A 55,156-nucleotide genomic window follows, 5' to 3' on the forward strand; every position below is an offset into this window, starting at 1 on the left:
TTTGGCGGGCAGACCCCAACGACATCATCGCCGCAAGAAATCGAGGGTTCCAAATGTTGGATTCAATCCACTAGCAGCCGCGCGGGCGCGTGGGAACGCGCGATGTGATTGCCGCAGCTAGTTCCCCGCGATAGCGTGCGGACATGACCTTGCCCACCGCCATCGTACTGGGTGCCGCCGTCTGGCCCGGCGGTCAGCCATCGCCAACGCTGCGGCGGCGGGCGCTGCATGCGGCCCGGCTGTGGCACCGGGGCAAGGTGGGCACGATCATTGCTTGTGGCGGGCTTGGTCAGCATCCGCCGTCAGAGGCCGAGGTGATCCGCGACCTGTGCATCGCCGAAGGGGTCGATCCGGCGGCGATCCGGCTGGAGGACCGCTCTGCCACCACCGAGGAGAACCTGCGCCTTGCCCTGCCCTTGCTGGAAACCCGGCAGGTGATCATCGTCACCGATCATTACCACGCGCCGCGGGCACGGCTGGTGGCGCGGCGGCTGGGGCTGGACGCGCGCAGCAGCAGCCCGCCCCTGCGCGGCAGCAAACCGCGCGCCCAGATCAAGGCGGGCCTGCGCGAAATACCCGCCTACCTGTGGTACCTGCTGTCCGGCAAAGGGTGTTAGCGCGCCACCGTCACCCGGATCGAGGTGCCGGTGCTGCCGCGACCATAGATCTCCACCAGCACCGACGCGCCTCCGCGCATCAGGATGTCTGCGGCGGCCGGGTCGATCCAGCCATTCATGATCCATTGCTCCATTCGGCCCCGGTCGCCGATGTCGTCAAAGAACGGATCCCATTCGTCACCTGGCTGAAAGATGCCGAACTTGTGAAAGTTGGCACGGTCCTGCCGCAGCACCTGCCATGGCGCGGACAGGCGCGCACCCTTGGAGTTGTAGAGGTCATCTTCACCGATATAGGCATGATAGCTGCCAATGATCTGATCGGCCTGCGCCGCCGCAGCCCCCAGCATCAGCCCCAAAACTGTGAAAATTCGCAGCATCTGCTGGCCCTTGTCCTTGGATCTGTCATGAGCGTACCCGGAGTCCTGCCCCGCGGCCACAAGAACCGGCGTGCCGACAGGCCCCTTTGCAGGCTTGCCTGATCAGGCGGCTGGCCAGAACAGACCGAACCGGCAGACCTGTCGCGCGGGTGTCACGAACCCGGTACGGACAGGGCTTGAGCATTGCCTTTTGCCCGATCATGGTCAATCTGAAGGATGCCTACAGATTACGCCGAATGAGGAAACGATGATTTCACGACGCTCTTTGATTGCCGCGTCCCTGGCTGCAGCGGCGGTTCCGTCGCTGGCCAGCGCGTTCGAACTGAACCCGGTGTTCAAGCCGCAGCAGGTGCGGATGGACCCGACAATCGAACCTGGCCAGATCCTGATCCTGCCCCGGGCGCATTTCCTGTATTTCGTAACCGCCCCTGGACAGGCGCTGCGCTATGGCGTTGGCGTGGGCAAGGCCGGGCTGGAATTCACGGGCGAGGCGGTGATCCAGGTCAAGAAGGAATGGCCGACCTGGCGCCCGACGCAAGAGATGATCGAACGCGATCCCAAGACCTATGGCAAGTTCAAGGACAACGATTATGTCCAGCCGGGCGGTCCGGGCAACCCGCTGGGGTCGCGCGCGCTGTACCTGTTCCAGAACGGGCGTGACACGTTCTTTCGAATCCACGGGACAACCCAGCCCAGTTCGATCGGGCGGTCCGTTTCGAACGGTTGTATCCGCATGATCAACGAACATGTGCAGGACCTGTACAGCCGCGTGCCGATCGGAACCCGCGTAACCGTTCTGTAAGCGATGGCGCGGCGCATCATCGCCGCGCATGTGACGCGCGCTTGGCATAGCGGGCAGAACATGGCCCCGGAAGTGCCTTAATCGCGCCCGATTCGGGGCGCTTAACTTGGCATTAAGGCAAGGGTGACATCGTTGCCCAAGCAACAGGAGACCAGACATGACCGCAATTGCCACAAACTTCGGAAGCTTCCTTGGGGTCTTTGCAGCAGTGTATGGCTGGGCCGCCCTGGACATGTCGCTGACCTCTGCCTGCGCGGTCTACGCGATCTTCAGCATCAGCTTTGGCGCGCTGGCCGCGATCATGCAGGCCACCCGCGGCCAGACCGACTATTCCGACGGGGATCTGGCCCTGACAGCCTGACCCATACCAAACCCCGGACCGGTCCGGGGCGTTTGTTCGCATCACTCGTGAAGCGCGGTTCGGTCTCCGGGCCGCGTTTCAATTTTCCGGCTCAACTGCCCTGCGCCGCTTCGACCCGCGCGATCAGCTCTTCGACCGATGGGCCAATGGCGTCGACGATCCGCGCCACGCCGCGCTGATTGGGGTGAATCCCGTCGTCCTGCATGAAGTCGGTCACATCCCCGGGCATTTCGCCGTTTTCGGTCAGACCCTGGAAAAAGGACGGAAAGAACACGGTGCCATAGGTCTGCGCCAGTTCGGGATAAAGCGCATCGAAGGCCGCCTTGTAGTCGGGGCCATAATTCGACGGCGCGACCATGCCCACCAGCAGAACTTGCAGGTCGCGCTCCTGCGCCACCTTCAGAATCCCGTCTATATTGGCGCGCGCCAGTTCGGGCGCCAGGCCACGCAGCATGTCATTGCCGCCGAGGGTGACGATCATCGCGTCGATTTCCGGCGAAAGCGACCACTCCACGCGTGACAGCCCCCCTGCCGTTGTGTCGCCCGACACACCGGCGTTCACGATCCTGACATCGTGCCCCCGCGCCCCCAGCCAGTCGCGCAATTGCGGGACAAAGCCTTCGTGGTCCATCAGGCCGTAGCCCGCCGTCAGGCTGTCGCCCAGTGCCAGGATATCGACCCGATCCGCCTGTGCCGCGCTGGAAAAGGCAAGAAATACAACCATCGCCTTGCTGATCCCCGCCAGACGCCCATATGTGTCACACCAAACCATGAGGTTCCCTTTCCGATGCCCGATCCTGTTCTGTCCCTCAAAGATGTCACTTTGAGCCTGCGCGGCAATGCCGGCATGGTGGGAATCCTGCACGGTATAACTCTGGATGTGAACAGGGGCGAGACTTTGGGCCTGATCGGGCCGTCGGGGTCCGGCAAATCCTCTCTGCTGATGATCATGGGCGGGCTGGAACGGGCGACATCGGGCAGTGTGCAGGCGCTGGGCCAGGACCTGACCGCGATGAACGAGGACGCGCTGGCACGATTCCGGCGCGATCACATGGGGGTTGTGTTCCAATCCTTTCACCTGATTCCGACGATGACCGCGCTGGAAAACGTCGCCACGCCGCTGGAACTGGCCGGGGTCAAGGATGCCTTCGACCGCGCCCAGGCAGAACTGGAGGCGGTAGGGCTTGGCCACCGCGCCGATCATTACCCGGCGCAAATGTCGGGCGGCGAACAACAGCGCGTTGCGCTGGCACGGGCGTCGGCCCCAAGGCCGCAGATCCTGCTGGCGGATGAACCGACGGGCAACCTGGACGGCGCCAATGGCACCGCGATCATGGACCTTTTGTTTGGCCTGCGCGACCGGCATGGGGCGACGCTGGTTCTGGTGACCCATTCCAACACGCTGGCCGCGCGCTGCGACAGGATCGTGCGCCTGACCGACGGGCAGGTCGCCAAAGACGCACAGGCCGCGGAATGAGCCTGCGCACCGCGTCCCGCTTTGCCCGCCGCGAACTGCGCGGCGGTTTGCGCGGTTTCCGCATTTTTCTGGCCTGCCTGGCGCTGGGGGTGGCGGCGATTGCCGGGGTCGGCTCGGTTCGATCCGCGATCGAAGCCGGACTGGAAGGTCAGGGCGCGATCCTTCTGGGCGGCGAGGCCGAGGCGCGGTTCACCTATCGCTTTGCCAACGAGGCCGAAAAGGCGTGGCTGGCTTCGGTCGCCGACAAGGTCTCGGAAATCACCGATTTCCGGTCCATGGCCGTGATCGAGCGCGATGGACAGACCGAGCGCGCACTGACGCAGATCAAGTCGGTCGACGATGCCTATCCGCTGACTGGCACGGTGACCCTGTCGCCCGAAATGCCGCTGGAACAGGCGCTGGCCGGTGACAGCGCGGTCATGGCCCCGGCGCTGGCCGACCGGCTGGGGCTGAAACCCGGCGACACGTTCCGGCTTGGCACCAAGGCCTATACCCTGTCCGCGATCCTGACAGTGGAACCCGACGGCGCGGGCGACGGCTTTGGCCTTGGGCCGCGCACCTTGCTGCGGACCGCGGCGCTGGACGGGTCGGGCCTGCTGCAACCGGGCACGCTGTTTGAAACCAAGTACCGGCTGACCCTGCCCCCCGGCACCGATCTGGACGCGCTGAAAGACACGGCAGAGGACCGGTTCCGCGACACGGGCCTGCGCTGGCGCGATTCCCGGAACGGAGCGCCGGGAATCTCCCGGTTCGTTGACCGGCTGGGCGCGTTCCTGGTGCTTGTTGGCCTGTCGGGGTTGGCTGTCGGCGGTGTCGGCGTGTCCGCAGCCGTGCGCGCCTATCTGGCGCAAAAGACATCCGTCATCGCGACGCTGCGCACGCTGGGGGCCAGCCGCGCGACGATCTTCCAGACCTATTTCCTGCAAGTGGGCGCGCTCAGCCTTCTGGGGATCGCCATCGGTCTTGCCCTGGGTGCACTGGTGCCAATCGCGTTTTCGGCGCTGATCTCTGCCTCGCTGCCGGTGCCCGCGGTCTTTGCGCTTTATCCCAAGCCGCTGTTCGAGGCGGCGGTTTACGGTATCCTGACCGCGCTGCTGTTCACGCTCTGGCCGCTGGCACGGACCGAGGACGTGCGCGCCGCGACCCTGTTCCGCGATGCGCTGGACAGCGCACGGCTGTTGCCTGCGTGGCGGTACGTCGGGATGACGCTTGTCCTGCTGGCGGCGCTGGTGGGTACGGCGGTTCTGTTTTCGGGCAATACGCGGCTGACGCTGGGTATTGCCGGCGGTATTCTTGGGGCGCTGGTGTTGCTGATGCTGGCCGCGGTGCTGATCCGCCTTGCCGCGCGCCACAGCGCCCGGCTGGCCCGGGGCCGCCCGGTGCTGCGCTGGGCGCTGGGGGCGATCGGCGGACCACGCGAAGCCGCTGTATCGGTGGTTCTGTCGCTGGGGCTGGGCCTGTCGGTGCTGGCCGCCGTCGGCCAGATCGACGGCAACCTGCGCAGCGCGATTTCCCGCGACCTGCCCGAAGTCGCGCCAAGCTATTTCTTCGTCGACATCCAGAAGGACCAGATCGACGGGTTCCTGTCACGGCTGAACGACGACCCCGAGGTCAGCAAGGTCGACCACGCGCCGATGTTGCGTGGTGTGGTCACCCAGATCAACGGCCGCCCCGCGACCGAGGTGGCGGGCGGCCACTGGGTGGTGCGCGGGGATCGGGGGATCACCTATTCGGCCAAGCCGGATGGGCGGACGACCGTTGTCGCCGGGGAATGGTGGCCCGAAAATTACGCCGGTCCGCCGCAGGTCAGCTTCGCCGCCGAAGAGGCCGAGGAAATCGGCCTGAAACTGGGCGATACCGTCACCGTCAACATCCTGGGCCGTGACATTACCGCGACCATCACCAGCTTCCGCGAGGTCGATTTCTCGACCGCCGGGATCGGTTTCGTCATGACGATGAACCCCGCCGCCTTGCAGGCCGCGCCGCATACGTTCATCGCCACGGTCTATGCCGCACCCGAGGCCGAGGCGCGCATCCTGCGCGAGCTGGCCAATGCCTATCCCAACATCACGGCGATCCGGGTGCGCGACGCCATCGACCGGGTCAGCGAACTGCTGGAAGGCATCGCCAGCGCCACCCGCTGGGGCGCGGCGGCAACCCTGTTGACCGGGTTCCTGGTGCTGATCGGGGCGGCGGCGGCGGGCGAACAGGCCCGCACCTACGAGGCCGCGGTGCTGAAGACGCTGGGTGCCAGCCGAGCGCGCATTCTGCGCAGCTTTGCCCTGCGGGCCGGGCTCTTGGGCGCTGGTGCGGGAACGGTGGCGATCGGTGCCGGTATCCTGGGCGGCTGGGCCGTCAGCCATTTCGTCATGGAAACGGATTTCGCGGTCATGTGGTCATCGGCATTCGGGATCGTGATCGGCGGCGTGGTGGCCACGCTGCTGGCCGGGCTTGGCTTTGCCTGGTCCCCGTTGGCGGCACGTCCCGCCCGGGTTTTGCGCGCGCGGGAATAGGCTCGGCACAATTCGCCACCTTGCACCCGTGGCGCTGGGCTGGCACATCGGGCGTACCCGTTTCTCCCCGGAGCCATTGATGACAGACCACCTGCCCATGCCAATCCCCGCGCCGCTGACCCGCGCCCAGCGCACCAGCATCGTCAACCTGATCCGCCGCACCGCCAAGGCAGAAATCCTGCCGCGGTTCCAAACCCTGTCAAAGCACGACATCGACCAGAAGACCGGCCCGCAGGACGTGGTGACAGAAGCCGACCGGGCCTCGGAACGGATGATCGCGCGCGGGTTGCTGGGGCTGTTTCCGAACGCCCTGATCGTGGGCGAGGAAGACGTGGCCGAAAACCCCGAAATCGTGAACAAGATCGCCGATGCCGAGATGGCCTTTACCATCGACCCGGTCGACGGGACGTGGAACTTTGCCCATGGCATGCCGCTGTTCGGGGTCATCCTGTCGATGACCCGCTTCGGCACGCCGGTGTTCGGGCTGCTCTACGATCCGATCATGGATGACGTGATCATTGCCGAAGAAGGCGGAACTGCGCAGCTGATCCGCCCGCGCCGCGCGGCGCAACATCTGAGCGTTTCGGACGGTGGAGAGATCAAGGATCTGACCGGTTTCGTCGGGCTGCACCATTTACCTGAGGCAAAAAAGGCGGCACAGGCGGCGACCCTGCCGCTTTTTGCGCGGGTCAACACGCTGCGCTGCGCGTGCCACGAATTCCGCATGATGGCGCAGGGGCATGTGGATTTCATCCTGTCCGCCGGTCTGACGCCCTGGGATCACGCCGCAGGCGCGCTGGCGGTGCAACAGGCGGGCGGCCATGTCGCCTTGCTGGACGGGTCGGCCTATCGCGCCGATGCGAAGCGGTCGCAGTACCTGCTGTGTGCCGCGAACAAGGACCTGTGGGACAAGCTGGCCGAGATCTACGCGTTCCTGCTGGAAGAATGACAACAGCCAGGTGACGCGGCCGTCACCTGGCTGCAATGAAAACGGGCGCCCGATCGGGCGCCCGTTTCCGTTTATTCCGCCGCCTCGGCGTAATCGCTCATCGGCGGGCAGGTGCAGACCAGGTGGCGGTCGCCATAGGCGTTGTCGACCCGGTTGACCGGCGGCCAATACTTGTCGACCCGGAACGCCCCGGGCGGGAAACACCCCTGTTCACGGCTGTAGGGCCGATCCCAGTCTTTCACGAGGTCTTCCATCGTGTGCGGCGCATTCTTCAGCGGGTTGTTTTCCGCATCCATCCGGCCCTCTTCGATGGCGCGGATTTCTTCGCGGATGGCCAGCATCGCGTCGCAGAACCGGTCCAGTTCGGCCTTGGTCTCCGACTCGGTCGGTTCGATCATCAGCGTGCCGGCCACTGGCCAGCTCATCGTGGGCGCGTGGAAACCGCAGTCGATCAGGCGTTTCGCGATGTCATCCACGGTGACGCCCGCACTGTCGGCATAGGGGCGAGTGTCGATGATGCATTCATGCGCCACGCGGCCGTTCTGACCTTTGTAAAGCACGTCATACGCACCCTCCAACCGCTTGGCGATGTAGTTGGCGTTCAGGATGGCAACGCGTGTCGCCTGTGTCAGCCCCTCGCCCCCCATCATCAGAATATAGGCCCAGGAAATCGGCAGGATCGATGCCGAACCGAACGGCGCCGCGCTGACCGCGCCGGATTTTTCCGGCAGGTGCGGCACAAGGTGCGCCTTGACCCCGATGGGCCCCATGCCGGGGCCGCCCCCGCCATGCGGGATGGCAAAGGTCTTGTGCAGGTTCAGGTGGCTGACATCGCCGCCCAGATCGCCGGGACGCGACAGGCCGACCATGGCGTTCATGTTGGCCCCGTCGATATAGACCTGCCCGCCGTGCTCATGGGTGATCTTGCAGACCTCGATCACGGTCTCTTCGAAAACCCCATGGGTCGAGGGATAGGTGATCATGCAGCCCGCCAGGTCTGCGGAATGCTTCTCGGCCTTGGCACGGAAATCCTCGACGTCGATCGAGCCGTTGTCATCGCATTTCACCGCCACGACTTTCCAGCCGACCATCTGGGCCGACGCCGGGTTGGTGCCGTGGGCGTTGACCGGGATCAGGCAGACGTTGCGGTGCCCTTCGCCGCGCGCCTTGTGGTAATCCGCGATGGTCAGCAGACCGGCATATTCCCCCTGCGCGCCCGAATTCGGCTGCATCGAGAAATCGTCGTAGCCGGTGATCTGGCACAGCTTGGCCGACAGGTCGGCGATCAGCTCGGCATAGCCATTGGCCTGATCGGCCGGGGCATAGGGGTGCAGGTTGGCGAATTCCGGCCAGCTGATCGGCATCATCTCTGCCGCCGAATTCAGCTTCATCGTGCAGGACCCCAACGGGATCATCGCGCGGTCCAGCGCAAGGTCGCGGTCGGCCAGACGACGCATGTAGCGCATCATCTCGGTTTCGGCCCGGTTCATGTGGAACACGTCGTGCTGCAGATAGTCCGAGGTGCGGATCAACGCCTCTGGCAGGCGATATTCCGGGGTGAAATCGTCATCCTTGCGCAGCAGGCCAAAGGCGCGCCAGACCGACTCGATGGTTTCGGGACGGGTGCGTTCGTCCAGCGTGATGCCGACCTTGGTCTTGCCGACGCGGCGCAGGTTGATGCCCTGCTGAACGGCGGCTTGCAGCACGCCCCGCTGCAACAGGCCGACATCGACGGTGATCGTGTCGAAGAAGTCCTTCGGCTCGACCTTGAAGCCCGCCGCTTCCAGCCCCTTGGCCAGACGCGCGGTCTTGCGGTGGATGCGCTGTGCAATGGCACGCAGGCCCTTGGGGCCGTGGAAAACGGCATAGAACGACGCCATGACCGCCAGCAGCGCCTGCGCGGTGCAGACGTTCGACGTGGCCTTTTCGCGGCGAATGTGCTGTTCGCGGGTTTGCAGCGACAGGCGGTAGGCGCGGTTGCCGTGGCTGTCGATGGAAATGCCCACGATCCGGCCCGGCATGGCACGCTTGTAGTCGTCCTTGGTCGCCATGTAGGCGGCGTGCGGGCCGCCGTTGCCGACCGGAACGCCGAAGCGCTGGGTGGATCCCACGGCGATATCGGCCCCCATCGCGCCCGGTTCCTTCAGCAGACACAGCGCCATGGGATCGGCGCTGACAATCGCGATGGCCTTGGCGGCGTGCAGCGCGGCGATCACCTCGGTGAAATCGCGCACATGGCCATGGGTGCCGGGATACTGGAAGATCGCGCCAAACACGGCGTCGGCTTGCAGATCGTCTGGGCTGCCGACAATCACCTCGATCCCCAGCGGCGCGGCACGGGTCTTCATCACGGCGATGTTCTGCGGGTGGCAATTCTCATCGACGAAGAACGCCTTGGCCTTCGACTTGGCCACACGCTGCGCCATGGTCATCGCCTCGGCGCAGGCGGTGGATTCATCCAGCAGCGAGGCATTGGCGATCTCGAGCCCGGTCAGGTCGGAAATCATCGTCTGGAAGTTCAGCAGCGCCTCGAGCCGACCCTGGCTGATTTCCGGCTGGTAGGGCGTATAGGCTGTGTACCACGCCGGGTTTTCCAGGATGTTGCGCTGGATTGCCGGCGGTGTGACCGTGCCGTGATAGCCCATCCCGATGAGCGAGGTCATGACCTTGTTCTTCTGCGCGGTCTTGCGCATGAAATACAGCAGTTCGCTTTCCGACATGGCCTTGCCCATCTTCAGCGGCTCGGCCTGGCGAATGGACTTCGGCACGGTCTGGTCAATCAGTTCGTCCAGCCCCGACACGCCCAGCACCTTGAACATCTGGTCCATTTCGGCAGGCGACGGGCCGATGTGGCGGCGGTTGGCAAAGTCGTATGGAAGGTAGTCGGTCGGAGTATATGCCATTCGTCAGGCTCCGCTATGGGTCAGGATATTGATCAGGTTGCCTTCGGGGTCGCGCAGGTAGAACCGGCGCACCCCCCAGATTTCTTCGACGGGCCCATAGACGATGTCGGCCCCGATCAGCAGCGCCCGGGCGTGCGCCTCGTCAAGGTCGTCAACCTCGACCGAGATGGCGGGGATGTCGGTGCCTGCGCCGCCTTCTGCCGCAAGATTCAGCTGCGTGGTCTGGGTCGATCCGGCCAGCGTCACGATAAACCCGCCGTCCATCACCGTTTCAATACCGAAGATCTGGCAATAGAACGCGGCAAGCGCCTGCGGATCGCGGGCGGGCAGGTTGGGAACGATACGCCGGATGCCCATATCAGCCGATGAAGTCCTTGTAGGCGGCTTCGTCCATCAGCTCGTCCATGGCCGACATGTCCTCGATCTTCATCTTGAAGAACCAGGCTTCGCCTTCGGGGTCTTCGTTGACCTTGCCGGGATCGTCGACGATGGCTTCGTTCACTTCGACGATCTCTCCGTCCAGCGGAGCAAGGATGTCAGACGCGGCTTTGACCGATTCGATCACCACGACCTCGTCATCCTTGCTGACGGTGGTGCCGGCATCGGGCAGTTCCACGAACACCACGTCGCCCAGTTGTTCAGCGGCGTGGGCGGTGATGCCGACCACCACCACGTCACCTTCGACGCGCAGCCATTCATGTTCTTCGGTGAATTTCATTTTTAGCTCTCCTGCTGGATTATCGTTTGAAGCCGGCGGGAACGAAGGGCAGTGCCGCCACGCGGACCGGCAACCGTTTGCCCCGAACTTCGCCGAAAAGAACCGTATCAGGCGCGGACTGCGCCGTCGCCACATATCCCATCGCAACCGGTGCGCCGACTGTCGGACCAAAGCCGCCAGAGGTCACGGTGCCGACCGCGTCGCCACCTTCGGCGGCGGCGAACAGCGGCGTGCCCTCGCGCATCGGAGCGCGGCCTTCGGGACGCAGGCCGACACGCTTGCGCGCAGCACCGTCTGCCAGTTCCGAAAGGATGCGGGACGCGCCGGGAAAGTCGCCTTCCCGGGCGCCACCGGTGCGGCGAACCTTCTGAATGGCCCAGGTCAGCGCGCCTTCGACCGGGCTGGTCGTGGTGTCGATGTCGTGGCCATAAAGGCAAAGACCGGCTTCCAACCGCAGAGAATCGCGCGCGCCAAGGCCGATCGGTTCCACGTCTTCATGGTCCAGCAACACCTGAGCCAGCGCGACCGCGGCCCCGTCGGGCACCGAGATTTCATAGCCATCCTCGCCGGTATAGCCCGACCGCGATACCCAGCAGTCCACCCCGTTCAGATCGACCGTCGCCACATCCATGAACCGCATGTCGCGCACGGCGGGGTTCAGCGTTGCCAGCACGTCCTCGGCCTTGGGGCCTTGCAGCGCCAGCAGCGCGCGGGTGTCCAGCATCTCGACCGTGATGCCCTGCGGTTCAAACGCCGCTTTCATCCGGGCCAGATCGGTATCCTTGCACGCGGCGTTGACCACGACGAACAGGTGATCACCGCGGTTGGCGAACATCAGGTCATCCTCGATCCCGCCGGACTCGTTGGTGAAGAAACCATAGCGCTGCCGCCCCTCGGCCAGCCCGACCGCATCTACGGGCACCAGTGTTTCCAGCGCCTGCGCCAGGTTCTCGCCGCGCAGGATGACCTGCCCCATGTGACTGACATCGAACAGGCCCGCCCTGTCGCGGGTGTGCAGGTGTTCCTTCAACACGCCAAGCGGGTATTGCACCGGCATTTCGTAACCGGCGAACGGCACCATGCGGGCACCAAGGCCGATGTGCAGGTCATAAAGTGCTGTACGTTTCAGTTCGGACATGCCGCCCCCGTTTTCCCAAAACCGGGGCCTGTCTTTTGCAGGACCGCGGCATCCCAGGCGCAAGCTTGCGCCACGAATGCCCCCTCTGTCCTGACGCCTGAGATCGTTATCCCTTCGGCGGATGCAGCAAATGCATCACTCTCCAGAGTTCTTTTCCCGCGACGGTCCTTTGGCCTGAGAGTTTCCGGGGCGGTTGCTCCTTCGGCACCGGAATGACCCGGTTCTCCCATCGCGGATGGCGCTTTGGATAGTGGATGTCGGGCGCTTAGGCAAGCGCCCTGTTGGACCGGCCGCTGCATTTCACCGGGGTTTCCAGGATGTCCAGAAGCGGGCCGTTTTCGCAGACCAGCGCGTCCAGCGTGATCGGATCCAGCGTTTCGTAGAACGCATTCGCCGCGTCGGTCAGCGCGGTACGCAGGCGACAGGCGTCTTTCAGCGGGCAGGTGTTGTCGACATCGGCAAAGCACTCGGCGATCGGCACCGGCGCTTCGAGCAAGCGGAAAACCTCACCGATCTGGATCTGGTCGGCCGGGCGGGACAGTTCCAGCCCACCGTTACGGCCGCGCTGCGTATGCAGGTAACCCAGTTGCGCAAGCTGGTTGATGATCTGCGCCAGATGGTTTTCCGATGCGTTGCAGGTCCGGGCAATCTGGGATTTGGTCACCAGATGACCTTTGTTCGCCGCACAGAACATCAGGACGCGAATGGCAATGTTCGTTCGTTTCGTGACCCGCACGGTAACACCCTCTTTTCTTTTGCTCCGCAGTTTAGATACGCCGCCGATAAATATATATCATTGATGTAAGTCAAACCTGAATGGTCCAGAACATGCAGCATGCTTATTTTTTCGGGTACGGGTCGCTTGTGAACCGCGGAACCCACGCCTTTGACCCCGCGCACAAGGCCCGGTGCCATGGCTGGCGGCGGGCCTGGCGCTTTACCGATCTGCGTGACGTGTCGTTCCTGACGGTGATTCGCGACCCCGCTTGCGCCATTGACGGGCTCATGGCCGGGGTCCCGCACGAAGACTGGGACGCACTGGACCAACGCGAACACGCCTATGACCGCCTGCCCGCCGCGCACAGTGTCGTGCACGATGCCGGGCCGGACCTGGACATCGCCATCTATGCCATCGCGCCCGACCGGCTGAATATGCCCGACGAGCATCACCCTGTCCTGCTCAGCTATGTCGACGTGGTGGTTCAGGGCTACCTGAAGGAATACGGTGCAGCGGGGGCCGAACATTTCTTTGACACCACAACCGGGTGGGAAGCGCCGATCCTGGATGACCGGGCCACACCACGCTATCCCCGCGCGCAACGTCTGTCGGATGCCGAACGCGCAGTGGTCGATGCCGGGCTGGCGCGCATGGGCAGCAAGGTGTTCGTCTGATGCTGTCCAAGTCCCTCATGCTGGTCCTGCGGCTGTGGCATACGCTGGCAGTGAGGGTGCTTCTGCTGGCTGTACTGGCGCTGCTGGCAGTGGTTCTTGCACCGGTCCTGGAACCGGTCATTCCCAAAACGCTGCGCGACCGGTTCAACCAGCAAGCGGTGCTGCCGATCCTGACGATCCTGGCGTCGTCGATGCTGGCGGTGACGACGTTTTCGCTTGGCGTCATGGTGCAGGCGTTTCGCGCCGCGTCGTCACAAGCGACGCCGCGGGCGTATCGCATCCTGATTGCCGATCCGACCACGCAGAACGTGCTGGCCACCTTCACCGGCGCCTTCCTGTTTGCGCTTTCGGCCATCGTGATGTTCCGGGCCGGCTACTATGGCAGTGCCGCCTCTGTCGTGGTCTTCGCGCTGACGGTCTTTGCCATCGCCGGGATCATCGTGGCAATCCTGCGCTGGATCGACCACCTCAGCCGCCTGGGCAGCATGGATCACACCCTGCACATGGCCGAAGAAGCCGCCCGCGCGCCCCTGACGGCGGTGATTGCCCAGCCCTGTCTGGGTGGCGTCGCGCAAAGCCGCATCCCTGAAACCGCCAAGCCGGTGAAGACCATTCGCGCCGGCTATGTCCAGTTCATCGATATCAAGCGGCTTCAGGCGCTGATGGAAGCGCACGATGCCCGGTTTCACCTGCGCCAGACCCCCGGCGACTATGTGATGCCCGGGGCGGTGCTGGGCCTGACCGACACCGACGCTGTCGACACCCAGGCGATCTGCGCCTGTTTCACGCTGGGCAAGACACGGTCGATGGAACAGGACGCCCGCTTTGGCTTGCTTGTGCTGAACGAAATCGGCACCCGCGCGCTATCGTCCGGCGTAAACGACCCTGGCACGGCCATCGACGTGATCCACCGCATGACCGCGCTGCTGTTGGAAGCCGGGGGCCCCAAGGACAACGCCCCGCTGTTCGACCGCGTGACCGTGCCGCCGCTGCAAGCGCGGTCGCTGATCGAAGACGGCTATTTCGCGATGATCCGCTGCGGCGCCAACCAGCGCGAAGTCGTGGACAACCTTCTGTCGGCCCTGACGGCGCTGGCGCACGGCGGCTGGGACGACCTGTCTCGTGCGGCAGACGACGCCCGCAACTATGCGCTGTCGCATGCCCGCGCGGCGCTGCGGGTTCAGCAAGACAAGGACTGGCTCGAGCGCCAATGACCCCGGACAGGCCCGGGGCCAACCGTCTCATCCTTTGGCGCGTACAACCTCGATCAGTTGCATCACATCCGACATGTCGGGCCCACTGGCCTGGCCCGTCACCGCCTTGCGCAGCGGCATGAACAGACCCTTGCCCTTGCGGCCGGTCGCGTCTTTCACCGCCGAAGTCCAGGCTTTCCAGGTGTCGGCGGTATAGGGCGCATCGGGCAGCAGGGTCATGGCCTGTGCGATAAACGCGCGGTCCTCGTCGTCGATCAGCGGCTCTGCCCCGTTCTTGAACAGGTCCCACCAGCCGGCCAGATCGCGGCGGGTGGTGATGTTTTCGCGGGTGACTTTCCAGAACAGTTCGGCCTTGTCGGCGGGCACGCCCAGCGCGGCGATTTCGTCCGCGATGGCCTCGAACGGCAGTTCGTGCAGTTTCTTGGCGGTCAGCGGGTACAAATCCTGCACGTCGAACTTGGTCGGGGCTGCACCGAATTGCGCGGTGTCGAACCCCTCGGCGATTTCGTCCAGCGACAGGCGCAGTTCCACCGGCTGGCTCGACCCAAGGCGTGCCATCAGGCTCAACAGGGCCTCGGGTTCGATCCCGGCCTCGCGCAGGTCGCGCAGGGCCAGCGTGCCCAGGCGTTTCGACAGCGATTCCCCCTGCGGCCCGGTCAGCAACGAATGGTGTGCAAAGGACGGCGGGGTGCCACCCAACGCGCGGATGATCTGGATCTGGGTCGCGGTGTTGGTCACATGGTCCGACCCGCGCACCACGTTCGTCACCCCCATTTCCACATCGTCGACAACCGATGCCAGCGTATACAGGAACTGCCCGTCTGCCTTGATCAGCACCGGGTCGGACACCGAGGCCGCGTCGATCGAAATGTCGCCCAGGATACCGTCGGTCCAGTCGATCCGCTCCTGATCCAGCAGGAAGCGCCAGACGCCATTGCCGCGCTCCGCACGCAACCTGGCCTTTTCCTCATCGGACAGCGCCAGCGCCGCACGGTCATAGACCGGCGGCTTGCCCATGTTCAGCTGTTTCTTGCGCTTGAGGTCCAGTTCCACCGGGGTCTCGAACGCCTCATAGAACCGGCCCATGTCGCGCAGGCGTTGTGCCGCGTCCTCGTACCGGTCCAGACGCTCCGACTGCCGCTCCATCCGGTCCCAGGTCAGGCCCAGCCATTCCAGGTCTTGCTGGATCGCATCGACATATTCCTGCTTCGACCGCTCGGGGTCGGTGTCGTCGATGCGCAGGATGAACTGCCCCCCGGCCTTGCGGGCCAGCAGATAGTTGAACAGCGCGGTGCGCAGGTTGCCGACATGGATATAGCCGGTGGGCGACGGGGCGAAACGGGTGACGGTCATCGGGGTTCTCCTGTTGCGCGGGGCATTTCACAACAGCGCGGATTTGTCCAGTTCCGCGGCGGTCGCGCGCAGGGTGTCTTCGTGCCCCAGCCCGAAAATCCAGCCTTCTTCGGGGGACTGCACATCCAGCATCGTGGCCAGCACGGCCGGCGGCAGCGCCGCGATGGCGGCCGCCAAAAGCGCGACCTGCGCCGCGTCGCGGATGACCCCGGCGTCCTGCACCTGCCTGACCACATCGTTGATCAGGGACGGCCAGACCTCGACCACCGCAACGGGTCGGGTCAGCGGCTCGAATGGCCAGACGGCGATCTGCTCCGGAAACCGGTGCCGCAGCCGATGCAGCACCGGCAGCCCGGTCAGCACCTGCCCGCCCACGGCCCCTGCCCCGCCCAGCTGCCAGCAGGAAAAAGCTCCCTTTGCCGCCTGTTCGCAGGCCCGGCGTTCCGCCATGCCGTGCCCAGCGCGGATGTCCTTGCGCGGCAGGTCAGGGATGTCTTCGCGCAGGGCGTTGAACCAGAACGGACCGATGCCGGGGAAGCGCCGGTTGAGTTCGGCCCCAAGGTGAAAGCGGCTGTTGCGGTCGGGCGTATCGTCCAGCCGTTCAGCAAGGAACCGCCAGACGGCAAACGGATCGGCGCGGCCAGTCAGGGCCCGGGCAAAGCCTGCCGGATAGCCAAAGGGGAAATCGAAGCCGAGAAACAGGCGCTGGCCGTTTTCCAGGGCGTCGGCGATCAGGTCGGACAGCGCCTGTTCCGCCCGCACCCGGTTGCGCAGATAGACCGGCGTTTTGCCCGCCTCTGCCATCCAGATCGCATCCTTGCGCGGGCGCGGACCGGTGTCGTTGCCGCCCGACCAGTCCACCATCGCCACACGGTCGAAGCCGGTCACAACATCGCCTCGGCCCGCGCCAGGTCCTCGGCCCGGTTGATGTTGAAAAACGGGTCAAACGCCCCGGCCGGGACCACCGCATCGCTTGCGCCATGGGCATCGGCGAAGGCGCGCACCTTGCGGGTGCCGCCCTCCAGGGCCTCTCGCAGGTCGTCGCGCAGCGTGACAGGCCACAGGCCAAAGGTCGGGTGGCGCAACACTCCACGGTCGGCAACTTCGACCGCGGCCAGCGCCACACCCGCCCCCGCCGCCTGCGCCAGACGCGCGACCAGGTCGCGCGGGAAAAACGGCGTATCGGCGGCCACTGTCACGACCTGCGCGGCACCCAGTCCTGCCGCCCAGTCCATCGCGGCCAACACGCCTGCCAGCGGCCCGGGAAATCCCGCAACGCTGTCAGGCAGCACCGGCAAGCCGAACGCCTGGAATCGCGCCGGATCGCCGTTGGCGTTCAGGGCCACTTGTCCGACCTGCGGTGCCAGACGATCCAGCACATGGCGCAGCAACGGTACGCCGCCCAGGTTCAGCAGCGCCTTGTCAGCCCCACCCATGCGGCTGCCTTGCCCCCCGGCAAGGATGACGGCAGGCAGGTCAGTGGCCACCGGTCGCCTCTCGGAACAGGCGGTCGCGCTCTGGATCCAGCCATTTCTGCATCAACCGGCATTGCCCGTCCTCATACCCCAGCCTTTGGTAGAACCCGATCACGGGAAGGTTGGTTTCACGCACCAGCAGTTGCAGCTTCTTCACGCCGCGCGCCGCCAGCCACGCTTCGGCGGCGTCCATCGCCGCGCGTCCCAGCCCCCGCCCGCGCATGTCCGGGTCGGTGGCGACATAGTAGACAAACCCCCTGTGCCCGTCGTGCCCCACACCCACCGTCGCCACCACCCGGCCCGTGTCATGGGCCACCAGCATGTCCGAAGTAGGATGGGCCCGATAGTCGGCGATGTCCTGCTCTGGCGGGTTCCACGGGCGCAGAGTTCCGCAGCGCTCCCAAAGGGCGATTGCGCCGGGGACGTCGGCATCGGTGATCGGCAGGAATTCGGGTGGCGTCACAGGTCTTTCCTTGGCTTGGCAGGCGATTGCATCTTGGCGCGGGGCAGATTACGCCTGCCCCAAACCAGACAGGACGATGGGATGGCACGGGCCGAGACAATGTCAAGCTACTGGCGCGGGGTGCGCGATGCGACCCCGTTCCTGATTGTTGTGATCCCCTTCGCCATGCTGTTCGGGGTATTGGCGACCGAGGCCGGCCTGAACGTCCTGGAAGCGCTGTCGTTTTCCGTTGTCGTCATCGCCGGGGCGGCACAGTTCACCGCGCTGCAACTGATGATGGATGACGCGCCGGTCTGGGTGGCCTTGGGATCGGCGCTGGCGGTGAACCTGCGGATGGCGATGTATTCGGCGTCGATCACCACGCATCTGGGCAAGATTCCCATGTGGCAACGGGTCGTCGCAGCCTATTTCCTGGTTGACCAGACCTATGCCCAGTCGGTGGTGGAATACGACCGTCGCCCGGACATGACGCTTGTGGAAAAGACGGCCTATTTCTTTGGAACCGTCACGCCGATCTGCATCCCATGGTACTTTGCCACGCTGGCGGGCGCCTGGGTCGGCAGCGCGATCCCGCCGTCGCTTGGGCTGGATTTCGCCCTGCCCATCGCCTTTCTTGCAATGATCGGTCCGCTGCTGCGCACCGGCGCGCATATGGCGGCGGCACTGACGGCGGTGCTGCTGTCGCTGGGCTTTGCCTGGCTGCCGTTCAACCTGGGCCTGATCGTGGGCGGCATCGGCGGGATGATCGCAGGCGCACGGGTGGAACTGATTCTGGCCCGGCGGGGGATCAAGGTATGATCGACCGGACAGACCTTTGGATTGTGATCGCGGGGCTTGGCCTGGGCAGCTTTGGCCTGCGCTTCATTTTCCTCGGCGTTGTGGGGGACAGGCCGTTGCCGGAATGGCTGATGCGGCACCTGCGCTATACCGCGGTCGCCGTGCTGCCGGCGCTGGTCGCCCCGATCGTGCTGTGGCCCCGCGCAACGGGGGGCGAGCCTGACCCGCTGCGCCTGACCGCTGCTGCCGTGGCCTTTGCCACCGGCTACTTCAGCAAGAACGTGATGCTGGGAATGCTGGCAGGCGCGGCGGTCATGATCGGCGCCGCGCTGCTGGGCTAGGCCCGATCACTGCCCGGCGGCAGACAGCTGTTCATTGAACTTGGCAAGCGCGATTGCCTTGTCGTCGGGGTCGTCTTCCCACAGCTCGCGCGTGCTGACGCCCGGCAGCGCACCGAATTGTTCGGACAGCTTGTTGGGATACCACGTCACCTTGATCGATTCGAAACCGGGCAACTGCGCCAGCAGACCCGAGGTGACCTTGGCGCATTGCGCCTGCGCCACCGCACCGTTGGCCTGCGCCAGTCGCAGCGCCTTTTCCGCGACGGCGGCTGGCACTTCGACATGCTGGATCACGGCGTGATAGGTTTCGCGCGCGTGGGCCCGGGTATAGACGTCTTCGACCACGGGAGTGATGCCGTACAAGACATCGCCGCGCTCGGGGATACGGCTGTGACGTACCGAACCGGCAGGGTCAAAGATCACCCGCTGCGAGGCGTTGATCATCAGGCTGGTGTGCGCCCCTGCCCCGGTGCGGTTGTTCACCATGGTGTAAAGCGTCAGCGCCGGGGGACCGTCATGCCGATAGGCTGCGCGCGCGATGACTTCGTCGCTGGCGCTGCTGTCCTTGTTCGGCACAGTGCAGCCAGCCACGCTGGCTGCGGCGCAACCAAGCAGGAAAATCCGTCGTTTCATGAATCCAGTGCCCCCGGGCGTGCGTTCGATCAGCCGTTGACCAGCGCGATGAACAGCAGCGTCGCGATGATGAAGATGATGCTGCGGATGGTAAACTTGATAAATCCGTCGAACGTCTTTTCCTGAACGGAAATATCCATTTCGCCGTGCTTGTATTCTGCCATTTTGGGCGTTCCTTCGTGTTGCGGTTTCCTCTCCGGGAACAGGATTAGCCGATTTGAAATCGCCTGTCAGCCCGCATTACCGCTGCAACCTGTCGCGGCTCAGCTCTGCTCCAGCCCGCTGCCCAGACGAAATCCGATGCGCCGTGGCGTGGCCTTTTCGACCTGTTTCGGCATCGCCCGCAGAAATACGCTCAGCTGTGTGACATGCTGGATCAACTGTGTCCGCATACCGGTTTCGTCGGTCCCGTAAAAGGTGACGATGTCGGGATCGAAAAATCCCAGCCCCTCGATTCGCAGAACGCCCGCTTCGCCCCCGGCGAATCCCATCGCGACCTCGTGTTCGTTGTCCAACTGCTCCTCGAAATTCTGGATGTACAGAATCAGCCGCTCATAGGCCCATTCCGCTGCGCTCTTGTCCTCGACCGGGGTGCGGGTGACGGCATCGGGCAGGCGTTCATCCTGCACCTCGCCGCCGGTATGCACATCGCGCTTGCGCGGCAGGGCGTCGGCTTCGTGGGCTTCTGCTGTGGTGGCGATCCTGTCGTCCATCCCGGTCCTTTCGGGTCAAAGCGGCAGGGCGGTGGTTTCCTTGATCTCTTCCATAACAAAACTGGCGGAAATATCCGAGACCGGGACACGGGCGACCAGCGCCTTGTAGAACCGGTCATATTCCGGAACATCCGCCACCCGGACCCGCAACAGGTAATCCAGATCCCCCGTCATGCGATAGGCACCGACGACCTCGGGCATGGCCTTGACCGTGGATTGGAACCGCTGGATCCAGCCTTCGTCATGCGACGAGGTGCGCACCATCACGATGACCTCCAGCGGGCAGCCGACAAGATCGGGATCGGCCAGAACCACCCGGCCCCGGATCACGCCGGCCGCCTCCATCTGGCGGATGCGGCGCCAGCAGGCGTTGCGCGACAGGTGCACCTGTTCCGACACCTGATCGACGGTCAGGCTGCCGTCACGTTGCAGCAGGTTCAGGATACGGCGGTCTGTTTCGTCAAGAATTTCGGTCATTCTTGGGAATTTATCCCAAGAAATTGCAAAATCAATGTGATTTTTGGGATCCGTTCAGCGGCGAACACGGGCACAAACGTTGCACAGGAAAACAAGGAGTCGCCCGCATGACCACCACTCACGCATCCCCGCTGAAGAAGATCTTCCTCGACCACCCCGCTTCGGTCGACGAGACCTATTTCGAGCATATGCGGTTCGCCTTCGGGTTTTCCTTCTGGCTGGCGGTCGCGGCGGGCGCGGCACTGGTGCATGCAGTAATCCCGGTGCTGTGTGAAACCACCGCCAGCCGGATCACCCGGCGGCTTTATGCGCGGATCGAAAACCGCGGCTCTCAGAGCGCCTGAAAGACGAACGCGCCGTCGTCGCGCAGATCGCGGCGCACAAGCCCGTCGTGGTGCAGATGGTTGAGGTGAGCAATCGCCTCGACCAGTGCCAGGCCATATTCCCCATCCCCGATGCTGCGCTTGAACAGCGGCGCAAAGCACTCGCCCGCCGCTTTCGGCGTGTCCAGATAGGCCAACAGCCGCTTCAGCGCGCCGTGGTGGTTGTCGATCAACTGCCGCATCCGCAGGGGCAAGCCGACAAACGGCAGCTTGTGCCCCCCCAGCACAAGATGATCGGGCCGCGCCAGGCGGCTCAGCCGCTCGCAGGCCTCGATCCAGTCGGCCACCGGGTCGGCATCCGGTTCGGTCGCATAGACCCCGATATTGGAACTGATCGAGGGCAAGATCTGGTCACCTGCCAGCACAAGGCTGTCATCGCGGCTCCACAGGGTTGCGTGTTCGGGCGCGTGGCCGTTCCCGATGTGCACATCCCAATCCCGGCCCGCGGCCCGGAACAGATCACCCTGCCCGATCCGGGTGAACCCCAACGGCATCGGCCAGACGATATCGGCAAAGTTGAAGGGCCGCTCCGCCGCGCGCTGCTCCAGCAGGTCCGGCCGCATCCCGGCGCGGCGCCAGTGGGTCAGGGTCTCAGCGGTTGGCAGGTCCTGTTCGTCCAGCGTCAGCATCCGGGCGAACAGCCAGGCGGTGCGCGTCGTCACTAGTTCGGCACCGTGTTCGGACTGGAACCAGCCCGCAAGGCCGATGTGGTCCGGGTGATGATGCGTCACCAGCACCCGCCGCACCGGTTTGCCCGCCAGGGGCCCGGCCAGGACCGTATCCCAGATCGCGCGGGTCTTGCGTGTGTTGAACCCGGTGTCGACGATGGTCCAGCCGTCGCCGTCGTCCAGGGCATAGACGTTGACGTGGTCCAGCTTCATCGGCAGGGGCAGGCGCATCCACAACACGCCGTCGGCAATCTCGACCGCCGCGCCATGCTCTGGCGGCTCGGCCCAGGGATACCGGATACCCTCTGCCGCGCCGTCCATCACTGGGCCAGGTCCTCCAGCGTCAGGGCATAGAGGTCCTCCATCCCGCAGCGCGCCTGTTCCAGCAGGCCCACATGTTCCGGCAACATCCGCGTGATATAGAACCGCGCCAGCCGTTCATAGCTGCCGCCTTTGTCGGCCATCGCCGCCTGCAGGTGGTAATGCCCGCCCAGCACCCGGGCAAAGCCCTTGAGATAGGCCACGGCCCCGGCAAACCGGTTGCTGAAATCGGCTTGGCCAATCATCCATTCGGTGGTTTCGCGCAGTGTTTCGGTCGCCTGCCACAGCAGTTCGGCCAGGTCCGGGAAGACCTCTTTCGCGGCTTCGGCCGTTTGTTCGATCTCTTCGATCTGGCGACAGGCGGCCTCGCCCCCGTCCATCAGCTTGCGGGCGACAAGGTCCATCGCCTGGATGCCGTTGGTGCCCTCGTAGATCGCGGTCACGCGCACGTCGCGCAGATACTGCGCCGCGCCGGTTTCCTCGACATAGCCCATGCCGCCGTGCACCTGCACGCAAAGGTCGGACACCATCACGCCGGTATCGGTGCCGAACGCCTTGGACAGCGGCGTCAGGAAGGCCGCCCGCGAGGCCCAGTCCTTGTCTCCGGTGGCGTTGGCAAGGTCGATCGCCTTGGCGCAGTTCAGCGCAATGCAACGCGCGGTCATCAGATCGGCGCGCATGGTGCCCAGCATCCGCCGCACATCGGCATGATCGGCAATCGTACCGGCCCCCGGAACCGGCGTCTTGCCCTGCTTGCGGTCCAGCGCATAGGCCAGCGCGTGCTGATACGCGCCCTCAGCCGCACCGATGCCCTGCCCGCCGACACCGAGGCGCGCGTTGTTCATCATCGTGAACATGCACTTCATGCCGTCGTGTTCGTTGCCGACAAGCCAGCCCTTGGCGTTTTCGAACGCCATCACGCAGGTCGGGCTGCCATGCAGACCCATCTTGTGTTCCAGGCTGACCACGCTGACCCCGTTGCGTTCCCCCGGATTGCCATCGGCATCGGGGATGTATTTCGGCACCAGGAACAGGCTGATCCCCTTGGTGCCCGGCACGCCGTCCGGCAGCCGCGCAAGAACAAGGTGGCAGACGTTGCCGGTGAAATCGTTGTCGCCCCAACTGATAAAGATCTTCTGCCCGGTGATGGAATAGCTGCCATCGCCTTTGCGTTCCGCCTTGGACCGCAGCGCGCCCACGTCGCTGCCCGCCTGCGGTTCGGTCAGGTTCATGGTGCCGGTCCATTCGCCGGAAATCAGCTTTGGCAGATACAGCGCCTTCATCTCGTCCGTGGCGTGGTGTTCCAGCGCCTCGATCTGGCCTTGCGACATCAGCGGCGCCAGTTCCAGCGACAGGCAGGCCGCGCTCATCATGTCGTTCACCGCCGTCGCCACGGTCAGGGGCAGACCCATGCCGCCGTATTCGGGATCCGCGGAAATACCGATCCAGCCGCCCTCGGCGATCGACCTGAACGCCTCGGCGAACCCGGGAGAGGTGCGCACAACGCCGTTTTCCAGAAAGGCCGGCGTCAGGTCGCCGTTGCGCTGCACCGGGGACATGACCTCTTCGCACATCTTGCCGGCCTCGGTCAGGATCGCGTCGACCACGTCGGGATCGGCCTCGGCAAAGCGGTCGGTCTGACAGATGGCGTCGTAGCCCACGACATTGTTCAGAAGGAAACGAAAATCAGCGACAGGGGCGCGAAATGGCATGGGTACTCTCCAATCCCTTGGCTTGGCATCCGGGCGGTGGAAGGCTATGCAAATGCACCGCCGCCGGGTTCAGCGTTTAGCCCCCCCGAAGGCGGGTTCAAACAAAAACGCGGCGTCACGCCGCCGATGCCTGCCCAGATGCCCGACAAAACCACCCTCGCCCTGACCGACAGCCCCGACGGGATCGCCCAAGCCGCCGAAGTGCTGCGCGCGGGCGGACTGGTCGCCTTTCCGACTGAAACGGTCTATGGCCTTGGCGCGGACGCGGGCGACGACCGCGCGGTTGCCGGGATCTACGCGGCCAAGGGCCGGCCCAGCTTCAACCCGCTGATCGTGCACTTGGCCGACCTGGCCCGTGTGCAGGAACTGGTTGTCTGGAACGACCGGGCCGCGGCGCTGGCACAGGCGTTCTGGCCCGGACCGCTGACCATGGTGCTGCCGCTGCGCCCCGGTGCGCCGGTGTCGAAACTGGTGACCGCCGGGCTGGATACGCTGGCGGTCCGGATGCCGGCCAACGACACCGCCCGTGCCCTGCTGCACGCCTTTGACGGGCCGGTGGCGGCGCCCTCGGCCAACCGCTCGGGCCAGATCAGCCCGACCACCGCGGCGCACGTGGCGCAGGGCCTGACCGGCCGGATCGACGCGGTGCTGGATGGCGGGCCCTGTTCCGTGGGTCTTGAATCGACCATCGTCGGCCTGGTGGGCCAGCCGGTACTGCTGCGCCCCGGGCGGGTCACGGCGGACGATCTGGCCCGGGTCCTGGGCCAGCCGCTGGCCGAACGCAAACAGGCCGAGGCAATCAGCGCGCCGGGGCAACTGGCATCGCATTACGCCCCCAACGCGGGCGTTCGGCTGAACGCGACCGCGTGGCACGACGGAGAGGCGCGGCTGGGGTTCGGCCCTGTGGAGTGCGACCTGAACCTTTCGCCCTCTGCCGATCTGGTCGAGGCTGCGGCACATCTGTTCGACTACCTGCACCGGCTGGATGCGTTGGGGCGTGCCACCATCGCAGTTTCCCCGATCCCGCACCTCGGGCTGGGCGTGGCGATCAACGACAGGCTGTCGCGCGCCGCCGCGCCGCGCACGGTGTCAGGCCCGCCCACCCTCTGACGACAGCGCCATCAGCGGCACCCCGAGAGAGGCGAGCGCCGCCTCCCACTTGTCGGGATCCGGGGTATGGAACACCAGATCCGCGCTTGCATCGCAGGTCAGCCAGCCATTCGCGGCGATCTCACTCTCCAGTTGACCCGGCCCCCAACCGGCATAGCCCAGCATGATCAGGTGAAACCGCGGCCCGCGATCCACCGCGATGTCTTCCAGCACGTCCAGCGTGCCGGTCATGCTGAATCCGTCATCCACCTTCAGCGTCGTCACCGCAGAGGTATAGTCGGGCGTATGCAGCACGAACCCCCGACCCTGCTCCACCGGTCCGCCATAGCGCACCGGTTTTCCGCGCAGGTCGGCATGAGCCTGGATCGACAGCTGTTCCAGCAGCATCGGCAGGGTCACGTCGGCAGTGGGCTTGTTCACGATCAGGCCCATCGCGCCTTCGTGGGAATGGGCGCACAGGTAAACGACACTGTGTTCGAATCGCGGGTCGCCCATGCCCGGCATGGCGATCAGCAGTTTTCCGGTCAGGTCCGTGGCCCCGGACGTCGATGGCATGAACTGTCCTTTCCCTTTCTTCCCATGTTACGATGCTGTGCCTGCCCTGCAAGCACTGCGTTGCGACCGCGACAAGAATGCGACTGTCACGGCCAAGTCTCTGCAAAGTGACTTGGCAATCGCCGTCAAAGGTTTCAATTGAATGCTATGATCCGACGTATCCTGACCACCCTTGCCTCCGTTCTGGCCCTGTCCGGGCCTGCCCTGGCCAGCGACATGCTGACGGCTCAACTGCGCCCGGGATGGCGTCTGCCCAATGGCGACCACATGGCCGCGCTGCACCTGAAGCTGGCGCCGGGATGGAAAACCTACTGGCGCGCGCCAGGCGATGCCGGGGTGCCGCCGGAATTCGATTGGTCGGGCTCCGGCAATGCCGCCAGCGTCACGATCAGTTGGCCCACCCCCAGGGTTTTCGAACTCAGCGGGATGCGCTCTATCGGTTATGTCCAAGAGGTTGTCCTGCCGCTTCGGGTCACGCCCCGTGGCAACGGCGACATCCGGCTGAAGGGCGAAATGATGCTAGGGCTGTGCAAGGACATCTGCATGCCGGAAACCCTGCGCATCACCGCCGACCTGCCTGCGGACAATACCGCCCCCGATCCGGTGATTGCCGCCGCGCTGGCCTCGGTTCCGTTCACCGAGGCAGAGGCCGGCGTGCGCAACGTGACCTGTGACATTGCCCCGGCGGCGCAGGGCCTGCGCCTGACCGCGCGCATCGACATGCCCAAATCCGGCGGCCATGAGGAAACGGTGATCGAGGCTGGAAACGCCGCGATCTGGGCCTCTGAGCCCGAAACCACGCGGCAAGGCCGCACCCTTGTGACCAGCGCCGACCTTGTCCACCTTGACGGCGGGGCCATCGCGCTCGACCGGTCGCAGGTGCGCATCACCGTGCTGGGCAAGAAATACGCCGTCGACATCCAGGGGTGCGACTGACCCCGGCCTTCAGGCCAGGGGCCGGTCGGTTGTTCAGGCCAGCCGCCTTCGGCGGCGGCCGATCACCAACGTCAGTCCGACGATCACGTAGAGCACCAGAACAAGCGCCATCACCCCCGCCAGGAACAGCAACAGCGCCCCAAGGATCGGCGTCAGCCCTGCCAGTTGCGGCAACGCCAGCACGGCGGGCAGGCTGCCCTTTACGGCGACATATCCCATCGTCGCCCCAAGCCACATGATCACCACCGACAACGCAAGGTTCATGGCTCCGCGCACGCTCGCATCGCGGAACCTAAGGCCACGCAGGACCGTCTGGAACAGCCGCGCGATATCGGCCTGGATCGCGATCAGGGCGGGCACCACCAGCAGCACCAGCACAAGCCCGAAGCCAAGGCCATAGACCAGCGTGATCACCGTCGGTTTCAGGAACTGCGCCTGGCTCGAGCTTTCATAAAGCAGCGGCGCAAGACCCAGCACCGTGGTCAGTGTGGTCAGGATCACGGGGCGCAACCGGTCGGCGGCACCGTCGATGATCGACGGCACAATACCGCGGTCGCGGGCGTATTCGTCGATCTGGCTGACCAGCACGATCGAATCGTTGATGATGATCCCTGTCATCCCAAGCAGCCCCACGACCGAGAACATGCTGAGCGGCACATCCCACAACGCATGACCATAGATCGCGCCGACCAGACCGAAGGGAATGACCGACATGACAACCAGCGGCCGCGTCCAACTGGCAAAGACCCACGCAAGCACAAGATAAATCCCCAACAGCACCAGCGTCAGCCCGGTCTTTGCGTCGTTCAGAAAATCGTTTTCCTGCTCGCTCAGCCCTGCCATGCGGTAATCGACCTGCCGGCTCTCGGCGATGCCGGGCAGGATCTCGTCCGCCAGTGCCTTGGTGATCTCTGCCGCGCGCGCCGGGTCGTCTTCGGAAATGTCACCGGTGACGGAAATCGTCCGGATCCCGTTCTCGCGCCGCACGGTCGAAAACCCGGTACGGCGTTCCACGCTGACAAGGTCGGCCAATTGCACATAGGCGCCGGTGGGCGTGCGCATCTGGGTGCGTTCCAGAAAGTCGGCGGTCAGCTCACCCCTGGGCAACTCCACCCGGATCGCCGCGCTGCGGGGCCCGTCCGGATAGGTCGCCGCCTCGATCCCGCCCAGCCGGTTGCGCAGCACTCGGCCCAGCCCGTCGATGGTAAAGCCCAGCGCCTGCCCTTGCGGCGTCAGTTCCAGGATCAGTTCTTCCTTGTCATAGGACAGGTCATCCTCGACCGCCGACACCTCGGGGAAGCGCGCCAACGCCGCCTGCAAATCCTGCGACGCAGCCTTCAGCGTCTCAGCACTGGCGCCATAGAACTGAACGTCCAGCGCATCGCCACCCGGGCCGGACCGCCAGCCACGGAAACTGATGGTTTCGACCATCGGGTGACGGCGCACCGCGTCCTGCAAATCTCCGACAAAGGCAAAAGAAGAATAATCCGGTCGCAAGTCGGATTCGATCAGCTCGATCGAAATACCGCCCAGTTGGTCGATGTCCTTGGATTCCGTGCCGGACAAACCGCGCCCGGCATTGCCGCCGATCTCGGCCATGACATAGACCAGCGGGTTCAGCCCATAGCGTTCCTCGTACTGCTTGGCCACGTCCTCGGTCGCGCGTTGCATCTCGCGCATCATCGCCAGCGTATCTTCGCGCGTCGCGCCCGGGGCCATGGCAAAGTTGCCGGTCACGGACGATTGTTCAGGTGCATTGAAAAAGCGCCAGGTCACGTCACCCTTGATCACCATCGCCACTTGCGAGGCCAGAAACACCACCGCCCCCGCCACAACGGCATAGCGCGCGACAACCACACCGGCCATCAACGGGCGGAACAGATAGGTCCGCACCCAGCGGAAGCCCCGGTTCACAACGCGCGACGGCAAGTCGTACCAGTGTTCCTTGGCCGAATTGGCCAGCGCGTGCGCCATGTGGTTCGGCAGGATCAGGAAACATTCCACCAGCGACGCCAGCAACACCACGATCACGGTAAACGGGATATCGGCAATCAGGTCGCCGAACCGCCCCCCGATCGAGGTCAGGCCAAAGAAGGCGATGATCGTCGTCAGCGTGGCCGAAAACACCGGCAGCGCCATGCGCCGCGCCGCGTTTTCCGCCGCCTCGAACGGGCCTTCGCCCATCCGTGCACGATGATCTGCATGTTCGCCTACCACGATTGCGTCATCGACAACGATGCCCAGGGTGATGATCAGCGCAAAAAGAGAGATCATGTTGATGGTGATGCCAAAGGCATACATCAGGGCCAGCGCCGCAAGCATCGACACCGGAATCCCCGCCGCCACCCAAATCGCGGTGCGCGTATTCAGGAACAGAAACAGCAGCAGAACCACAAGCGCCAGCCCGGTCAGACCGTTATCGACAAGGATATTCAGACGCCCGGTGATCGCTTCGGCGCGGGTGCGGATCAGGTCGATGGTGACGCCCGACGGCAGGGTTGCCTGCATGGTCCTGGCCACGTCCTCGACCTGGTGCTGAATGCCGATGGCATCGCCCTGGTCACTGCGGTCGACACGGACCGAAATCGCCGGGTTGTCGCCGACAAAATAGCTCCGTTCGCGGTCGATCCCTTCGCGCCTGAGCGTCGCCACGTCGCCAACAGTCAGCTTGGACCCGTCGGCATTCGACCGCAGCACAATGGCGGCAATCTGGTCGGCGGCCCGTTTTTCCACACCGGTGCGCACCCGCGCGCCCGCACCGCCCACGTCGCCCGCCGGGTCTGCGTTGACCTCTTCCGCGATCGCGTCGGCGATCTGGCGCATGGTGATGTCATAGGCGATCAGGTTCGACGACGGCACCTCGATGATCGTTTCGGGCGCAGCCAGACCCTGGATCGTGCTTCGGGTGACCCCTTCGGCAAACAGCCGCACCACAAGTTCATCTGCAAACCGCGCAAGCTGGTCCAGCCCCACAGGCCCGGTGATGACGATATCGGTCACCCGGTCCCGCCAGATGCCACGGGTGACCTCTGGCTTTTCGGCTTCTTCGGGCAGATTGCTGACCGTGTCGACCGCCGATTGCACATCGTCGGTGGCTCGTGCCATGTCCCAGCCGGGTTCGAATTCCATCCGGATCCGGGCCGAGCCCTCGCGAGAGGTCGCCTCGGTGCTGTCAACGCCCTCGACGGCCAGCAATGCCGGTTCCAGCACCTGCACGATGGCCTTGTCGACGTCTTCCGCCCCGGCGCCGTCCCAGCGGACCGACACCGTGACGTTGTTAATGACCACATCGGGGAAAAACTGTGCCCGCATGTTCGGAATGACGAACAGCCCCGATGCCAACAGGATCACCAGCAAAAGGTTCGCCATTGTCCGGTGACGAGTGAAATAGGACAGGATACCGCCGCCGGGCGATGCGGGTGCCTTTGCCATGGATCAGCCCCCCATCCGGCTTTCGATGCGTTGCACCACATCGGCCGGCACCTTGGGTTGGGTCAGCCGCGCGAGGATGCGTTGCTTTGCCTCCGACGGCATCCGGTCGTTGCCTTCGACAAAGGCGATCAGCTTGGCGCGGCGTTCCTCGGTCAGTTCCAGCATCTCTGGCTCTTGCGGCGCGCGGTCGGTTTCGCCGCGCAGCGGGCGCACCTTGATGCCAGAGCCCAGCAGCGGCGTGCGTTCCGCGACGACTTCGCGGTCACGCAAACCACGGGCCCGAACCAGAACGTCGTCGCCCTGACGCCGCAACAGGGTCACCTCCATCGCTTCCAGCCGGTCTTCGTCGCCAAGCACCAGCACCGAATTGGACGCATCCAGCGCGGTTGCAGGCAGGCGGGCCACGAAATCCAGCGGCGCCTCTTTCAGCTCGACCGTCACGAAATCTCCCGGTTTGAACCCGGCGGGCGCGTCAAGCGACGCAAACAGTTGCCGCCCGGTCAGGCCTTCACCAACTGACGCGCCTTCGCGGGTCAGCGTGCCCGTCGCGGTCAGGTTGGTCCCGAACACGTCCAGCATCACCGTCACATTTGCCGGGCTCAACTGGCCGTTATCGTCCAGAAGCCGGGCGTATTGCTGGGTCGACACACGAAACGCGACTTCAAGCGCATCGGAGTCGATCAGGTTGGCCAGCTTTTCATTCGATGACACCAGCCGCCCTTCGACCACCGAAACGCCGCTGAGCGTGCCGGAAAACCCGGCGCGGATTTCCGTATCGGCCAAGCGCCGCTCTGCCTCGGCAAGGGCGATGGCCTGACGCGCCAGCTTGGTGGCGGCCTGATCGACGCGCGCCTCGGCGGTGGCCACGGCCTGGCGGCGCGACAGCACGGCCTGCCGCGCGGACGATGCCGCAAGTTCGGCGGTTTCCACGGCGGCGGCGGTGCCGACACCACGGGTTTCAAGATCCTTCTGCCGCTGGAACGCCCGGACCCGCAGATCGGCCTGCTCGGCCGCGGCGGCCAGTTCGTCCCGCGCCAGCGCCAGCGCGCGTTCGGCCTCGCGGGCTTCGGCCTCGGCATCCAGTTGTTCGGATTTGACGCGGTCCAGCACGGCCTGCGCATCGGCGGGATCAACCTGCGCCAGAAGCTGGCCTTCGGTCACGCGCCCACCTTCCTGGAACTCTGGCGCCAGCCGGATCAGCGTGCCGGAACTGGCAGCGCGGATTTCCAGCGTGCGGCTCGACTGTACCTCGCCAAAGGCGGTCAGGACCGGGGTGATCGTTTCGAACGTCGCGGGCACCACGTTCACGGCAAAAACCCGTTCGCGCACCTGCGGCACGCGCGGCTCTTGCGCCATGCGCGCCTCCACGGCATCACGCACCATCACCCCGGCATACACCAAAAGGCCCAGGGTCAGGGATAACAGGAAAAGCCCGGTCAGGCTCTGGCGCAGGAAACGCATGTGAGATCAATCCTTCGGAAGGGGTCGCCGCATATATAGCGAGTTTTGAATACCTGCAAACCCGCGTTCATTATACGTGGGTTTGGGTCATTTCCGTCGCTTATGTTCATCGAGACGTGGAAAAATCTCGACAAAGTTACAGGGCCGATGCCGGTAGTCGAGTTGTTTGACCAGAATTTCATCCCAGGCGTCCTTGCAAGCCCCGGTGCTGCCGGGCAATGCAAACAGATAGGTCCCGTTTGCGACCCCGCCAGTGGCCCGGCTTTGAATCGCCGAGGTGCCGATCTTTTGCATCGAAACGATGGTAAAGACCGTGCCGAACGCGTCGATTTCCTTCTCATAGACATCGCGGTGCGCCTCGACCGTCACGTCGCGCCCGGTCAACCCGGTTCCCCCGGTCGAGATGATTACGTCAATCTCCGGGTCGGCGCACCACGCCCGCAACTGATCGGCGATCTCCTTGCGTTCGTCGCGCAGGATCAGGCGCGCGGCCAGGGTGTGGCCCGCCGCTTCGATCCGGGCGACCAGCGTGTCGCCGGATTTGTCCTCGGCCAGCGACCGGGTGTCGCTGACGGTCAGAACGGCGATGCGAACCGGGATGAATTCCTTGCTTTCGTCGATACGGGACATGGGCGGCCTTTGTCTTGCGGATTTCCGCAACAGATGTGGCCCGCACACCGCAACGTCAATCGGACAAGCTGTTGCAGCACCGTCAGCGGCGCAAATGTGCCTGCAAAGCCAGCAGATCGGCCCAGGCTTCGCGCTTGGCATGGGGTTGGCGCAGCAAATAGGCCGGGTGGAACATCGGCAGCACCGGCTTGCCCCAGACCTCGTCCCAGGTGCCGCGCAGGCGGGTAATGCCCCGGCGTTTCAACACCGCCTGGCAACTGATGTTGCCCATCAGCACGATCACGTCCGGCGCGGCCAGGGCCACATGGCGTTCCAGGAACGGCAGCATCATCGCGATTTCATCCGGACGCGGGTCGCGGTTCTGCGGCGGCCGCCAGGGCAGAACATTGGTGATATAGACCGCCTGCGCCGGATCGTCGGCGCTGCGCGCCATGCCGATGGCCGCCAGCATCCGGTCCAGAAGTTGCCCCGCCCGCCCGACAAAGGGCTTGCCCTGCAAATCCTCGTCCCGGCCCGGCGCTTCGCCAATGATCATGACCCGAGCGGCAGGATCGCCGTCGGAAAACACCAGATTGCGCGCGCCCTGTTTCAGCTCGCAATGGGGATAGGCCGCCATCGCCGCCTGCAACGCCGGAAGCGTCGCCGCGTCCTTCGCGGCGTTCCGCGCTTCGGCCAGCGGATCGGCCTCTGGCGGTTTGGCGCCTTGGCCGGCGGGGCCGGTCGAAGGCGCAACCGCTTCGGGTTTCCGGGCTTTTTCGGGCAGTTCAAGCCGATTCACCGGGACATCGCCGATCGCCTCGGTCGCGCCAAGTTCGATCTGCCAGTCCAGCAGAGCTTTTGCCGTATGCCAATCCAGTGCCGATTCCATCCGCGAACCCTATCCTTTGCGCGACAAGAGAGAAAGCCGCAGCGCTGTCCACTTGCCGGGGGGGCGCGGCGTTTCTATAACCCCTTCGACCCGACCCAAGGAGCCCGCCCATGCGTTTCGATCAACGTCACCTGCTGGGGATCGAACATCTGCGCCCCGACGAGATCACGACGCTGCTGGATCTGGCCGACAAATATGTCGAACTGAACCGCCGCCGCGACAAGCATTCCCGCACCCTGGCCGGGCTGACGCAGATCAACATGTTCTTCGAAAACTCGACCCGCACGCAGTCCAGTTTCGAACTGGCCGGCAAGCGGCTGGGCGCGGATGTGATGAACATGTCGATGCAGGCGTCCAGCATCAAGAAGGGCGAAACCCTGATCGACACCGCGCTGACACTGAACGCGATGCACCCCGACCTGCTGGTCGTGCGGCACCCGCATTCCGGCGCGGTCGACCTGCTGGCGCAAAAGGTCAACTGCGCGGTGATCAACGCCGGTGACGGACGCCACGAACACCCCACACAGGCACTGCTGGATGCGCTGACGATCCGCCGCGCCAAGGGCCGCATTCACCGTCTGAACATCGCGATCTGCGGCGACATCGCCCACAGCCGCGTGGCGCGGTCGAACCTGCTGCTGTTGGGCAAGATGGAAAACCGCGTGCGCCTGATCGGTCCGCCGACGCTGATGCCCAACCGGATCGGCGACTTCGGGGTCGAGGTCTATGACGATATGCGCGAGGGTCTGAAAGACGTGGACGTCGTCATGATGCTGCGGCTTCAGAAGGAACGTATGGACGGCGGGTTCATCCCGTCGGAACGCGAATATTTCCATCGCTTTGGACTGGATGCCGAAAAGCTGTCCCATGCCAAGGACGACGCCATCGTGATGCACCCCGGACCAATGAACCGCGGCGTCGAAATCGACGGCACGCTGGCCGACGACATCAACCGCAGCGTGATCCAGGAACAGGTGGAAATGGGTGTCGCCGTGCGCATGGCCGCGATGGATCTTCTGGCCCGCAACCTGCGCGCCAGCCCCAAGGAGGTGATGGTATGAGCGACCGGATGGACATCCGTGAAAGTGACGCCGGCATTGTCCGGGTCTTCCACCTTGACCTGCCACCCGAGGCGATCGAACGCTTCACCGTGCAGGCCGGTACCGGGGAATGGCCGCTTTTGTACGGGCTGGGCGCAAAGAAACTCAGCGCCAGCTTCATCGACGTGGTGCGCATCCGCGACCTGGAAGACATGCCGCTGACCAGCTACCTGCACCAGGCCCACGGCATCCCCGAAGACCAGCTGCGCGACAATGCCGGGCAGTTGAACCGGTTGCGCGGGCATGTCCTGATCCTGCCCAGCCAGGCCTTCGCCCATACCGCTCAATCGCTGACCATCCGCACCCCGCTGCGCTGGGTCGGCACGTTCCAGGAAATCAGACCGACCCGCGCCAAGGCGCCGCTGCGGTCGAAATCGGCCCGGGGCAGCATCGGCGGCGGCAGGGCCTCGGCCAGGTCCGGACCCGGCCTGCCGATTGTCAAACTGGCGCTGGCGGCAATGGCCACGGTGGTGATCCTGGGGATTGCCGCCGTTTACCTGGCCGGGGGCTGAGCCATGGCACAGGCTCCCGACGGCTGGGACGGCATTCTTGACCCGAACGAAACGATCCTGTGGCAGGGTCGCCCCGATGCGGGGTTGAACATCGGTCCGGCCAATATCCTGACCGCCGTTTTCGGCACGTTCTTTTCGGGCTTCGCGCTGTTTTGGATGATCATGGCCATGCAGGCGGGCGGCGCTTTCTGGATGTTCGGCCTGATCCACTTTTCCGTGGGCATCGGAATCGTCGTCACTGCGCTGTTCGGCACGGCCTTTGTGCGGCGGCACACCTGGTACACGCTGACAGACCGACGCGCCTTTATCGCGACCAACATGCCGGTGATCGGGCGCAAGCTCAAAAGCTATCCGATCACCGGTGACACCGTGCTGGAATTTGACGATGCCGACCTGCCCAGCATCTGGTTCGCACAGGACTATCGCCGCACCAAGCGCGGCCACCGCACGGTCAAGCGCGGCTTCGAGCGGCTGCCCGACGCCCGCACCGTCTATCAATCCATGCGTGACATTCAGCGAAAGGCCGGTTGATGAAATTCACCCCTGACCGCCAAACCTATATCCGGTCCAACACCCGGCTTGCTGCCGGGGCCATGGTCATCGGGGTGCTGGCCCTTTGGCTCATGGGGGATCCCCATGTCTGGACCGGAGCCATCGGCGGGCTGGCGGCCATCGCGCTGCGCGGCTGGTACCTGATGGACGAAGCGCTGGCCGAAGAATGGGAACTGGCGGACGGTCGGTTGACCTGCGCCAACGGCCGGATCATCGCGCTGGCCGAGATCGAAAAGGTCCGCACCATGTGGGGCCTGGTGCAGGTCGTGACCAAATCCGGCGACAAATACCTTCTCAAGAACATGCCCGACCCGGAACGCGTGGCGTCGGCCATCGACGCCGCCCGGCGCTAGCGGCAGACAGGACAGTTCCATGACCTCTACCCTTCTTGACAACGCCCGCCTGGTCGACCCCGAAGCCGGTACGATCACCCCGGGCGCCGTGCTGATCGAAGCCGGGAACATTAAAGAAGTATTAACGCAACCTGTTGAAAATACAGAGATGTTTCGCGCGCGAAACATCTCCGTCGTGAACTGCGGCGGCCGTTATCTGGCTCCGGGGATCGTGGACATCGGGGTAAAGGTCGGCGAACCGGGCGAACGGCACAAGGAAAGCTATGCCTCGGCCGGACGTGCCGCGGCGGCCGGCGGCGTGACCACCATTGTCACCCGGCCCGACACCGCACCGCCCATCGACACGCCCGAAGCGCTGGAATTCATCCGCCGCCGCGCCGCCGAGGACAGCGTTGTCAACGTCGCCCACATGGCCGCGCTGACCAAGGGCCGTGACGGGCGCGAGATGACCGAGATCGGTTTCCTGATGGATGCGGGCGCGGTGGCGTTCACCGATTGCAGCCGCGTCGTCGCCGACACCAAGGTGCTCAGCCGCGCGATGACCTATGCCCGCAGCCTTGGCGCACTGATCGTGGCGCATCCGCAGGACCCGGGCCTGTCCAGGGGGGCGTGCACCACCAGTGGCAAGTTTTCCAGCCTGCGCGGTCTGCCCGCGGTGTCGCCGATGGCCGAACGCATGGGGCTGGATCGCGATATGGCGCTGGTCGAAATGACCGGCGTCGCCTATCACGCCGACCAGATCACCACCGCCCGTGCCCTGCCCGCGCTGGACCGCGCCAAGCGCAACGGGCTGAACGTGACCGCCGGGATCTCGATCCATCATCTGACGCTGAACGAACTGGACGTGGCCGACTATCGCACCTTCTTCAAGGTGACGCCGCCGCTGCGGTCGGAAGACGACCGGCAAGCGGCGATCGAGGCGGTGCGCAGCGGTCTGATCGACGTGATCTGCACCATGCACAGCCCGCAGGACGAAGAATCCAAACGCCTGCCCTTCGAAGAGGCTGCCAGCGGCGCTGTCGGGCTGGAAACCCTGCTGCCTGTCGTCCTGCGGCTGTACCACGGCGACGCGCTTGACCTGCCGACGCTGTTCCGCGCGCTGTCGCTGAACCCCGCCAAGCGGCTGGGGCTGCCCGGCGGACGGATGGCCGCGGGTGCACCCGCCGACCTGGTTCTGTTCGACCCCGACAAGCCGATCATCGTCGACCGGTTCAAGCTGCAATCCAAATCCAAGAACACGCCGTTTGACGGCGCCCGGCTTCAGGGTAAGGTCCTTGCGACCTATGTTGGCGGTAACGAAGTCTATCGGAGCGCGTGATGCCCCCTGTTGAAAGCACTCTGACCGCTCTTGGGCTTTGGGCCCTCCTTGGGTATCTGCTGGGCTCGATCCCGTTTGGCATGGTCATCACCAAGGCGATGGGGCTGGGCAACCTGCGCCAGATCGGATCGGGCAACATCGGCGCCACCAACGTGCTGCGCACCGGCAACAAGGGCGCCGCCGCGGCGACGCTGCTGCTGGACGGCGGCAAAGGCGCGGCTGCTGTCCTGCTGGCCCGCGCCGTGGCGGGCGAGGACGCGGCGCAACTGGCCGGGCTGCTGGCGTTTCTGGGCCACTGTTTCCCGGTCTGGCTGGGCTTCAAGGGCGGCAAGGGGGTGGCCACCTTCCTGGGCCTGATGCTTGCCCTGGCCTGGCCGGTGGGGATCGCCTGTTGCCTGACCTGGCTGGCGGCGGCCTTTGCCTCGCGCATATCGTCGGTCGGGGCATTGGTGGCGGCGCTGTCTGCGCCGGTGTGGATGCAGCTTCTGGGCTATGGCGGCGCGATGGCGCTGGCGGTGGTGCTGATGGCGGTGGTGTTCTGGCGCCACGGTGCCAACATCGCGCGGCTGCGCGCCGGGACGGAACCGAAGATCGGCAAGAAGGGCTGATCAGTCCACCGGATGCGCCACAAGCTGGTCCCGGATCAGGTCGGCCACTTCGGCGGGATGGGTGATCGGCACCATGTGACCGGCCCCTGCAATCACCACGTCGCGCGCATGGGGCATCCGCCGCACCATCGTCTGGTGAATGCCTTCGACCAGCCGGGGCGACTGCGCCCCGCGGATCAGCAGCGTGTCCTGCGTCACCGCTTCCAGCCTGCCGGGGTCCAGCACACCCAGGTGGTCGTCCAGAAACAGCCGGTCGGTTTCGCAGATCAACGGCATGTTGCGGGCAAAGCTGTCCTGCTGGTCGGGTGGCAGCTTGCCCCACGGCATCCCGCCGCCCCAGACCTTGGTGAAAGCCTCGGCCGCGGCGTGCAGTTGGCCGGCCTGGACCAGTTCCCGGATCGACACCGCCCAGCGGTGATAGGGGTCGAACACGTCAGGCAAGCTGACCTTGGCCGCCGCCATGACCACCGGCTCGATCAGGGTCAGGCCCGACACCTGCGCGGGCAATTCCTGCGTCAGACGCAACGCGACGGTGCCGCCGAAACTGTGCCCGACCAGAAAACTGCTGTCGCGCAGCAGGTCACGGGCAATCGCGGTCACCACGTCGTGAATCCCTTCCGCGGTGTCCGGCGGGGCGCTGCGTCCGTGCCCCGGCATGTCGAACGCGTCGACGGTCAGCAGATCGCCCAGCCGGTCCGCCACGCCGCGCCACACGCCGGAATGCGCCAGCCCGCAATGCAGGAATATCGCGTGCTTTGGGCCCGTACCGAAGCGGCGATGATACACCGCCCCCATTACAGCGCCCCGGACAGGTGTGCGTCCAGATCGTCCAGCCGGTCCTGGCCCCAGAATTTTTGCCCGCTATCGACCACGACATAGAACGGTGCGCCGAAAACCCCGGCCTCGACCGCCTCTTCCAGGTTTCGGGCATAGGTTTCCGCGCCAACCAGCAGACCGCTGTCGGTCAACCCCGGATCGAACCCCGCCTGGGCCAGCGCGGCACGGATCACCGCATCGTCGGCCACGTCCTTGTCCTCGGCCCAGCAGGCGCGCAGGATCGCGTGCACCAGGGCCCCCAGATCGCCACCCCCCGCCTTTTGCGCGGCGATGATCGCATAGGACGATGGCGCGGCATTCGCCGGGAAATGCGCCGGGGTCAGGTTCAGCGGCATCCCCGACTTGCGCGATTGCCGCGCAAGTTCCTGCGCCCGGTACTGCATCCGCGCCGGGGCCCGGTCTTTCGGGTGGGTGCCGCCCGTACGCGGGAACAACGCCAGGATATCGACCGGCTTATACGTGATCTGCGCCCCATGCCTTGCGGCGATGTTTTCCAACCGCAGCCCCGCAAGATAGGTGAACGGTGAGATCGTAGAGAAATAGTAATCAATCTGAGCCATTTGGTCCCTCCCCGGCGCACGATGCTTTCCGGCAGGTAAGGTGCATGTTAAGGGCGTGTCAACTTCACGAATCTGTCGGACACGACGCCATCGGAGCCTGCCACCATGCCCACCGTTGTCGAACCCAAACTGATTGCCGGGAACGGCAACAAGCCCCTCGCCAATGCCATTTCGCGACGGATGTCGCTGTACCGGGGCATGAGCGTCAAACCTGTCGATGCCCGCGTCGAACGGTTCAACGATCAGGAAATCTTTGTCGAGGTTTACGAAAACGTCCGGGGCGAGGACATGTTCATCGTCCAGTCGACGTCGAACCCGGCCAATGACAACCTGATGGAACTGCTGATCATGGCCGACGCGCTGCGCCGGTCGTCGGCGGCGCGCATCACCGCCGTGCTGCCCTATTTCGGCTACGCCCGCCAGGATCGCCGCACCAAGGCACGCACCCCGATCAGCGCCAAGCTGGTGGCGAACATGATGGTCACCGCCGGGATCGAACGGGTTCTGACGATGGACCTGCATGCGGCCCAGATTCAGGGCTTCTTCGACATCCCCGTCGACAACCTTTACGCCAGCCCGATTTTTGCGCTGGACCTGAAAACCCAGTTCAAGGACCAGATGAGCGATGTCATGGTCGTGTCGCCCGACGTCGGCGGCGTGGCCCGCGCCCGCGAATTGGCCAAGCGGATCAACGCGCCGCTGTCGATCGTTGACAAACGCCGCGAAAAACCCGGCGAGATCGCCGAAATGACCGTGATCGGGGACGTGACCGGCAAGACCTGTATCATCGTCGACGACATCTGCGATACCGCCGGCACGCTGTGCAAAGCGGCCGAGGTGTTGTGCCAGCACGGCGCGAAAGAGGTGCACGCGTACATCACGCACGGCGTTCTGTCCGGCCCGGCCGTTGAGCGCATCACCAATTCGGTGATGAAATCGCTGGTCATCACGGATTCGATCCCGGCCACCGACGCAGTGACCGGTGCGCAGAACATCCGCGTTCTGCCGACAGCTCCGATGTTTGCGCAGGCGATCCTGAACATCTGGAACGGCACTTCGGTGTCATCGCTGTTTGACGACGACACTCTGGGGCCGATCTACGAAGGCATCCTTTGATCCAGTGAAAGCCCCGGACCTGCGCCGGGGCTTTTGCTTTCAGACGTCCCAGTCGTCGGCAAATCCAAGTTCGCCAAACGCGATCCAGGTCAGCCTGACACGCGCGACGCGGCTATCAGACCATGTCTTGAACACAAGGTCGAACCCGTCGCGCGTGATGTGTTCCGCGATGCATTCACAGCGCAGGTTGACCGAGGTATCGGCATCCAGCATCGACATGGCGACCTGCACCACCGGGCGCGATTTGTACGGTTCCGAGAAGGTGATCGTACGGCGGCGTTCGCGGCTGCCCTGCCCCGTCCACATCGCGCCGCCGTCTTCGAATTCGGAAAAGACCAAGGCGTCGCCCTGTTCGACACCGATTGACTGGCTTGCGAACCTGCGCATGGCAGTCCTCCGTTAACCCGTTCCGAGTGCAGCAAAATTCCAGGGCTTTGGAAAGCGAAAAGGCCCCACCTCGCGGCAGGGCCCTTGATTTCTTGCAGTCCTGACGGATCAGAGCGACGGCTGCTTCGGGTCCAGCCCGATATGGGTGCCAAGCGCCATCATGTCGGCCAGCAGCTTGGCGGCCTCGTCGACCGGGCCGGGTTCGTTGTGCTCGGCTTCCTTCGCCTGCTTGTAGGCGTGGTGAGCCTCGTCCATGATCTCGTCATAGGTGGCCTGGTCCATGTCGCCCTTGGGCAGGGCGCGTTCGGCCAGAACCGACAGGCTTTCACCGATCTGTGCGAACCCGCCGGTGACGACGAATTCCTCGGTGCCCGTGGTGGTTTCCACCTTCAGGATACCGGGGCGCAACGTGGTGATCAGCGGCGCATGGTTCGGCATCGCGGTCAGGTCGCCGTCGGCACCCGGAATCTGCACAGAGGTGACCTCTGCCGACATCAGGTTGCGTTCCGGGCTGACCAGATCGAACTTCATAGTGTCTGCCATGGGAAACTCCTTTCAAGCCGGGGGCACGGGATGTGCCCCCGAACCGGGATGATTAGGCAGCGTCTGCGGCCATCTTCTCGGCCTTCGCGATCACCTCGTCGATGCCGCCAACCATGTAGAAGGCGCCTTCGGGCAGGTGGTCGTATTCGCCAGCCACAACGGCCTTGAACGACTTGATGGTGTCTTCCAGCGGAACCTGGACACCGTCAGAGCCGGTGAAGACCTTTGCCACGTCGAACGGCTGCGACAGGAAGCGCTGGATCTTACGGGCACGGGCCACGGTCAGCTTGTCCTCTTCCGACAGTTCGTCCATCCCGAGGATGGCGATGATGTCCTGAAGCGACTTGTAGCGCTGCAGGATACCCTGAACGTCACGCGCAACGTCGTAGTGTTCCTGGCCCACGATCAGCGGATCCATCAGACGCGAGGTCGAATCGAGCGGGTCCACCGCCGGGTAGATGCCCAGTTCGGAAATCGCACGGTTCAGAACCGTGGTTGCGTCAAGGTGCGCAAAGGTGGTTGCAGGCGCCGGGTCGGTAAGGTCGTCGGCGGGAACGTACACGGCCTGAATGGAGGTAATCGATCCATTCTTGGTCGAGGTGATGCGTTCCTGCATGGCACCCATGTCGGTCGCCAGCGTCGGCTGATAGCCCACGGCCGACGGGATACGGCCCAGCAGAGCGGACATTTCCGAACCGGCCTGCGTGAAGCGGAAGATGTTGTCGACGAAGAACAGAACGTCGGTCCCGGTTGCGTCGCGGAACTGTTCTGCCAGCGTCAGACCGGTCAGAGCGATCCGTGCGCGTGCACCCGGCGGCTCGTTCATCTGGCCGAAGCACAGAGCAATCTTGGAGTCGGTCAGGTTGTCCGGGGTCAGAACGCCGGATTCGATCATTTCGTGGTAAAGGTCGTTGCCTTCGCGGGTCCGTTCACCCACGCCAGCGAACACCGACAGACCCGAGTGCACCTTTGCGATGTTGTTGATCAGTTCCTGGATAAGAACCGTCTTGCCCACACCAGCGCCACCGAACAGGCCGATCTTGCCGCCCTTTGCATAGGGTGCCAGCAGGTCGATGACCTTGATGCCGGTCACGAGGATTTCCGCCTCGGTCGACTGTTCCGAGAAGTCGGGTGCCGGGGCGTGGATCGGGCGATACTCGTCTGCCTCGATCGGGCCTTTTTCGTCGATCGGCGCACCGGTCACGTTGATGATGCGGCCCAGCGTTGCGGTGCCCACCGGAACGGTGATCGCCGCGCCGGTGTCGGTCACTTCCTGACCGCGAACCAGACCTTCGGTCGCGTCCATTGCGATGGTGCGAACAGTGTTCTCACCAAGGTGCTGTGCAACTTCGAGAACCAGCGTCTTGTCGCCATTCTCGGTGTTCAGCGCGTTCAGAATTGCCGGCAGGTGGTCGTCGAACTGCACGTCGACCACGGCGCCAATCACCTGGGTGATCTTGCCCTTTGCGTTTGCCATTTGTCGTCTCCGGTTCTTAGAGCGCCTCGGCGCCCGAGATAATTTCGATCAGTTCGTTCGTGATGACGGCCTGACGCGAACGGTTGTATTCGATGGTCAGCTTGTCGATCATCTCGCCCGCGTTGCGCGTTGCGTTGTCCATGGCCGACATCCGCGAACCCTGCTCGGAGGCAGAGTTCTCGAGCAGGGCCGAGAAGACTTGCGTTGCGACACCGCGCGGAAGCAGATCGGCGAGGATTTCCTCTTCGCCCGGTTCGTAGTCGTAGAGCGTCGAGGCGCCCTCTTCCTGCGAACCTTCGCTTTCGTAAGCGGCAGGGATGATCTGCAGGGCCGTGGGGTCCTGGCTGATGACCGAGTTGAACTTCGCGAAGAAGATCGTCGCGACATCGAATTCACCCGCATCAAAGCGGCCGAGCACGTCACGCGCGATATCCTGCGCATTGCCGTAGCCGATGCGCTTGACGTCGGACAGGTCGATGTGGCCGACGAACAGGCTGGCGTATTCGCGCTTGAGCTGTTCGCGACCCTTCTTGCCGACGGTCAGGATCTTCACGGTTTTGCCGTGCGCCTGAAGGTCTGCGATCTTGGTCTTGGCCAGCTTCACGATGTTGGTGTTGAAGCCGCCGCACAGCCCGCGTTCGGCGGTCATCACCACCAGCAGGTGCACGTCGTCCTTGCCCGTCCCGGCCAGAAGCCGGGGCGCGCTGTCACTGTCGCCGACCGAAGAGGCCAGAGCCGCCATCACCGCGTTGAAGCGGTCGGCATAAGGCCGCGCCGCTTCGGCCGCGTCCTGTGCCCGCCGCAGTTTCGCGGCGGCCACCATCTGCATGGCCTTGGTGATCTTGCGGGTCGATTTGACCGACTCGATCCTGTTTTTTAGGTCCTTGAGGCTAGGCATGTCCCAGTCCCCTTATGCAAAGTCCGAGGCGTATTCGTCCAGAACGGCCTTGATCTTGGCTTCTGCGTCACCCTTGATCTTCGGATCGTCTTTGGTGATCCAGTCAAGCAGGTCCTGGTGCTTGCCGCGCACATGGGCCAGCAGACCCTTTTCGAAGCGGCTCACGTCCCGGACGGCGACCTTGTCGAGGTAACCCATGGTACCGGCGCAGATCACAATGACCTGTTCGGCGTTGGTCAGCGGCGAATACTGCGGCTGCTTCATCAGTTCGGTCAGACGCGCACCACGGTTCAGCAGCTGTTGGGTTGCGGCGTCGAGGTCGGAACCGAACTGGGCGAAGGCCGCCATTTCGCGGTACTGGGCCAGCGACAGTTTGATCGGGCCTGCGACCGACTTCATCGAGTTGGTCTGAGCGGACGAGCCGACGCGCGAAACCGACAGACCGGTGTTGACGGCGGGGCGGATGCCCTGGTAGAACAGTTCGGTTTCCAGGAAGATCTGGCCGTCGGTGATCGAGATCACGTTGGTCGGAATAAACGCCGACACGTCGCCACCCTGGGTTTCGATGATCGGCAGCGCGGTCAGCGAACCGGCGCCGTTGTCTTCGTTCAGCTTTGCCGACCGTTCCAGCAGGCGCGAGTGGAGATAGAAAACGTCACCCGGGTAAGCTTCGCGGCCCGGCGGGCGACGCAGCAGCAGGGACATCTGACGATAGGACACGGCCTGCTTGGACAGGTCATCATAGATGATCAGTGCGTGCTTGCCGTTGTCGCGGAAATATTCCGCCATCGCGGTGGCCGAATAGGGTGCCAGGAACTGCATCGGCGCCGGGTCGGACGCGGTTGCGGCCACGACGATCGTGTAGTCGATGGCGCCGCTTTCTTCCAGCTTCTTCACCAGCTGGGCCACGGTCGAACGCTTCTGACCGATGGCGACGTAGATGCAGTAAAGCTTCTTGCTTTCGTCGTCGCCAGCGGCGTCGTTGTAGGATTTCTGGTTCAGGATCGCGTCCAGGGCCACGGCGGTCTTGCCGGTCTGACGGTCACCGATGATCAGTTCGCGCTGACCGCGACCGATCGGGATCATGGCGTCAACGGCCTTCAGGCCGGTTGCCATGGGTTCGTGCACCGATTTACGCGGGATGATGCCCGGGGCCTTGACGTCTGCGATGCGACGCTCGGAGGCGGCGATCGGACCCTTGCCGTCCAGCGGGTTGCCCAAGCCGTCAACAACGCGACCCAGCAGCGCTTCGCCAGCCGGCACGTCCACGATGGACTTGGTGCGCTTGACGGTGTCGCCTTCCTTGATGTCGCGGTCGGACCCGAAGATAACGATACCGACGTTGTCGCTTTCCAGGTTCAGCGCCATGCCCATGATGCCGCCCGGGAATTCGACCATTTCACCGGCCTGAATGTTGTCGAGGCCGTAAACGCGCGCGATACCGTCCCCGACGGACAGCACACGACCTACCTCAGCAACTTCGGCCTCCTGACCGAAGTTCTTGATCTGGTCCTTTAGGATCGCAGAAATCTCGGCTGCTTGGATACCCATTTATCCGACCTCTTTCATTGCATTCTGGAGGGAGTTGAGCTTGGAGCGGATCGACGTGTCGATCATCTTCGAGCCCACCTTAACGACAAGACCGCCGATGAGAGCTTCATCGACGGTCGCATTGATGATGACGTCACGACCGATTTGCGCCTTCAGCGTTTCGGTCAGTTTCTTGCTTTGGGTGGCGGTCAGCGCCTTGGCCGAGGTTACCTCGGCAGTCACTTCACCCTTGTCTTCCGCAATCATGTCAAGCAGGCGCGCAACCATCTGCGGCACCACGAACAGGCGGCGCTTGGACGCCATCAGTTGCAGCACCTTCGACAGCGACGGGATCAAACCCATCTTGTCGGCGATAGCGGCGATGGCTGCGCCCTGCGCATCGCGCGAATAGATGGGAGAGCTCAGGAGATCGCGCAAATCCGCGCTTTCCCCCAACGCGGTGCCCAGGTCCTTGAGATTGGCTTCAAGTTTGGGAAGATTCTTGTTTTCCTTCACGATCTCGAAGACCGCGGTCGCATAGCGGTCGGCGATGCCGGAGGAAATCGAAGCTGATTCAGACACGTCCACCCTTCCGATATTAGGCCCCCGTGACGCGCAGGTTCACTGGCGTCCGAGGGCGTTACGTGCGCCTTGTTCGGTTCCAAGGCATCAAAATCAGCGCGGATGTAGCAGAGCTACCCCAACCTAGCAACATGGTAACGAAGAAATAACGATTGCGCTAAACCGTGGGAAAACAAACGCTTGTCAAAAAGCGCGACCATTTGCGCGAAAAGAACATGTGGGAAACCCTCGCAATTTCGTGACGATGCACGATTCTTGTGCAGTTTTTCCGGGCATTTGCGTTTTCTGCGATCAACGTGCCCGGCGGGACGGCGGGTGGGGCGTCGTGCCAAAGGCACGCGCGACAGACGTCGTCATACCGGCTTGGCATTGCCGGCCGGTCGCGGCGTCAGCACCTCGAGCGGGTTCAGCACCCGCACCGCCTCGTCCACGCCGCGCTGGCTTGGGGGGTGCCGTTTCGCGGCCTCCAGCATCATCACGCCGCCGGCCATGACCGCCGGGATCGCCCGGCCCATCTGTTCCCACAGGCCTGCGGACTTCATCCAGAACCGGCGGGTCGAGGGTGGCTGGTACAGCACCGAGACATGCTTTTCGGGCACGAAGTCGTGCTTGCGCAACTGCGCTTCAAGCTGTCCGCGCGAATACGGCCGGCCAAAGCCAAAAGGCGTCGCATCGCTGCGTGCCCAAAGCCCCGACCGGTTCGGTACGATGAACAGCGCCTTTCCCCCCGGTCCAAGCACGCGGTAACATTCGTCCAGCAGTTCAGACGGGCTTTCCGACGTTTCCAGCCCGTGCATCAGGATCAGCCGGTCGACCTGCCCGGTGTCCACTGGCCAACGGGTTTCCTCGCACAGAACCGAAACGTTGGGCTGGCCTGCCGGCCAGTGCATCACACCCTGCGGCGACGGCATCAGCCCGATCACCCGGCGCGCATCGGGAAGGAAGGGACGCAAGAGCGGCACGGCAAAACCATAGCCCACAACGGTCTGCCGCTGCGCCTCGGGCCAGAAACGCCGGACTTCGTTGCGCACGATGCGTTGCGCGGCACGCCCCAACGCGCTGCGGTAATAGAACTCTCTCAGGTCGCGCACATCCAGGTGCATTGCAGCCGGTCCCCTGATCGGTCAGTCTGACAGCACGATACCAGTGCGAAAAGGAAAGACCATGCCCCTCGACATCGTCACGGTGCCCTGCCTGTCTGACAACTATGCCTACATCGTCAAAGGCCCCGATGGCGTGTGCCTGATCGACGCGCCCGAGGCCGGGCCGATCATCGACGCGCTGGAGGCGCGTGGCTGGAGCCTGGGCGTGATCCTGATCACCCATCACCACCACGACCATGTCGGCGGGGTCGAGGAACTGCGCACGAAATACGGCTGCAAGGTCATGGGTCCCAAGGCCGAAGAAGCCAAGCTTCCCCCCCTCGACATGGCGCTGGAGGAAGGCATGAATGGTGGCGAGGGCGAAGGCTATACCGTGCCGCTGCATGTGCCGGGCCACACGCTGGGCCACATGGCGTTCCATTTTCCGCGCGGCAAGGCGGTGTTCACCGCCGACAGCCTGATGGCGCTGGGATGCGGACGGGTGTTCGAGGGCACGATGCCGATGATGTTCGACAGCCTGTCGAAGCTGGCCGCCCTGCCGCCCGACACAATGGTCTATTCCGGCCATGAATACACCACTGGCAACGCAAGGTTCGCCCTGACCATCGACCCCGACAATACCGCGCTGCAGGCCCGGGTCGCGCGCGTGACAAAAGCGCGCGCCGACGGGGAACCGACCGCGCAGGTGCTATTGTCCGAGGAACTGGCGACCAATCCGTTCCTGCGCGCCGCAGACCCCGCCATCCGTGCGCGACTGGGCATGGAGGCCGCAAGCGACGCCGATGTCTTTGCGGAAATCCGTGCCCGAAAAGACGCATTCTAGGCCGCTTTTCACGGCACATTTCGATGCCGCGCTGAAATGTGAGCGTCGGCCCCGAAGAAAAAACTTGAAGATACAAGGCAATCGACCAAACTTTAAGAGTAAGAGGCAAAGCTGGCCGAACCACAGGCCCGCACAAACAGAAGGAGCACCACAAGTGCCTTCATTCTCGAACACCCTTGAGCAGGCGATCCATTCGGCGTTGGCGCTGGCCAATTCCCGGTCGCATGAATTCGCAACGCTGGAGCATTTGCTGCTGGCGTTGATCGACGAGCCTGACGCGTTGCGCGTCATGAAGGCCTGTTCCGTCGACACCGAAGAATTGCGCGGCACGCTTGTCGACTACATCGACGACGACCTGTCGAACCTCGTGACCGATATCGAAGGGTCCGAAGCCGTGCCGACCGCCGCGTTCCAGCGCGTGATCCAGCGCGCCGCGATCCATGTCCAGTCTTCGGGCCGGACAGAGGTGACGGGCGCGAACGTGCTGGTCGCGATTTTCGCCGAACGGGAATCGAACGCCGCTTACTTCCTGCAGGAACAGGAAATGACCCGCTATGATGCCGTGAACTTTATCGCGCATGGTGTGGCCAAGGATCCCGCCTTCGGCGAAAGCCGCCCGGTGTCCGGGGCGACAGAAAACGAGGAAGAGACCGCGCAAAGCGCCGACAGCACCGATCAGAAGGAATCGGCCCTGGGCAAGTATTGCGTCGATCTGAACGCAAAATCGCGGGATGGCGACATCGACCCGCTGATCGGGCGCGAACACGAGGTTGAGCGCTGCATCCAGGTGCTGTGCCGCCGCCGCAAGAACAACCCTCTGCTGGTGGGCGACCCCGGTGTCGGCAAGACCGCCATCGCCGAAGGCCTGGCGCGCAAGATCGTGTCCGGCGAGGTGCCAGAGGTTCTGGCCAATGCCACGATCTACAGCCTCGACATGGGAGCCTTGCTGGCAGGTACCCGCTATCGCGGTGACTTCGAAGAACGTCTGAAAGCTGTCGTGAACGAGCTTGAGGATCACCCCGACGCGGTCCTGTTCATCGACGAGATCCACACCGTGATCGGTGCCGGGGCTACGTCGGGCGGCGCCATGGATGCATCCAACCTGCTGAAGCCCGCCCTGCAGGGGGGCAAGCTGCGGACCATGGGATCGACCACCTACAAGGAATTCCGCCAGCATTTCGAAAAGGACCGCGCGCTGAGCCGCCGGTTCCAGAAGATCGACGTGAACGAACCCTCGGTCGAGGACACGATCAAGATCCTGAAGGGGCTGAAGCCCTACTTCGAAGAACACCACGGCGTGAAATACACCGCCGATGCGGTCAAGACCGCCGTGGAACTGTCGGCGCGCTATATCAACGACCGCAAGTTGCCCGACAAGGCCATCGACGTGATCGACGAAGCCGGGGCCGCGCAGCACCTGCTGGCAGCGTCCAAACGGCGCAAGTCCATCGGCACCAAGGAGATCGAGGAAGTCGTGGCCAAGATCGCCCGCATCCCTCCGAAGAACGTCAGCAAGGACGATGCGGAGGTGCTGAAGGATCTGGAAACCACGTTGAAGCGCGTGGTCTTTGGCCAGAACGCAGCGATCGAGGCGCTGTCCTCTGCCATCAAGCTGGCCCGCGCCGGCCTGCGTGAGCCCGAAAAGCCCATCGGCAACTACCTGTTCGCGGGTCCGACCGGCGTCGGCAAGACCGAGGTGGCCAAGCAACTGGCGTCCACGCTCGGTGTGGAACTGCTGCGCTTCGACATGTCGGAATACATGGAGAAACACGCGGTTTCGCGCCTGATCGGCGCGCCTCCGGGCTATGTCGGGTTCGACCAGGGCGGTCAGCTGACCGACGGGGTCGATCAGCATCCGCATTGCGTGTTGCTGCTGGACGAGATCGAAAAGGCGCATCCGGATGTGTTCAACATCCTGTTGCAGGTGATGGACCACGGCACCCTGACCGACCATAACGGCCGGTCGGTGGATTTCCGCAACGTGATCCTGATCATGACCTCGAACGCAGGGGCCGCGGAACAGGCCAAGGCCGCCATCGGGTTTGGCCGCGACCGGCGCGAGGGCGAGGATACCGCCGCCATCGAACGGACCTTCACGCCCGAATTCCGCAACCGCCTGGACGCGGTGATTTCCTTCGCGCCGCTGCCGAAAGAGACCATCATCCAAGTGGTCGAGAAGTTCGTTCTGCAACTGGAAGCCCAGCTTCTGGATCGCAACGTGACCATCGAGTTGACCAAGCCTGCCGCCGAATGGCTGGCCGACAAGGGCTATGACGACAAGATGGGCGCCCGCCCGCTGGGCCGTGTGATCCAGGAAAACATCAAGAAGCCACTGGCCGAAGAACTTTTGTTCGGCAAGCTGACCAAGGGCGGCGTCGTCCGTGTCTCGGTCAAGGATGGCAAGCTGGAACTGAACGTCGACGGCCCGGACAAGCCGCGCCTCAGCTCGAAGAAGCCGCCGCTTCTGACCGCGGACTGATGCGCGCCGCTGTTGCGGCCCTTTGCCTTTTCGCCTCCGCCGTGCCCGCCACGGCGGAGGCACCCCTTTTGGCCATGCCGCTGGACTGCACCCTGGGCGTCGATTGCTATATCGAGGATTATGTCGACCGGAACCCCGAACCCGGACGGCAAAGCGACTATGCCTGCGGATACAACGCCCGCGACGATCACAAGGGCACCGATTTCGCCCTGCTGTCTTTCGACGCGATGGCTGCCGGCGTCGACGTTCTCGCTGCGGCCCCCGGGACGGTGCTGCGCACCCGCGACTCCATGGCCGACGACCGCACCATGCGGGGCGTGACCTCGCAGACCGCCTGCGGCAACGCCGTGATGATCGATCATGGCGCCGGCTGGACGACGATCTATTGCCACATGAAGCGCGGTTCGATCGCCGTGCAGCCGGGGCAACAGGTGCAGGCGGGGGACCCGCTGGGGCAGGTCGGGCTATCGGGGATGACGAACCATCCTCATGTTCATATCGGTGTGCAGCACAACGGTGCAGTGGTCGATCCCTTTGCCCCGGGTCCCGTAGTCTGCAACGCACCACAACAGGGGCTTTGGGCCGAACCGCCCCCTTATTACGACACCGGGTTGATGACAGCAGGGTTTTCCGATGCGGTGCCGACGATGGAAACGGCCGTGGACGGCACCGCGCGGCTGGACGCGGGCGACCCATCCCAGCCTTTGGTCGTCTATACCATCGCGAACTTCCTGCAACCGGGTGACCTGCTGACCCTGTCGGCACAGGGCCCGGACGGAACCGAGCTGTTTCGCAAACCGATACGCTTCCGCGACCCGCAGCGAAGCCAGATGCAGGCAGCGGGGCTGAAAGCGCCCAAAGGCGGCTGGCCTGCTGGCGACTATCTTGGAGAGGCGCTGCTGACGCGCGACGGCGTGGTCATCGCGCATCGCAACGCGCATGTGACGGTAAAGTGACGCGCAGGCTTACTTCTCGGTCAGTTTCAGTTCGATCCGACGGTTTTGCGCCCGCGCCTCTGGCGTGTCGGCGGGGTTGACCGGCTGGTATTCGCCAAAGCCGTTGGCCGACAGACGGTTCGGTGGAATCCCCAGTGCATCGACCATGAAGCGCACCACCGACAGCGCCCGCGCCTGGCTGAGTTCCCAGTTGTCGCGGAATTCGCCAAAACCCGACAGCGGCACGTTGTCGGTATGCCCATCGACCCGGATCACCCAGTCGATTTCCGGCGGGATATCATCGGCAATGCCGCGCAGGATACCGGCAACCTTGGCGATCTCTTGCTGGCCCTCAACGGACAGGTTGGCACCGCCCGGCGGAAACAGGACCTCGGACGAAAAGACGAACCGGTCGCCCTCGATCCGGATGCCTTCCTGACCGCCCAGCAGGTCGCGCAACCGGCCAAAGAATTCCGACCGGTATTTTTCCAGGTCCTTGGCCTGCGCTTCCAGCCGCTTGCGCTCTGCCTCTTCCAGTTGCCGGCGGGCGCGTTCTTCCTGCGCAACGCGGGCCAGCGCGGCGTTCAGTTCTGTGCCCAGCGATTGCAGGCGCACCTGTGCAACCGCGTCCTTGGCCTGCGCTTCGTCCAGAAGGGCCTGAAGGGACGACAGTTGCCGCCGCAGTGCCGCCATTTGCTGGTTCAACAGTTCGGCCTGTTTCTGCGCCTGGCTGGTGCGCAGTTGTTCATCGCCCAGTTCCTTGCGCGCGGTGGACAGCAGCGCCGCGCGCTCTTCGGCTTTGGTCATGGCGGTGTCCAGCTCTGCCTCTGCCGCGCGCTTGGCGGCAAGGGCCGCAGCCAGGCGGCTGCGGGTTTCCTCGGCGCTTTGGTCGGCGTCCAGTTTGGCGGCCAACGCGGCGGCCAGCCGTTCTTCAAGTGACCGCTTGTCCGAAGCATCCTCTTGCGCGCGGGCCAGCGCATCGGCCCGCGCGATATCCAGCGCCTTCTTCGCCTCGTCCAGTTCGCGCTGAAGCCGCGCTGCTGTGGCGCTTTGCCCGGCCAGTTCGCCTTCCAGCCGGGCCATTTTCTCGGCCCGGTCGGCCAGTTGTGCCTGCAGGCCCGCGACCGCCTCTGACCCGTCGTTCAGCGCGCCTTGCGCTGCGGACAGGTCCGCGCGCAGGCCGGCAATCACCGCGTCGCGGCGGGCATCGCGTTCGTCAGCCTCTTGCAGTTGAGTGCTCAGACGGGCGTTTTCGGTTTCCAGTACCGACAGGCGGGTGCCCTGCTCGCCAGTGGATTTCTCGGCCGCCTCGGCCCGCAACAAGGCGGCAGCAAGCGCGGCCTGCAAATCGGTCAGTTGCGTACGGGCTTGCGCCTGAACCGTACGGGCGCGGGCCAGCGCCGCCTCAACCTCTGCCCTCGCGGATTTCTCGGCGTCGAGTTCTTCGCGCAGTCCGGCGACGGTGGCATTGGCCTGCGCCGTCGCATCCTGCGCGGCAGCAAGCGAAGCGCGGGTGGCGGCAAGCGTGCTTTCCAGCCCGGCCTTTTCATCCTGCGTCGCGGTACGCAACGCGGCAAGCTGCGCTTCCAGCGCGGCACGCGCGGCACGTTCTTCGGCCAGGGAGGTCTGCAATTGCCCGGTCATCCCGGCCGCGTCTTGCTGTGCCTCAAGCAGCGCCTTCTTCGCCTCGGCCAGTTGCGCGGCCTGTTGATCCAGTTGCAGTTGCAGCCGCGCAGTGTTGTCTTCGCCGGCCAGAAGCGCGGCGGCCAGTTGCGCGTTCAGATCGGCCTCTGCCTCTTTTGCGGCGGCCAGCAGGGTCAGCGTTTCCTCGGCCCTGGCGCGTTCCTGTTCCAGCGCCATGGTCATCGCGGTCAGCTCGGCATCGGCCTCTTGCAGGCGCTTGCGCAGGGCGGCGGCGGCAGCGGCTTCGGCCAGCTTGGCGGTTTCCTCCTCGCTCAACCGGGTTTCCAGCGCCGTGACCTGTGCCGACAGCGCGGCGGCGTTGGCGGCGGTTTCATCGTTCCTGGCATTCAGATCGGCGATCAGCGCCTCGAGCGCTTCGCGACGGGCGGCCGCAAGACGGGCGGCCTCGACCTGTTCATCGATCTCTGATCGGGCGTTGGCCAGCGCAAGGTTCAGCGCTTCGCGCTCGGTCATCAGGTCAGCGCGGGCGGTTTCCAGCGCGTCACGCTCTGCGGTCAGGTTGGCAATGGCGGCACGGTCATCCTGCTGGCTTGCCAACAGGGCGGCAACGCGGTCTTCGAACTGGACAATCTGCGCTTGCGCCGCCTGCAACGCCGCATCCTGCTGATCACGCTGCTGGGTCAACGAGGCGATCAGGGCGGCCTGCTGCGCCACCTCGGACTGGCTGTTGTCCAGCGTCGCATTCAGTTCCCCAAGCTGGGTTTCCAGCGCAGCGGTCTTGCGTTGTTCGACACCCAGCGCCTGCGCCAGGGCGGCGATTTCGGCGGACAGCGAATTCAGTTCCGTGTCCTGGCTGGTGATCGTGTCGCGCAGCACCGCCTGCACCACCATGAAGATGGTCAGCACGAACATCAGCACCAGCAACAGCCCGGTCATCGCGTCCACGAACCCCGGCCAGATATTGGCTTGCAGGCGTTGTCCCGTACGGCGCGACAGGGCCATGGTTTAGCCCCCGTCCGAGGTCTTCGGCGCTGCAGGGCGTTGCGGGCGAACCGGCTGCGGCGTGAGCGGCGGGCGCGCCATGCGCTCCAGCGCGCGGGTCAGCGCGGACAGATCGGTGCGCAGTTCGGCCATGCTTTCCTGCCGCCCGGCAGAAATTTCTTCGAGGATACGCAGCATCTGAACGTCGATCGAGCGCAGACGCATGCGGCTTTCGGCGTCGATGCCTTCGCCCGCGACGCGGTTTTCGATCACGTCAACCAGACGTTCCTGTCCTTCCGCCACCCGCGCAAGCGCCATCGCGCTGGGAGAGGTCGCTTCGATCCGTTCGGTCAGCCGTTCGATGGAATCGGCCAGTTGGCCAAGGCGCGCATCGACTTCGGCCCGGCTTTCGTCGGATTGGGCGAACATCACTTGCAAGGATTCGATCTGGTCGGCCATGTGATCCAGCGCGACACCGGCAAGGCCCAGTTCCGGGCTGCCTTCGCCTTCGCCGGTCGAAAAACCCAGCCGCGTGATCGACGACAGCCATTCCTCAAGCTCTCGGTAAAACCGGTTCTGACCATGGCCGGCGAACAGTTCCAGCAACCCCACAACAAGCGAGCCGGCCAGCCCCAGCAGCGACGAGGCAAAGGCCACGCCCATGCCCGACAGCTGGCTTTCCAACCCGGTCATCAGGCGGGAAAACACATCGACCCCGGTTTCCCCCGCCTGCGGAGCCAGCCCGCGGATGGTGTCGACCAGCGCCGGAACGGTGGTGGCCAGGCCATAGAACGTGCCCAGCAGACCAAGGAAGATCAGCAGGCTGACGATGTAACGGGTGATTTCGCGCGCTTCGTCGATCCGCGTGGCCACCGAGTCGAGGATGGACTGGGTCGAGGTCGGCGTGATCTGCATCCGTTTGCTGCGCGACCGCAGCAGCGTGGCCAGCGGCGCCAGAAGCGGCGGCGCCTGACGTTGGACGGCCCCTTCGTTTTCCGAAGCGAAATCAACGATCCAGCGGACCGACACCATGAGTTGCCCGACTTGCCAGAAACAGGCCAGAACCCCAAGGAAGAAGACGAACATGATGAACCCGTTCAGATACGGGTTCGCTTCGAAGATCGGCAGAACGCTGGGCAGCACGAAGTAGCCGCCAACGGCGGTCAACCCGATCACCATCAACATCAGGAAGACCTGACGTTTCGGTTGCGAAAAATACGGCTCGGCCTCGAGGTCCGGCTGGTCCATGCGGACGGTTCCTGACACTTACTTGTCCCGGGTCAGACTAGGGGTTACGCCGTGCCAAGCCAAGGGCCTATCGGCACAGCAACCTGACCTGCCGGTCCAACCATTGCAGATCTGCATCCTCAATGCCCATCTGCACCAGATGGGTGACGGTGTTGTGCAGGTATTCGGCATTTGGCCCGCGCCCGCCGACCGCGCGAGCGATGATCCGCGCTTGTTCCTCCAGCGGCAGGGACCGGCAATATTGGTCGTGGTCGGTGTCGATGACATAGGTCACCGCATCGACCCGGCGGCCATCGGCAAGCGTCAGGGGCAGATAGCGTTCAACATAGGCAGACGAGATCAATTCGCGTTCGCGCAGATAGGCGATGGTGTCTTCGGCGCTGGCGGCCGGGGCACCCAGCGCCATGCCGTGACAGACCGCCGCCGCGTCTTCATCCAGTGCCAGCACAAGGCCGGGATTTTCGACCGTGCCGCGATGATGGATCGAGCGCATGCAGAAACTGCGGTGCCAGCCGTCCAGACTGGCGGGCACGGCTTCGACCACCGGGAAACCGGGGTTCCACAAAAGCGATCCATAGGCAAAGACCCAAAGCGTCATGGTCACTGGTCCTTCGGAAATGTCGGTTGTAAACACCATCGCGGAACGAGAGGAAAGGCCCCTGCATGAAACAGTTGATCGCGGCGATCCTTGTGGCGGCCCTTGGCTGGGCGGGCTACTGGGGCTGGCAGGCCCACAGCCTGAACAGCGCGACAGAGGCCTGGTTCGACGCCCGCCGCGCCGACGGATGGGAAGCCAGCCAC

General features: G+C 64.4%; 57 protein-coding genes, 1 pseudogene and 1 riboswitch (1 of these 59 cut by a window edge). Of the genes and pseudogenes, 24 read left to right on the top strand and 34 right to left on the bottom strand.

From position 1 onward, the window contains the following. Window positions 1-143 precede the first annotated feature (143 nt). The gene (locus tag VK792_RS15515; protein WP_326298666.1) at window positions 144-617 is read left to right on the top strand and encodes a YdcF family protein; all 474 of its coding nucleotides are present in this window, start codon (window positions 144-146) and stop codon (window positions 615-617) included. On the opposite strand, the gene VK792_RS15520 is transcribed toward VK792_RS15515, so the two are convergent. Next, window positions 614-994, bottom strand: a complete 381-nt coding sequence (locus tag VK792_RS15520) for a hypothetical protein (RefSeq protein WP_326298668.1) — start codon at window positions 992-994, stop codon at window positions 614-616. The genes VK792_RS15515 and VK792_RS15520 overlap by 4 nt on opposite strands. A gap of 247 nt (window positions 995-1,241) precedes the next feature. Between VK792_RS15520 and VK792_RS15525 the strand changes: the two genes are divergently transcribed. Beyond that, complete coding sequence (locus VK792_RS15525; protein WP_326298670.1) at window positions 1,242-1,796, top strand: L,D-transpeptidase; 555 nt, start codon at window positions 1,242-1,244, stop codon at window positions 1,794-1,796. A gap of 157 nt (window positions 1,797-1,953) precedes the next feature. Beyond that, window positions 1,954-2,157 carry a hypothetical protein gene (locus tag VK792_RS15530; protein WP_326298672.1) on the top strand — a complete coding sequence of 68 codons (204 nt, stop codon included), beginning with the start codon at window positions 1,954-1,956 and terminating at the stop codon, window positions 2,155-2,157. Between the two features lie 91 nt (window positions 2,158-2,248). Here VK792_RS15530 and VK792_RS15535 read toward each other — a convergent pair whose 3' ends face one another. Further along, on the bottom strand, window positions 2,249-2,929 hold the full coding sequence (locus VK792_RS15535; RefSeq protein ID WP_326298673.1) for an arylesterase: 681 nt from the start codon (window positions 2,927-2,929) through the stop codon (window positions 2,249-2,251). Window positions 2,930-2,944: 15 nt separating this feature from the next. On the opposite strand from VK792_RS15535, the gene VK792_RS15540 reads away from it, so the two are divergent. From VK792_RS15540 to VK792_RS15550, 3 genes are all read left to right on the top strand, one after another. Further along, window positions 2,945-3,634: an ABC transporter ATP-binding protein gene (locus VK792_RS15540; RefSeq protein WP_326298675.1), complete on the top strand. Its 690-nt coding sequence runs from the start codon at window positions 2,945-2,947 to the stop codon at window positions 3,632-3,634. Next, entirely contained in the window at window positions 3,631-6,147 is a 2,517-nt protein-coding gene (locus tag VK792_RS15545; RefSeq protein WP_326298677.1) for an ABC transporter permease, read from the top strand. Before VK792_RS15540 ends, VK792_RS15545 begins: the two co-directional genes overlap by 4 nt. Before the next feature lie 79 nt (window positions 6,148-6,226). Beyond that, window positions 6,227-7,096, top strand: a complete 870-nt coding sequence (locus tag VK792_RS15550; RefSeq protein WP_326298679.1) for an inositol monophosphatase family protein — start codon at window positions 6,227-6,229, stop codon at window positions 7,094-7,096. Window positions 7,097-7,167: 71 nt separating this feature from the next. On the opposite strand, the gene gcvP is transcribed toward VK792_RS15550, so the two are convergent. The 5 genes from gcvP to VK792_RS15575 all read right to left on the bottom strand — a co-directional run bounded on the left by gcvP (window position 7,168) and on the right by VK792_RS15575 (window position 12,591). Then, window positions 7,168-9,999, bottom strand: coding sequence for an aminomethyl-transferring glycine dehydrogenase (gene gcvP, locus VK792_RS15555; RefSeq protein WP_326298681.1), 2,832 nt, complete (start codon window positions 9,997-9,999; stop codon window positions 7,168-7,170). A 3-nt stretch (window positions 10,000-10,002) separates the two neighbouring features. Then, entirely contained in the window at window positions 10,003-10,356 is a 354-nt protein-coding gene (locus VK792_RS15560) for a VOC family protein (protein WP_326298683.1), read from the bottom strand. A gap of 1 nt (window position 10,357) precedes the next feature. Continuing rightward, window positions 10,358-10,717: a glycine cleavage system protein GcvH gene (gene gcvH / locus VK792_RS15565; RefSeq protein ID WP_326298685.1), complete on the bottom strand. Its 360-nt coding sequence runs from the start codon at window positions 10,715-10,717 to the stop codon at window positions 10,358-10,360. A 19-nt stretch (window positions 10,718-10,736) separates the two neighbouring features. Further along, a complete protein-coding gene (gene gcvT, locus VK792_RS15570; protein ID WP_326298687.1) occupies window positions 10,737-11,855 on the bottom strand; it encodes a glycine cleavage system aminomethyltransferase GcvT in 1,119 nt (372 codons plus the stop codon). A 152-nt stretch (window positions 11,856-12,007) separates the two neighbouring features. Continuing rightward, window positions 12,008-12,094: riboswitch (glycine riboswitch) on the bottom strand. 26 nt (window positions 12,095-12,120) lie between these two features. Beyond that, a complete protein-coding gene (locus VK792_RS15575) occupies window positions 12,121-12,591 on the bottom strand; it encodes an RrF2 family transcriptional regulator (RefSeq protein WP_326298689.1) in 471 nt (156 codons plus the stop codon). Between the two features lie 92 nt (window positions 12,592-12,683). On the opposite strand from VK792_RS15575, the gene VK792_RS15580 reads away from it, so the two are divergent. Beyond that, window positions 12,684-13,247, top strand: coding sequence for a gamma-glutamylcyclotransferase family protein (locus VK792_RS15580; RefSeq protein ID WP_326298691.1), 564 nt, complete (start codon window positions 12,684-12,686; stop codon window positions 13,245-13,247). Beyond that, on the top strand, window positions 13,247-14,461 hold the full coding sequence (locus tag VK792_RS15585; protein ID WP_326298693.1) for a DUF2254 domain-containing protein: 1,215 nt from the start codon (window positions 13,247-13,249) through the stop codon (window positions 14,459-14,461). The genes VK792_RS15580 and VK792_RS15585 overlap by 1 nt, the downstream gene beginning before the upstream one ends. 27 nt (window positions 14,462-14,488) lie before the next feature. On the opposite strand, the gene gltX is transcribed toward VK792_RS15585, so the two are convergent. The 4 genes and pseudogenes from gltX to VK792_RS15605 all read right to left on the bottom strand — a co-directional run. Next, window positions 14,489-15,814, bottom strand: a complete 1,326-nt coding sequence (gene gltX / locus VK792_RS15590) for a glutamate--tRNA ligase (protein ID WP_326298695.1) — start codon at window positions 15,812-15,814, stop codon at window positions 14,489-14,491. 27 nt (window positions 15,815-15,841) lie between these two features. Further along, window positions 15,842-16,702, bottom strand: a complete 861-nt coding sequence (locus tag VK792_RS15595; RefSeq protein ID WP_326298697.1) for a molybdopterin guanine dinucleotide synthesis — start codon at window positions 16,700-16,702, stop codon at window positions 15,842-15,844. Then, a complete protein-coding gene (mobA, locus tag VK792_RS15600) occupies window positions 16,699-17,301 on the bottom strand; it encodes a molybdenum cofactor guanylyltransferase MobA (RefSeq protein ID WP_326298699.1) in 603 nt (200 codons plus the stop codon). Before mobA ends, VK792_RS15595 begins: the two co-directional genes overlap by 4 nt. A gap of 85 nt (window positions 17,302-17,386) precedes the next feature. Next, window positions 17,387-17,752: pseudogene (locus VK792_RS15605) on the bottom strand (GNAT family acetyltransferase); the annotation flags it as partial. Between the two features lie 81 nt (window positions 17,753-17,833). Between VK792_RS15605 and VK792_RS15610 the strand changes: the two are divergent. Together VK792_RS15610 and VK792_RS15615 are read left to right on the top strand one after the other, a co-directional pair. After that, window positions 17,834-18,550: an AzlC family ABC transporter permease gene (locus VK792_RS15610; RefSeq protein WP_326298702.1), complete on the top strand. Its 717-nt coding sequence runs from the start codon at window positions 17,834-17,836 to the stop codon at window positions 18,548-18,550. Then, on the top strand, window positions 18,547-18,870 hold the full coding sequence (locus tag VK792_RS15615; RefSeq protein WP_326298703.1) for an AzlD domain-containing protein: 324 nt from the start codon (window positions 18,547-18,549) through the stop codon (window positions 18,868-18,870). Before VK792_RS15610 ends, VK792_RS15615 begins: the two co-directional genes overlap by 4 nt. A 6-nt stretch (window positions 18,871-18,876) precedes the next feature. On the opposite strand, the gene VK792_RS15620 is transcribed toward VK792_RS15615, so the two are convergent. The 4 genes from VK792_RS15620 to VK792_RS15635 form a co-directional block, all read right to left on the bottom strand. Further along, the gene (locus VK792_RS15620) at window positions 18,877-19,503 is read right to left on the bottom strand and encodes a hypothetical protein (RefSeq protein WP_326298705.1); all 627 of its coding nucleotides are present in this window, start codon (window positions 19,501-19,503) and stop codon (window positions 18,877-18,879) included. A gap of 29 nt (window positions 19,504-19,532) precedes the next feature. Beyond that, entirely contained in the window at window positions 19,533-19,667 is a 135-nt protein-coding gene (locus tag VK792_RS15625; RefSeq protein ID WP_326298707.1) for an aa3-type cytochrome c oxidase subunit IV, read from the bottom strand. 99 nt (window positions 19,668-19,766) lie between these two features. Then, window positions 19,767-20,216, bottom strand: coding sequence for a DUF6173 family protein (locus VK792_RS15630; RefSeq protein WP_326298709.1), 450 nt, complete (start codon window positions 20,214-20,216; stop codon window positions 19,767-19,769). A gap of 15 nt (window positions 20,217-20,231) precedes the next feature. Next, window positions 20,232-20,693, bottom strand: coding sequence for an Lrp/AsnC family transcriptional regulator (locus tag VK792_RS15635; protein WP_326298710.1), 462 nt, complete (start codon window positions 20,691-20,693; stop codon window positions 20,232-20,234). Between the two features lie 107 nt (window positions 20,694-20,800). On the opposite strand from VK792_RS15635, the gene VK792_RS15640 reads away from it, so the two are divergent. Beyond that, the gene (locus VK792_RS15640) at window positions 20,801-21,037 is read left to right on the top strand and encodes a DUF6356 family protein (protein ID WP_326298712.1); all 237 of its coding nucleotides are present in this window, start codon (window positions 20,801-20,803) and stop codon (window positions 21,035-21,037) included. Here the strand turns inward: VK792_RS15640 and VK792_RS15645 are convergent. Both VK792_RS15645 and VK792_RS15650 read right to left on the bottom strand, forming a co-directional pair. Further along, window positions 21,025-22,065 (bottom strand): MBL fold metallo-hydrolase, encoded by a 1,041-nt coding sequence (locus tag VK792_RS15645; protein WP_326298714.1) that lies wholly within the window; start codon window positions 22,063-22,065, stop codon window positions 21,025-21,027. The two genes, VK792_RS15640 and VK792_RS15645, sit on opposite strands and share 13 nt — an antisense overlap. Further along, window positions 22,065-23,777: an acyl-CoA dehydrogenase gene (locus VK792_RS15650; RefSeq protein ID WP_326298715.1), complete on the bottom strand. Its 1,713-nt coding sequence runs from the start codon at window positions 23,775-23,777 to the stop codon at window positions 22,065-22,067. The genes VK792_RS15645 and VK792_RS15650 overlap by 1 nt, the downstream gene beginning before the upstream one ends. 138 nt (window positions 23,778-23,915) lie before the next feature. Between VK792_RS15650 and VK792_RS15655 the strand changes: the two genes are divergently transcribed. Beyond that, window positions 23,916-24,887 carry an L-threonylcarbamoyladenylate synthase gene (locus VK792_RS15655; RefSeq protein WP_326298717.1) on the top strand — a complete coding sequence of 324 codons (972 nt, stop codon included), beginning with the start codon at window positions 23,916-23,918 and terminating at the stop codon, window positions 24,885-24,887. Here the strand turns inward: VK792_RS15655 and VK792_RS15660 are convergent. Continuing rightward, complete coding sequence (locus tag VK792_RS15660) at window positions 24,867-25,442, bottom strand: YqgE/AlgH family protein (protein ID WP_326298720.1); 576 nt, start codon at window positions 25,440-25,442, stop codon at window positions 24,867-24,869. The genes VK792_RS15655 and VK792_RS15660 overlap by 21 nt on opposite strands. Window positions 25,443-25,589: 147 nt before the next feature. Between VK792_RS15660 and VK792_RS15665 the strand changes: the two genes are divergently transcribed. Then, window positions 25,590-26,378 (top strand): protein-disulfide reductase DsbD domain-containing protein, encoded by a 789-nt coding sequence (locus VK792_RS15665; RefSeq protein ID WP_326298722.1) that lies wholly within the window; start codon window positions 25,590-25,592, stop codon window positions 26,376-26,378. A 33-nt stretch (window positions 26,379-26,411) separates the two neighbouring features. On the opposite strand, the gene VK792_RS15670 is transcribed toward VK792_RS15665, so the two are convergent. The 4 genes from VK792_RS15670 to VK792_RS15685 all read right to left on the bottom strand — a co-directional run bounded on the left by VK792_RS15670 (window position 26,412) and on the right by VK792_RS15685 (window position 32,769). Continuing rightward, window positions 26,412-29,810, bottom strand: coding sequence for an efflux RND transporter permease subunit (locus VK792_RS15670; RefSeq protein ID WP_326298724.1), 3,399 nt, complete (start codon window positions 29,808-29,810; stop codon window positions 26,412-26,414). 3 nt (window positions 29,811-29,813) lie between these two features. Continuing rightward, complete coding sequence (locus tag VK792_RS15675) at window positions 29,814-31,271, bottom strand: efflux RND transporter periplasmic adaptor subunit (RefSeq protein ID WP_326298726.1); 1,458 nt, start codon at window positions 31,269-31,271, stop codon at window positions 29,814-29,816. 87 nt (window positions 31,272-31,358) lie between these two features. Next, complete coding sequence (gene moaB / locus VK792_RS15680) at window positions 31,359-31,901, bottom strand: molybdenum cofactor biosynthesis protein B (RefSeq protein WP_326298728.1); 543 nt, start codon at window positions 31,899-31,901, stop codon at window positions 31,359-31,361. Between the two features lie 82 nt (window positions 31,902-31,983). Beyond that, complete coding sequence (locus tag VK792_RS15685; protein ID WP_326298730.1) at window positions 31,984-32,769, bottom strand: uracil-DNA glycosylase; 786 nt, start codon at window positions 32,767-32,769, stop codon at window positions 31,984-31,986. Window positions 32,770-32,879: 110 nt separating this feature from the next. On the opposite strand from VK792_RS15685, the gene VK792_RS15690 reads away from it, so the two are divergent. The 6 genes from VK792_RS15690 to plsY are packed head-to-tail and all read left to right on the top strand — an operon-like array spanning window position 32,880 to window position 37,212. Beyond that, complete coding sequence (locus VK792_RS15690) at window positions 32,880-33,830, top strand: aspartate carbamoyltransferase catalytic subunit (RefSeq protein ID WP_326298731.1); 951 nt, start codon at window positions 32,880-32,882, stop codon at window positions 33,828-33,830. Continuing rightward, on the top strand, window positions 33,827-34,381 hold the full coding sequence (locus VK792_RS15695) for an aspartate carbamoyltransferase catalytic subunit (protein WP_326298733.1): 555 nt from the start codon (window positions 33,827-33,829) through the stop codon (window positions 34,379-34,381). The genes VK792_RS15690 and VK792_RS15695 overlap by 4 nt, the downstream gene beginning before the upstream one ends. Before the next feature lie 3 nt (window positions 34,382-34,384). Then, window positions 34,385-34,912: an aspartate carbamoyltransferase catalytic subunit gene (locus tag VK792_RS15700; RefSeq protein WP_326298735.1), complete on the top strand. Its 528-nt coding sequence runs from the start codon at window positions 34,385-34,387 to the stop codon at window positions 34,910-34,912. Then, entirely contained in the window at window positions 34,912-35,286 is a 375-nt protein-coding gene (locus tag VK792_RS15705) for a hypothetical protein (RefSeq protein WP_326298737.1), read from the top strand. The genes VK792_RS15700 and VK792_RS15705 overlap by 1 nt, the downstream gene beginning before the upstream one ends. 19 nt (window positions 35,287-35,305) lie before the next feature. Then, complete coding sequence (pyrC, locus tag VK792_RS15710; protein ID WP_326298739.1) at window positions 35,306-36,604, top strand: dihydroorotase; 1,299 nt, start codon at window positions 35,306-35,308, stop codon at window positions 36,602-36,604. Further along, window positions 36,604-37,212, top strand: a complete 609-nt coding sequence (gene plsY / locus VK792_RS15715) for a glycerol-3-phosphate 1-O-acyltransferase PlsY (RefSeq protein WP_326298741.1) — start codon at window positions 36,604-36,606, stop codon at window positions 37,210-37,212. The genes pyrC and plsY overlap by 1 nt, the downstream gene beginning before the upstream one ends. On the opposite strand, the gene VK792_RS15720 is transcribed toward plsY, so the two are convergent. Both VK792_RS15720 and VK792_RS15725 read right to left on the bottom strand, forming a co-directional pair. Further along, window positions 37,213-38,007 (bottom strand): alpha/beta fold hydrolase, encoded by a 795-nt coding sequence (locus VK792_RS15720; RefSeq protein ID WP_326298743.1) that lies wholly within the window; start codon window positions 38,005-38,007, stop codon window positions 37,213-37,215. Continuing rightward, window positions 38,007-38,609 carry a 2-hydroxychromene-2-carboxylate isomerase gene (locus VK792_RS15725; RefSeq protein WP_326298745.1) on the bottom strand — a complete coding sequence of 201 codons (603 nt, stop codon included), beginning with the start codon at window positions 38,607-38,609 and terminating at the stop codon, window positions 38,007-38,009. The genes VK792_RS15720 and VK792_RS15725 overlap by 1 nt, the downstream gene beginning before the upstream one ends. A 105-nt stretch (window positions 38,610-38,714) precedes the next feature. On the opposite strand from VK792_RS15725, the gene VK792_RS15730 reads away from it, so the two are divergent. Next, window positions 38,715-39,725, top strand: a complete 1,011-nt coding sequence (locus VK792_RS15730; protein WP_326298747.1) for a ribose-phosphate pyrophosphokinase — start codon at window positions 38,715-38,717, stop codon at window positions 39,723-39,725. Window positions 39,726-39,764: 39 nt separating this feature from the next. On the opposite strand, the gene VK792_RS15735 is transcribed toward VK792_RS15730, so the two are convergent. From VK792_RS15735 to VK792_RS15765, 7 genes are all read right to left on the bottom strand, one after another. After that, a complete protein-coding gene (locus VK792_RS15735) occupies window positions 39,765-40,112 on the bottom strand; it encodes an H-type lectin domain-containing protein (protein WP_326298749.1) in 348 nt (115 codons plus the stop codon). Window positions 40,113-40,220: 108 nt separating this feature from the next. Continuing rightward, a complete protein-coding gene (locus VK792_RS15740; RefSeq protein WP_326298751.1) occupies window positions 40,221-40,655 on the bottom strand; it encodes a F0F1 ATP synthase subunit epsilon in 435 nt (144 codons plus the stop codon). A gap of 52 nt (window positions 40,656-40,707) precedes the next feature. Next, window positions 40,708-42,132 (bottom strand): F0F1 ATP synthase subunit beta, encoded by a 1,425-nt coding sequence (gene atpD, locus VK792_RS15745; protein ID WP_326298753.1) that lies wholly within the window; start codon window positions 42,130-42,132, stop codon window positions 40,708-40,710. Window positions 42,133-42,148: 16 nt separating this feature from the next. Beyond that, a complete protein-coding gene (locus VK792_RS15750; RefSeq protein WP_326298755.1) occupies window positions 42,149-43,030 on the bottom strand; it encodes a F0F1 ATP synthase subunit gamma in 882 nt (293 codons plus the stop codon). A gap of 12 nt (window positions 43,031-43,042) precedes the next feature. Beyond that, window positions 43,043-44,581 (bottom strand): F0F1 ATP synthase subunit alpha, encoded by a 1,539-nt coding sequence (gene atpA / locus VK792_RS15755; protein ID WP_326298756.1) that lies wholly within the window; start codon window positions 44,579-44,581, stop codon window positions 43,043-43,045. Continuing rightward, window positions 44,582-45,148 carry a F0F1 ATP synthase subunit delta gene (locus VK792_RS15760; RefSeq protein ID WP_326298758.1) on the bottom strand — a complete coding sequence of 189 codons (567 nt, stop codon included), beginning with the start codon at window positions 45,146-45,148 and terminating at the stop codon, window positions 44,582-44,584. Window positions 45,149-45,495: 347 nt separating this feature from the next. Then, entirely contained in the window at window positions 45,496-46,245 is a 750-nt protein-coding gene (locus tag VK792_RS15765; protein ID WP_326298760.1) for a methyltransferase domain-containing protein, read from the bottom strand. Between the two features lie 61 nt (window positions 46,246-46,306). On the opposite strand from VK792_RS15765, the gene gloB reads away from it, so the two are divergent. From gloB to VK792_RS15780, 3 genes are all read left to right on the top strand, one after another. Then, window positions 46,307-47,068 (top strand): hydroxyacylglutathione hydrolase, encoded by a 762-nt coding sequence (gloB, locus tag VK792_RS15770; RefSeq protein WP_326298762.1) that lies wholly within the window; start codon window positions 46,307-46,309, stop codon window positions 47,066-47,068. Between the two features lie 154 nt (window positions 47,069-47,222). After that, window positions 47,223-49,547 (top strand): ATP-dependent Clp protease ATP-binding subunit ClpA, encoded by a 2,325-nt coding sequence (clpA, locus tag VK792_RS15775; RefSeq protein ID WP_326298764.1) that lies wholly within the window; start codon window positions 47,223-47,225, stop codon window positions 49,545-49,547. Between the two features lie 74 nt (window positions 49,548-49,621). After that, a complete protein-coding gene (locus VK792_RS15780) occupies window positions 49,622-50,503 on the top strand; it encodes a M23 family metallopeptidase (protein WP_326298766.1) in 882 nt (293 codons plus the stop codon). A 9-nt stretch (window positions 50,504-50,512) separates the two neighbouring features. Here VK792_RS15780 and VK792_RS15785 read toward each other — a convergent pair whose 3' ends face one another. The 3 genes from VK792_RS15785 to VK792_RS15795 form a co-directional block, all read right to left on the bottom strand. Beyond that, a complete protein-coding gene (locus tag VK792_RS15785; protein WP_326298768.1) occupies window positions 50,513-53,128 on the bottom strand; it encodes a peptidoglycan -binding protein in 2,616 nt (871 codons plus the stop codon). 3 nt (window positions 53,129-53,131) lie between these two features. Continuing rightward, window positions 53,132-54,355 carry a biopolymer transporter ExbB gene (locus VK792_RS15790; protein WP_326298770.1) on the bottom strand — a complete coding sequence of 408 codons (1,224 nt, stop codon included), beginning with the start codon at window positions 54,353-54,355 and terminating at the stop codon, window positions 53,132-53,134. A gap of 67 nt (window positions 54,356-54,422) precedes the next feature. Next, complete coding sequence (locus tag VK792_RS15795) at window positions 54,423-54,953, bottom strand: gamma-glutamylcyclotransferase (RefSeq protein WP_326298772.1); 531 nt, start codon at window positions 54,951-54,953, stop codon at window positions 54,423-54,425. A gap of 65 nt (window positions 54,954-55,018) precedes the next feature. On the opposite strand from VK792_RS15795, the gene VK792_RS15800 reads away from it, so the two are divergent. Further along, window positions 55,019-55,156, top strand: the start of a protein-coding gene (locus tag VK792_RS15800) for a DUF2125 domain-containing protein (RefSeq protein ID WP_326298774.1). It continues 840 nt past the right edge of the window; the window shows 138 of its 978 coding nt (coding positions 1-138); it begins with the start codon at window positions 55,019-55,021; its stop codon lies beyond the right edge, outside the window.

Origin of the sequence: Mesobacterium hydrothermale, from assembly GCF_035818635.1 — a bacterium.
In the GTDB taxonomy this organism is placed as follows: Bacteria; Pseudomonadota; Alphaproteobacteria; order Rhodobacterales; family Rhodobacteraceae; genus Mesobacterium_A; species Mesobacterium_A hydrothermale.

Excerpts from the sequence above, each read along its gene's own strand:
- pyrC (WP_326298739.1), top strand. The coding sequence starts at position 35,306 with ATGACCTCTACCCTTCTTGACAACGCCCGCCTGGTCGACCCCGAAGCC.
- VK792_RS15730 (WP_326298747.1), top strand. The coding sequence starts at position 38,715 with ATGCCCACCGTTGTCGAACCCAAACTGATTGCCGGGAACGGCAACAAG.
- VK792_RS15655 (WP_326298717.1), top strand. The coding sequence starts at position 23,916 with ATGCCCGACAAAACCACCCTCGCCCTGACCGACAGCCCCGACGGGATC.
- VK792_RS15535 (WP_326298673.1), bottom strand. The coding sequence starts at position 2,929 with ATGGTTTGGTGTGACACATATGGGCGTCTGGCGGGGATCAGCAAGGCG.
- atpA (WP_326298756.1), bottom strand. The coding sequence starts at position 44,581 with ATGGGTATCCAAGCAGCCGAGATTTCTGCGATCCTAAAGGACCAGATC.
- VK792_RS15670 (WP_326298724.1), bottom strand. The coding sequence starts at position 29,810 with ATGGCAAAGGCACCCGCATCGCCCGGCGGCGGTATCCTGTCCTATTTC.
- VK792_RS15520 (WP_326298668.1), bottom strand. The coding sequence starts at position 994 with ATGCTGCGAATTTTCACAGTTTTGGGGCTGATGCTGGGGGCTGCGGCG.
- VK792_RS15705 (WP_326298737.1), top strand. The coding sequence starts at position 34,912 with ATGAAATTCACCCCTGACCGCCAAACCTATATCCGGTCCAACACCCGG.
- VK792_RS15685 (WP_326298730.1), bottom strand. The coding sequence starts at position 32,769 with ATGGAATCGGCACTGGATTGGCATACGGCAAAAGCTCTGCTGGACTGG.
- VK792_RS15545 (WP_326298677.1), top strand. The coding sequence starts at position 3,631 with ATGAGCCTGCGCACCGCGTCCCGCTTTGCCCGCCGCGAACTGCGCGGC.
- plsY (WP_326298741.1), top strand. The coding sequence starts at position 36,604 with ATGCCCCCTGTTGAAAGCACTCTGACCGCTCTTGGGCTTTGGGCCCTC.
- VK792_RS15735 (WP_326298749.1), bottom strand. The coding sequence starts at position 40,112 with ATGCGCAGGTTCGCAAGCCAGTCAATCGGTGTCGAACAGGGCGACGCC.
- VK792_RS15635 (WP_326298710.1), bottom strand. The coding sequence starts at position 20,693 with ATGACCGAAATTCTTGACGAAACAGACCGCCGTATCCTGAACCTGCTG.
- VK792_RS15720 (WP_326298743.1), bottom strand. The coding sequence starts at position 38,007 with ATGGGGGCGGTGTATCATCGCCGCTTCGGTACGGGCCCAAAGCACGCG.
- VK792_RS15525 (WP_326298670.1), top strand. The coding sequence starts at position 1,242 with ATGATTTCACGACGCTCTTTGATTGCCGCGTCCCTGGCTGCAGCGGCG.
- gloB (WP_326298762.1), top strand. The coding sequence starts at position 46,307 with ATGCCCCTCGACATCGTCACGGTGCCCTGCCTGTCTGACAACTATGCC.
- VK792_RS15700 (WP_326298735.1), top strand. The coding sequence starts at position 34,385 with ATGGCACAGGCTCCCGACGGCTGGGACGGCATTCTTGACCCGAACGAA.
- VK792_RS15645 (WP_326298714.1), bottom strand. The coding sequence starts at position 22,065 with ATGGACGGCGCGGCAGAGGGTATCCGGTATCCCTGGGCCGAGCCGCCA.
- VK792_RS15540 (WP_326298675.1), top strand. The coding sequence starts at position 2,945 with ATGCCCGATCCTGTTCTGTCCCTCAAAGATGTCACTTTGAGCCTGCGC.
- VK792_RS15675 (WP_326298726.1), bottom strand. The coding sequence starts at position 31,271 with ATGCGTTTCCTGCGCCAGAGCCTGACCGGGCTTTTCCTGTTATCCCTG.
- gcvP (WP_326298681.1), bottom strand. The coding sequence starts at position 9,999 with ATGGCATATACTCCGACCGACTACCTTCCATACGACTTTGCCAACCGC.
- VK792_RS15695 (WP_326298733.1), top strand. The coding sequence starts at position 33,827 with ATGAGCGACCGGATGGACATCCGTGAAAGTGACGCCGGCATTGTCCGG.
- moaB (WP_326298728.1), bottom strand. The coding sequence starts at position 31,901 with ATGTCCCGTATCGACGAAAGCAAGGAATTCATCCCGGTTCGCATCGCC.
- VK792_RS15650 (WP_326298715.1), bottom strand. The coding sequence starts at position 23,777 with ATGCCATTTCGCGCCCCTGTCGCTGATTTTCGTTTCCTTCTGAACAAT.
- VK792_RS15585 (WP_326298693.1), top strand. The coding sequence starts at position 13,247 with ATGCTGTCCAAGTCCCTCATGCTGGTCCTGCGGCTGTGGCATACGCTG.
- gcvT (WP_326298687.1), bottom strand. The coding sequence starts at position 11,855 with ATGTCCGAACTGAAACGTACAGCACTTTATGACCTGCACATCGGCCTT.
- VK792_RS15515 (WP_326298666.1), top strand. The coding sequence starts at position 144 with ATGACCTTGCCCACCGCCATCGTACTGGGTGCCGCCGTCTGGCCCGGC.
- VK792_RS15780 (WP_326298766.1), top strand. The coding sequence starts at position 49,622 with ATGCCGCTGGACTGCACCCTGGGCGTCGATTGCTATATCGAGGATTAT.
- VK792_RS15610 (WP_326298702.1), top strand. The coding sequence starts at position 17,834 with ATGGCACGGGCCGAGACAATGTCAAGCTACTGGCGCGGGGTGCGCGAT.
- VK792_RS15785 (WP_326298768.1), bottom strand. The coding sequence starts at position 53,128 with ATGGCCCTGTCGCGCCGTACGGGACAACGCCTGCAAGCCAATATCTGG.
- VK792_RS15660 (WP_326298720.1), bottom strand. The coding sequence starts at position 25,442 with ATGCCATCGACGTCCGGGGCCACGGACCTGACCGGAAAACTGCTGATC.
- VK792_RS15625 (WP_326298707.1), bottom strand. The coding sequence starts at position 19,667 with ATGGCAGAATACAAGCACGGCGAAATGGATATTTCCGTTCAGGAAAAG.
- VK792_RS15530 (WP_326298672.1), top strand. The coding sequence starts at position 1,954 with ATGACCGCAATTGCCACAAACTTCGGAAGCTTCCTTGGGGTCTTTGCA.
- VK792_RS15640 (WP_326298712.1), top strand. The coding sequence starts at position 20,801 with ATGACCACCACTCACGCATCCCCGCTGAAGAAGATCTTCCTCGACCAC.
- VK792_RS15615 (WP_326298703.1), top strand. The coding sequence starts at position 18,547 with ATGATCGACCGGACAGACCTTTGGATTGTGATCGCGGGGCTTGGCCTG.
- VK792_RS15750 (WP_326298755.1), bottom strand. The coding sequence starts at position 43,030 with ATGCCTAGCCTCAAGGACCTAAAAAACAGGATCGAGTCGGTCAAATCG.
- VK792_RS15690 (WP_326298731.1), top strand. The coding sequence starts at position 32,880 with ATGCGTTTCGATCAACGTCACCTGCTGGGGATCGAACATCTGCGCCCC.
- gcvH (WP_326298685.1), bottom strand. The coding sequence starts at position 10,717 with ATGAAATTCACCGAAGAACATGAATGGCTGCGCGTCGAAGGTGACGTG.
- VK792_RS15550 (WP_326298679.1), top strand. The coding sequence starts at position 6,227 with ATGACAGACCACCTGCCCATGCCAATCCCCGCGCCGCTGACCCGCGCC.
- VK792_RS15795 (WP_326298772.1), bottom strand. The coding sequence starts at position 54,953 with ATGACGCTTTGGGTCTTTGCCTATGGATCGCTTTTGTGGAACCCCGGT.
- VK792_RS15665 (WP_326298722.1), top strand. The coding sequence starts at position 25,590 with ATGATCCGACGTATCCTGACCACCCTTGCCTCCGTTCTGGCCCTGTCC.
- VK792_RS15620 (WP_326298705.1), bottom strand. The coding sequence starts at position 19,503 with ATGAAACGACGGATTTTCCTGCTTGGTTGCGCCGCAGCCAGCGTGGCT.
- VK792_RS15580 (WP_326298691.1), top strand. The coding sequence starts at position 12,684 with ATGCAGCATGCTTATTTTTTCGGGTACGGGTCGCTTGTGAACCGCGGA.
- VK792_RS15740 (WP_326298751.1), bottom strand. The coding sequence starts at position 40,655 with ATGGCAGACACTATGAAGTTCGATCTGGTCAGCCCGGAACGCAACCTG.
- VK792_RS15630 (WP_326298709.1), bottom strand. The coding sequence starts at position 20,216 with ATGGACGACAGGATCGCCACCACAGCAGAAGCCCACGAAGCCGACGCC.
- VK792_RS15560 (WP_326298683.1), bottom strand. The coding sequence starts at position 10,356 with ATGGGCATCCGGCGTATCGTTCCCAACCTGCCCGCCCGCGATCCGCAG.
- gltX (WP_326298695.1), bottom strand. The coding sequence starts at position 15,814 with ATGACCGTCACCCGTTTCGCCCCGTCGCCCACCGGCTATATCCATGTC.
- VK792_RS15725 (WP_326298745.1), bottom strand. The coding sequence starts at position 38,609 with ATGGCTCAGATTGATTACTATTTCTCTACGATCTCACCGTTCACCTAT.
- atpD (WP_326298753.1), bottom strand. The coding sequence starts at position 42,132 with ATGGCAAACGCAAAGGGCAAGATCACCCAGGTGATTGGCGCCGTGGTC.
- VK792_RS15765 (WP_326298760.1), bottom strand. The coding sequence starts at position 46,245 with ATGCACCTGGATGTGCGCGACCTGAGAGAGTTCTATTACCGCAGCGCG.
- VK792_RS15790 (WP_326298770.1), bottom strand. The coding sequence starts at position 54,355 with ATGGACCAGCCGGACCTCGAGGCCGAGCCGTATTTTTCGCAACCGAAA.